We start from the raw sequence: 57671 nt of genomic DNA on the forward strand, positions 1-57671 counted from the left end.
TCGGAAATCGAGCAGAAAATCACGCCGGCCTTCTTCAACTCTTCCTGAAAGGTCGTGCCGACCGAAACGGAATCAAACACCGCATCGACGGCCACCTTGCGGGGGGCATCGTCCATCTCCTCGGCACCTTCAACACCAGCCAGGATCGCCTGCTCCTTGAGCGGAATCCCCAGCTTTGCGTAGGTTGCCAGCAGTTTCGGGTCCACCTCGTCCAGCGACTTGGGTTTGACCGCCATCGATTTGGGCCGCGCGTAGTAGTACTGGTCCTGAAAATCGATTTCGGGATAATCGACCATTGCCCAATCGGGCTCTTTCATTTGCAGCCAGCGGTCGTAGGCGCCCAGACGCCATTCGGTCATCCACGCGGGCTCGTCGTTCTTTTCCGAGATCAGCTTCACGATATCGGGCGTCAGCCCCTTGGGCGCATATTCCATCTCGATGTCGGTGGACCAGCCGTGCTTGTATGCACCGCCGACTTCACGCACCGCATCTACCGTTTCCTGATCGACACCGTCTTTGACCTGTTCGTCCAAGCTCATTTCGCTTTCCCCTCGTCGGCGCGGCTCATGCGGCGCGCGCGTGATGTTTCGTCCATTTCGCTGCCCATGCATCGGCAAAACGCAGCACGTCTTCCTCTGTCGTCTCCAGCCCCAGCGATACACGCACCGCACTCGCTGCATCCACGGCATCGAACCCCATGGCGGTCAGGACGGTGCTGGCCTTTACCTTCCCGCTTGAGCAGGCAGAACCGGCGGAAATCGCAAACCCTGCCAGATCCATCTGCATCACCTGCGTCTCGCCCTTCCATCCGGGGGTCAGCATGCAACTGGTATTGGGAAGACGTGCAACGTCTTTCCCGACAAAAATAGTCTTGTTTGAGGCAGCCGCAATAGCGTTTTCTAGAATATTTCTAAGTTGCGCCACATCGTCCCACCGCCCTGCGACAACATCCCGGTGCGCCGCCTGTGCAGCAGCACCAAATCCCGCGATCCCGACGACGTTCTCCGTTCCCGAACGGCGGTTCATCTCCTGCCCCCCGCCCCGCAACACCGGCTCCGGATCGTCTGCGGTGAAGTTGATCAATGCGCCAACGCCTTTGGGACCACCAATCTTATGTGCGGATAAAATCGCGTAGGACGGAGTCTCGCTGCCATAGTGTACCGACATCTTACCGGCGAGCTGTGTGATGTCGCAAACAACGGAATATGGCACAGAGCTGTCCGCGGTCGCATTCATCTGCCCACTGCCAACAACAAGGCCGTCCTGGGCCAGAATGCCCGTCTCACTGTTCGCAGCCGAAAGCGCAAGCAATGCGGCCGGCCCGCGGCCCGCCCGCGCTGTATCTGCTGCGCGTTCGAGCACAAAGTTCCTAAGCGCCGCCACCCCTTGTGATAACGGCAAGCCCATCCGATCGTAAAGCGAGCCCATCTCATGATCGCTCCAGACGCGCAAACAATCGTGTTCGGTCGGTAAGGCTGCAAAAACGCCGCCATGTCGCGCCTTCTGGGCCACGGCCAATGCCGCGGCTTCAGTGGCACTTGACGTGAAAATCACCTGCTGCACCTTGCAGCCAACCAGTTCGGCAACCTGCGCCCGGGCCTTTTCGACAACCCCCTTGGCCGCGCGCCCTTCTGCATGCACCGACGACGGGTTCCCGACCACGTCCATAGCGCCCATCATCGCCTGCCGGGCCTCCGCCCTCAGCGGTGTGGTCGCATTATGGTCCAGATAGACGCGGCTCATTTCATCTTGCCCCTAAACTCCAGGGAGTTTGAGGGACAGCGTCCCTCATCCCCGAAAAAGGATATCCGCGAAAACCGCTTCACTCGTCCACAACCGCAAAAAGGTTCGGCACAGCGGGACAGGGCGTCATCTGGTTGCTTATCACGTCGGACAAACGGGTCTGGTGCAGGAAAACATAGACATGCGCCGACAACCCCTGCCAAAGGCGGTTTGTGAGCGACTGCGCACGGCTGCCCGACAACCCGCCTGACGCGCCAGCGCCTTTGTGCATCGCGTCAACGGTCTCATCGACAGCCGACAGGATGTCGACCACACGGATTTCGGATGCGGGCTTGGCCAGTCTGTACCCGCCACCGGGGCCGCGCACGGAACTCACAAGTTCTGCCCGCCGCAACTTCACAAAAAGCTGCTCCAGATAGGGCAAAGAGACCTGCTGGCGCTCGGCAATATCACCCAACGACACCAGCTGGCCCTCTGGCTGCAGCGCAATATCGGCCAGCGCAACCATGGCATAGCGCCCCTTTGTTGACAGCTTCATGCTCTAACTCCTGCGGGCGGCGGTCTTTTGTTTGACGCGCACGGCCGAAATGCCTACATCCTGTGGACGGTCGGCACGGGGTCGACCCAAGATTAGAACCGTTCTAAGGTATCCGACGAAATTCGTCAAGATTGTCGCGACCAAAAGAACCCGATTGAGAAGTCATTCCATGCCCGAGGTCATTTTTCCCGGACCCGAAGGTCGCCTTGAGGGGCGCTATCACCCACAAAAGGAACGTGACGCGCCGATCGCCATCGTTTTGCACCCGCACCCGCAGTTCGGCGGCACGATGAATCACAAGGTCGTCTACAATCTGCACTACGCCTTCTACAACATGGGATTCACTGTCCTGCGGTTCAATTTCCGCGGCGTGGGCCGCAGCCAGGGCGAGTACGATCAGGGCGTGGGCGAGCTTTCGGATGCCGCGTCGGCACTCGATTACCTGCAATCGATGAACAACAATTCCAAACACTGCTGGGTCGCGGGTTTCAGCTTTGGGGCGTGGATCGGTATGCAGCTGTTGATGCGCAGGCCCGAGATCACTGGCTTCATCTCTGTCTCGCCCCCTGCGAACATGTATGATTTCAGCTTTCTCGCGCCCTGCCCTGCGTCCGGTTTGATCATCAACGGAAAGGCAGACCGCGTGGCGCCGCCCTCTGACACCGTCAATCTCGTTGGCAAATTGCACGAGCAAAAAGGCATCACGATCACCCATGAAGAGGTCGAGGGTGCGGACCACTTCTTCAAGGAGCCGTACATGGATACGTTGATCGACACCACGACGGGCTACGTCCGGCGCCGCCTGACGGAAAACACCCGCTGATGGCAGACGAACACGTCACCGCGATGGCCAACAAGCTGGCCGAAGAATGTCTCGCCGTGCAGAAGGAAACCGGCGAGGACAGGCTGTTCATGGAAGTGGGCGATGTCCTTGGTGCGTCGTCCCAGACGCTTGAGGAAGCGTTCCTGACGGCCATTCGCACCCGGATGGCCGAACAGAAGGGCCGCGGCTTTCTCGCCCAAAAGCTCAAGTCGTTCCGGGAGAGCCAGTCTGAATGACCACACGGCTGGACCAACAGATTGCGTTTCTGACCGAAGCGGACAAGCTCAAGACAATTGTCCGTGCCACCGAGTTGACCGACAATTCGCGGTACGAGAATTCGGCAGAACACAGCTGGCATTTGACCCTCTATGCACTTGTGCTCGCCGATCAGGCGGGACCCGATGTCGATATCAATCGCGTGTTGCGGATGTTGATCCTGCATGATCTCGTCGAGATTGACGCAGGCGACAATCCGATTTTCGGTGACTACGATGCAACAGCGATGGCTGCGCAGGAAAAGGCAGCGGCTGATCGCATTTTCGGACTGCTGCCCGACGATCTGCACCAGAGCCTGCGCCCGATCTGGGAAGAGTTCGAAGCGGCGCAAACGCCGACAGCCCAATTTGCCAAATCGCTCGACCGGTTTCAGCCGCCAATGCAAAACCTTGCGTCCGGTGGTGGTAGCTGGACCGACTTCAATGTCAGCGAGGAAATGATCGCCCAGCGTGTCGGGACCAAGATCGAGATAGGCGCGCCTGCCCTTTGGTCCTACGCAAAGGATCGGATTGCCACGTTTTTCGCCGCCCGCACGCGCCCTTAATGCGCCGCGGTCGAAACCCTTCGCCCGCCCAACCGAAATCAAACGCCCGTAGCCGGAGAACAGCCATGACAAAGATCAAAGTGGACAATCCCATCGTCGAACTCGACGGTGATGAAATGACCCGCATCATGTGGGATTTCATCAAGAAGAAGCTGATCACGCCCTATCTTGATGTTGATCTGAAGTACTACGATCTCGGGATCGAGGCCCGCGACGAAACGGAAGACCAAATTACCATCGACGCGGCCCACGCGATCAAGGAGCACGGTGTCGGGGTAAAATGTGCCACGATCACGCCGGACGAGGCACGGGTCGAGGAATTCGGCCTCAAGAAAATGTGGCGCAGTCCCAATGGCACCATCCGCAACATTCTGGGCGGTGTGATTTTTCGCGAACCGATCATTTGCCGCAACGTACCGCGTTTGGTCCCCGGTTGGACGCGGCCCATTGTGGTCGGACGCCATGCTTTTGGCGATCAGTATCGCGCGACCGACTTCAAGTTCCCCGGCAAAGGGAAGCTGACGATTAAATTCGTCGGCGAAGACGGCACCGAAATCGAAGAAGAGGTTTTCGACGCGCCCGACAGCGGTGTTGTCATGGCAATGTACAACCTCGACAAATCGATCATCGACTTTGCACGCGCCTCTTTCAACTACGGCCTGACAAAAGGCTGGCCCGTCTATCTCTCCACTAAGAACACGATCCTCAAGCAATATGATGGCCGTTTTCTGGAACTCTTTCAGGAGATTTTCGACGCCGAATTCAAGGACCGTTTCGAGGAAGCGGGCATCACCTACGAGCACCGCTTGATTGATGACATGGTCGCCTGCGCGATGAAATGGAACGGCGGCTTCGTCTGGGCATGCAAGAACTATGATGGCGACGTGCAGTCCGACACTGTTGCGCAGGGTTTCGGCAGTTTGGGCCTCATGACGTCCGTTCTGATGACACCGGATGGCAAGACAGTGGAGGCCGAGGCCGCCCACGGTACCGTGACGCGGCATTACCGCCAGCATCAGGCCGGAGAAGAGACGTCGACGAACTCGATTGCATCGATCTATGCTTGGACCGGCGCCCTGCGGCATCGCGGAAAGCTTGATGAAAACACTCCTCTGATCAACTTTGCCGAAACGCTGGAGCAGACTGTCGTGAGCACCGTAGAGAGCGGGCACATGACAAAAGATCTCGCGCTGCTCGTCGGGCCTGATCAAGGGTGGCTGACGACGATGGGCTTCTTGGAAAAGGTCGATGAAAACCTCGGCAAGGCGCTCAAGGGGTAAATACCGGATACTGCCGGGATAGAGGCCGCTTTCGGGCGGCCTTCACCCTATGCTTTCGCTGTGCCTGTTTGGTCAAAGGGTGGAAATCTGCGAGCAATTATGCTGATGCCCGCGTGCATGCCTAAACTACTGATCGACCTATTTTAACAGGTGATGGGGAACCATTGCAGGCCGGTAGAGTTTCGCCCGTATGAATGATCTTTTCCAGTCCATCTGGGGCACGCTGCCCGAACCGTTGCGCGTCCAGTTGGAAGGATACCTGAGCGGTTTCTGGGCAGTCTTGCCGCAACTCATCCTGTCGATTATTTTTCTCGTTTTCGTCTGGGCCGTCATCCGCTTTGTGCGCTGGCTGGTGCCGGCGTCTCTGCGCCGTGCGCATATGCGCCGCGCACTGATTGATGTGGTCATGATGCTTCTGACCGTTGGGCTTTGGCTGTTCGGGACCCTGATCGCCGTGACCATCGCCTTTCCGACAATCACGCCGGGCCGTGCGTTGACGGCATTGGGTGTGGGCGGTGTGGCAATCGGTTTTGCCTTCAAGGATGTATTCGAGAATTTCCTGGCCGGCGTGCTGTTGCTGATCCGGGAGCCGTTTTCGATCGAAGACTATATCGAATGCGAAGAGATTGACGGTCAGGTCGAGGAAATCACCATCCGTGACACGCACGTGCGCCAGACAGACGGACAGCTGGTCGTCGCGCCGAATGCGATGTTCTTCAAAAATCCGGTGACCATTCGCACCGCCAAGGACGTGCGGCGCACGACGGTTATCTGCGGTGTTGCCTATGGTGAAGACGTTGACGAGGCCCGTGAGGTTATCGCCAAAGCGGTGCGCAGCGTGGATGCGGTGCGCGATGACGTGCGCGATGTAGAGATCTTTGCACAGGAGTTTGGGGCCAGTTCTATCAATTTCGAAGTGACATGGTGGACCGGATCGAAGCCGATCGACATCCGGTCCAGCCGCGATGAAGTCATCGCAGCCGTCAAACGTGCACTCGATGAAGCCGGTATCGAAATCCCCTTCCCCTACCGCACCATGACGTTCAAAGAGCCGTTGACCCTGCACCACGTGCGCCCCGATCGCGAAGACGACGACGCACAGTGACGCGCCATCACGCGCTTTAGGGGTGGATATTGCGGCGGGCGCAGGCTATGGCGCGGGCAACTCCCTGAGACAAGGTATTTCCAATGGACCTGCGCAACATCGCAATCATCGCACACGTTGACCACGGCAAGACGACGCTGGTGGACGAACTGCTCAAGCAATCCGGCACCTATCGTGAAAACCAGGCGACGACAGAGCGCGCTATGGACAGCAACGATCTGGAACGCGAACGCGGCATCACTATCTTTGCAAAGCCCACTTCCGTTGAATGGAAAGGCACCCGTATCAATATCGTAGATACCCCCGGTCACGCCGATTTCGGCGGTGAGGTCGAGCGGATCCTGTCGATGGTGGACGGTGTTGTGCTCTTGGTGGATGCCGCCGAGGGGCCGATGCCGCAAACGAAATTCGTGACGTCCAAGGCGCTGAAGCTTGGTCTGCGTCCGATCGTTGTGATCAACAAGGTCGATAAACCGGACGGTGAACCCGACCGCGCATTGGATGAGTGTTTCGATCTGTTTGCGAACCTCGACGCGACAGAGGATCAACTAGACTTTCCTTCCATGTATGCATCCGGCCGGTCCGGTTGGGCAGATATGTCGCTTGAGGGCCCACGCGAAAACCTCGACGCTCTTTTTGAGCTGATCATCGATCACGTCCCCGCCCCAAAGCAGGTCGCAGCGCGTGACGAACCCTTTACCATGCTGGCGACCACACTGGGCGCTGATCCGTTTCTGGGCCGTATGCTGACGGGTCGTGTCGAAACGGGTCAATTGAAAGCGGGTCAGACGATCAAGGCGATGTCGCGCGACGGCACGTTGATCGAGAATTTCCGCGCGACCAAGATCATGGCTTTCCGTGGCCTGGAGCAGACCACAATCGACGTGGCCGAAGCGGGTGACATCGTATCGATCGCGGGCATGACCAAAGCCACAGTGGCTGATACGCTGGCAGACCAGTCGGTCAGTGAGGCCATCCCTGCCCAACCGATCGACCCGCCAACCATCACGGTGACCTTCGGTATCAACGACAGTCCTTTGGCAGGGCGTGACGGAAAAAAGGTGCAATCGCGCGTCATTCGTGAGCGGCTGCACAAGGAAGCGGAATCAAACGTCGCGATCAAGATTTCCGACACGCCGGGCGGTGAAGCGTTCGAAGTGGCGGGTCGCGGCGAACTTCAGATGGGCGTGCTGATCGAAAACATGCGCCGCGAAGGGTTCGAGTTGAGCATTTCGCGGCCTCAGGTTTTGTTTCAGGAAATTGACGGTGTGCGTCATGAACCCATCGAAGAAGCAACCATTGATGTGGACGACGAATACTCCGGCGCGGTCATCGAAAAGCTGACAGGGACCCGCAAGGGCGAGTTGGTCGAAATGAAGCCCGCGGGTGCCGGCAAGACGCGGATCGTGGCCCACGTGCCGTCGCGCGGGCTCATCGGGTACCACGGCGAGTTTCTAACCGACACACGCGGCACCGGTGTTTTGAACCGCGTATTCCACGGCTGGGCACCTCATAAAGGTGCTATTCCCGGTCGCCGGGCCGGTGTTCTGATCTCGATGGAGAACGGCACGTCTGTTGCATATGCGCTGTGGAATCTGGAAGAACGTGGCAAGATGATGATCGGTGCGCAGGCGGATGTGTATACCGGGATGATCATTGGCGAGCACAGCCGCGAGAATGATCTGGAAGTGAATCCTCTCAAGGGTAAAAAGCTGACGAACGTCCGGGCATCTGGAACGGATGAAGCGGTGCGTCTGACAACGCCGATGCAACTGAGCCTAGAGGAAGCGATCGCGTATATCGATGATGACGAGCTTGTCGAGGTGACACCCAATGCAGTGCGCCTGCGCAAACGGTACCTTGACCCGCATGAACGCAAGCGGATGGCAAAGGCCGGTTAGAAAGTAAAAAAGGCGCCCTGCGGGGCGCCTTTGGTTTTCGGGGCTTTGCCCCCTTGGCCCGAAAGGCCAATTCCCCCAGAGTTTAGGGGCAAGATGAAAGCGGACTATTCGCTTGTCTCGACGATCAGCAGTTCACGTTCGGAGGCGCCACGGGCGTGTCCAAGGGCCGCCTGATAGGCCTTGGAGTGATAGCATTTCTCTGCGGTTTCTACGTCCGCGAACCGCGCAACCACGTTGCGGGGGCGTTCTTTGCCTTCGAGTTGTACGAAGCGGCCGCCGCGTGCCAGAAATGTACCGCCGTGCTCTGCAATGGCGGCTGTCGCGCCTGCGGCATATTTCTTGTAGGCTTCTTCATCGGTAACGGTGACGTGGGCAATCCAGAGTGCGGGCATCGGTTATCCTTTCAAGATCAGTTCGGCAGCTTCAATTGCGGCGTCGGCATTGTCGGCGGATGCGCCGCCGCCCTGGGCCATGTCGGGGCGACCGCCGCCACCCTTTCCACCCAATTCGGCCACAGCTGCGCGAACGATATCGACAGCCGACAGCCTAGCCGTCAGGTCGTCTGTGACCCCTGCGGCGACGGCTGCTTTTCCGCCTGTGTCGACGATCAGAAGAACCGCGCCCGTGCCGAGCCGGGATTTATGTTCGTCAATCAGGCTTGGCAAATCCTTGCCCGAGATACCGCTGAGGACTTGTGCGTGAAAGGGCACACCACCGACTTCGCGGGCATCGGGGGCCGATGTGCCCCCTGCCATGGCGAGTTCGCGGCGCAGCTGTGCCACCTCGTTGGAGAGCGCTCGGCGCTCCTCGAGCAGCGCCTTTACCCTGACGGGTGCATCGCTGGCGCCCGTCTTCAGGCTGTCTGCGACATCCGAGAGCGCGCGTTGCTGGCCGCGCAGCCATCCAAGGGCCTCTGCGCCTGTCAGCGCCTCGATGCGGCGGACACCTGCGCTGCTTGCGCTGTCTCCGAGAAGCACAAAAGCACCAATATCGCCGGTCTGACGCACATGGGTGCCGCCGCAGAGTTCGAGCGAATACGTATTCTGATCGGCTCCCTTGCCGGACGCCGGCTGCTGGCCCATCGACACGACGCGCACCTCATCTCCGTATTTCTCGCCAAAGAGGGCCTGTGCGCCCAAAGCGCGGGCGTCGTCCGGGGTCATGATGCGCGTCTCGACAGCGCTGTTCTGGCGAATATAGCTGTTCACTTCCTGCTCTACCTGCTCCAGTTCCGGCGCGGTCAGCGCCTGCGTGTGACTGAAGTCGAACCGCAACCGGTCGGCCGCGTTCAAAGAGCCTCGTTGCGCCACATGGTCGCCCAGGGCATGGCGCAACGCCTCATGAAGCAGGTGCGTCGCGGAGTGATTGGCCCGGATCGCCGTTCGACGGGTGTGATCAACTGCGAGCCGTGCCGATTGCCCTGTGCTGATTGTGCCCGATTGAAGGGTGGCAAAGTGGATGAAGACACCGGCGCTTTTGCGTGTGTCAGTGACCACCGCGACACCGCTGTCGGTTTCAATCAGACCGGTGTCGCCCACCTGCCCGCCGCTTTCGGCGTAAAACGGTGTCTGGTTCAGCGCGATCTGGACGGTATCGCCTTCGTCCGCCTGCCCGACTTCTGCGCCATCCTTGACGATTGCCGCGATTTTACCCTCGGCCGTTTCGGTGTCATAGCCGAGAAAGTCGGTCACGCCGTGCTGATCGGCCACGTCAAACCAGACTGTCGCATCGGCCGCTTCGCCTGATCCGGCCCAAGCGGCGCGTGCCTTTGCTTTTTGCTCTGCCATCGCGCTGTCGAAGCCGTCCGTATCCACGCTCAGCCCGCGTTCGCGCAGGGCATCCTGTGTCAGGTCGAGCGGAAAGCCGTAGGTATCGTAGAGTTTGAACGCAGATGCCCCTGGCAAACGCCCGCCTTCGGGCAATCCGCTGACTTCGTCGTCAAGCAGCTTCAGCCCTCGATCCAGAGTTTGGCGGAAGCGGGTTTCTTCCTGCAACAAGGTCTGTTCAATCATTGACTGCGCCTGGCCGAGTTCCGGATAGGCCGCGCCCATTTGACTGACCAGCGACGGGACGAGCCTGTGCATCAATGGATCAGCGGCGCCCAGAAGGTGTGCGTGGCGCATCGCGCGTCGCATGATGCGGCGCAGCACATAACCGCGCCCGTCGTTGGAGGGCATCACACCATCGGCCATCAGGAAAGACGTGGACCGCAGGTGGTCGGCAATCACACGGTGGTGGGTCTTTCCGGGGCCGTCCGGATCGGTGCTGGTGGCATTTGCAGAGGCCTCGATCAGGCTGCGCATCAGGTCGGTCGCGTAGTTGTCGTTGGTGCCCTGAAGAAGGGCTGCGACCCGCTCGATCCCCATGCCGGTGTCGATGCTTTTGTTGGGCAGATCCTGGCGGGTGCCGTCCTCGAACTGCTCGTACTGCATGAAAACGAGATTCCAGATTTCGACAAACCGGTCGCCATCTTCTTCGGGCGATCCCGGAGGACCTCCCCAGATATGATCGCCGTGGTCATAGAAAATCTCGGTGCATGGGCCGCAGGGGCCGGTGGGGCCCGCGGACCAGAAATTGTCATCGGTGGCGATACGGATAATGCGGTCATCGCCAAGACCTGCATGTTTTTTCCAGATCGCGACCGCTTCGTCGTCGGTATGGTACACGGTGACGAGCAACTTCGACGGGTCGATGCCAAAGCCTTTTGTCAGCAGATCCCATGCAAGCGGAATGGCATCTTCCTTGAAGTAATCACCGAAGCTGAAATTTCCGAGCATCTCGAAAAACGTATGGTGACGCGCGGTGTACCCCACATTGTCGAGGTCATTGTGCTTGCCGCCCGCACGGACACATTTCTGCGCAGTGGTGGCGCGGGTATAGTCTCGGGTTTCCACGCCGGTAAACAGGTTCTTGAATTGCACCATTCCCGCGGCCGTAAACATCAGCGTGGGGTCATTGCGCGGCACAAGCGGGCTGGACGGAACAATCGCGTGACCATTGTCGCCAAAGTAGGACAGAAATGTCGATCGGATTTCGTTGAGCGTTTGCATTTAAGCGTCCTCTTGACCACGTGAAAAACGTCAGCATCGGGATAGCCGCGTGGCGCGGGGCTGTCCACAGCGCGGAACCGAAAAAGGGCGCTGACCTTGTGGTCAACGCCCTTTGTGATGATTGGTTCTACAGGCAGCGACCAACAGCTGGACGCCGCGGCTCTTCACCCCTCAAGGATATCGGGATCGTCTGCATCCTCCGAGCCATCGAAATCGAGGCCATGTGCTGCGCGAATCTTGTCCTCGATCTCGTGGGCCATTGCCTCATTTTCGCGCAGGAATGTTTTTGCGTTTTCACGGCCCTGCCCGATGCGCTCGTCACCGTAGCTGAACCAGCTGCCCGATTTGTCGACAATCCCGGCCTTGACGCCCATGTCGAGAAGCTCGCCCATCTTCGAGATGCCTTCGCCGTACATGATGTCGAATTCGACCTGCTTGAAGGGGGGCGCGACCTTGTTCTTGACGATCTTCACACGCGTATGGTTGCCGACGACCTCATCGCGGTCTTTCAGGCTCCCGATCCGGCGGATATCGAGCCGGACCGAGGAATAGAACTTGAGCGCGTTGCCACCTGTCGTCGTTTCGGGGGATCCGAACATGACGCCGATTTTCATGCGGATCTGGTTGATAAAGATCACCATGCAATTGCTGCGGCTGATGGAACCGGTCAATTTGCGCATGGCCTTGCTCATCAGGCGGGCCTGTACCCCGACCGAGCTGTCGCCCATTTCGCCTTCGAGTTCCGATTTTGGGGTCAGAGCCGCAACCGAGTCCACGATAACCATGTTTACAGCACCCGACCGTACAAGCGTGTCGGTAATCTCGAGCGCCTGTTCGCCGGTGTCCGGTTGCGAGATCAAAAGCTCGTCGATATCGACGCCGAGCTTGCGCGCATATTGCGGGTCAAGTGCATGTTCCGCATCGACAAACGCACAAACGCCGCCCGCTTTTTGCTGTTCTGCCACACAGTGCAGGGTCAGCGTGGTCTTACCCGAAGATTCCGGACCATAAATCTCGACGATCCGCCCCATCGGCAAACCGCCGATACCCAGCGCGATGTCCAGCCCGATCGATCCGGTGGATGACGCCTTGATGTCCTGCATCGCGTTGTCATCGCCGAGCTTCATGATCGAGCCCTTGCCGAACTGCCGTTCGATCTGCGCCAGCGCACTGTCGAGCGCCTTTTGTTTATCTGCTGTTTTCTTGTCCATTGTCAAAAGATCTGCCGTTGCCATTTGGGTTCTTCCCTTACTGTCACAGGCACGCGGCGGCGGCAATCGCAGCCTTTGTGCGGAGCGTGTGTTCTGCTAATGTTCTCTATGAGACCAAAGTAAGAACATTTCAATCAAATTTTTCACGCTACATCTTTTTATGACAGGTATTAAAATGTAGTTTACGTCCCAAGCCAGACCGGTACATGAGGGCGGATAACACTACAAATGCTTGTTTTTTATAAAGAAAGTCTCGCCTTTTTGTCGGTTCCCAAAACCGGATCGTCTGCTTTCCAGACGGCTTTGGGGCCGCGGGCTGACATGGTGATTACCGAACCACCGCTGCTGAAGCACGCGCCCGTTTATCGCTACAACAGATTTCTCAGGCCGATGTTCAAGAACGTCTGCGATGTCGAGCTTGAACTCATGGCGGTGATGCGACATCCGGTCAGCTGGTTGGGCAGCTGGTACCGCTACCGACAGCGTCCGTTCATGAAAGGAAAGCCGAACGCTACGCATGACGTCTCCTTCGACGAATTTGTGCTGGCCTACATGAAGGGAAAGCGCCCCGCGTTCGCCGAAGTGGGCAGCCAGTTCAAGTTCCTTGAAACCCAACCGAACGGCACGGGCGTCACGCATTTGTTCCGATACGAAGATCAAGCGCGTTTGATCGCGTTTCTGGAAGAGCGGCTGGATATGACGATATCCTTGGGGCGTGAAAACGTGTCTCCTCAGATGGATTTGACACTTTCTCCCGATATCGAAGACCGGTATCGGCGCAAGTTCTCCGAAGAATTCGCGCTCTACGACAGTATTGCCGGTTAGTGCAGTTGCCGGTGGACCGTATCGGTGAGATCGGTCAGCGAAAACGGCTTGGGCAAGAAGACAGAGTTGGGGATTTTCTTTTGTGCTTCACCCAGACTGTCTTCGGCGTACCCTGACACAAAGACGACGCGCACATCGGGCCGTTTCTTGAGGGCCTCACGGACCCAGCTGGGGCCATCCATTCCCGGCATGACCACGTCGGTGACAAAGACATCAATGTTCAGGCTGGCATCCTGAAGGGTTTCGAGCGCTGCTTCGGCGCTGTCCGCCTCCAGCACCGTAAAGCCGCGCAAACGCAACGCCCGGCTGGCGAAGGCCCTTACCGGTGCTTCGTCCTCGACCAACAAAATGACACCATCCGCCTGTTTCGCGGCCGCTTCGGGTGCTTTGGCCTGCTTGCTGGGCAGTGTGTCTTCCGTCTGTTTCAGGACAGGGAAATAAAGTGTGAAACAGGTGCCGACGCCTTCGTCACTGTCCACGAAAATATAGCCGCCCGTTTGCTTGACGATACCGTATGCCGTCGATAGGCCAAGCCCCGTCCCCTCGCCGGTTCTCTTGGTGGTGAAAAAAGGCTCGAACACCTTTTGGAGCTTATCGTGCGGAATGCCGATACCGTCATCCTGCACGCGCAGGGTCACGTATTCACCAACCGGCACTGTCACCTGATCACGCAACAACGGTGTGGTCAGCGTGGTACATTCCGTCTGGATCCTGATTTCGCCACCCGCAGGCATGGCATCGCGGGCGTTGACCACGAGGTTCATCAGAACCTGTTCCAGCTGCCGTTTGTCTGCCCGGATGGGGTGCAGGACGGGATCGTGACTGAGGCTGAGGCTGACCTTCTCGCCCACCAGGCGGTTGAGCAGATGCGTCAGGTCGGCCAAAGTATCCCGCATATCGAGTGTTTCGGGGCGCAAGGTCTGTTTGCGGGAAAATGCCAGCAACTGGCCGACGAGTGTCGCGGCCCTGTTGGCATTCTGATTGATCTGGACCAGGTCGGCGTAGTCGGGATTACCTGCGTCATGGCGCAAGAGCAAAAGATCGCAATGCCCTGAAATCGCGGTCAGAAGGTTGTTGAAGTCGTGTGCGACACCCCCTGCCAACTGTCCGATCGCCTGCATCTTCTGGCTTTGGACAAACTGCGCTTCGAGCGATTTCAGCTCGGTCGCGTCGTGCAGGACTGCAATCAGAGATTGGTTATCTGCCTCTGTCACCGGGTTGAGAGTGACCTGCACGAAAACTTCGCGATCATTCCGCGTCAGGCGCAGAAACTCGGATTTCTGCATCAACCGCCCTTCGAGTGTATCGTCCAGCCAATCCGTAATCGCGCGACCCAGCCCTTCCATAAGCTCTGACAGGTTCACGCCTTCGACAAGAGCCACGCCGATGAGTTTTGCCGCCTTGATGTTGAACGACTGTACCGTGCCGTCGGGGGCGAGTTTGATCATCGGGATCGGAATTTCCTGCAGCATGTGCCAATCAGAAACTTCCTTGCGCGCCTCACCCGCTGGCGGCGGCATGAGGTGAAGCATCCGCCGGCCGGCACCGGCGTCCGACAGGGCAACGAGGGCTTCGCGGTCGCCTTCGATCGTGGTGACGTTGACCACCGATCCGTGCACGGGCGTTTTGCCCGCAAAAATCTCGTCGATCGTTTTGGAACGCCCGCCGACAAACCGGCGCGCGGCGGTGTTCATCGACAAAACCGCACCACTGCGGCCAACCATGATCGCGGGCAGCATACGCGCGTCAGGCCCACCCTGCCCGATCTGGCGTTCTTCTCGCAGATCGACGCGCCACGCAAAGGTATCGGGCCCGATGCGGTGAGTGGAAATGTCGATCAGTGCCGAGCGGGTCACAATCTCTTCGCGGGCGGAGCCCGTTGCATCGGCCCGCGATTGCAGCCGGAAAAGTGTCGGACCCGGATTGGCCATCTGGTTTTTCAGAACAGATGCCAGCGTCAATCCCGGTTTCGCCTCGAACCGATGTGCGGCGGCGGGATTGCAGCTGCTGATGACGCCATCGCTCCCGATGACAAACCCAGGGAGGCGATCATTTTCCAGAAACGATGTGGCAGAGGGGATCGCGGTGGACGTGCCGCCCGGTTTCGGCCGCCGTGCGCGCAGGGTCAGACAAAGGACCGCGCCGACCGCAATCAGCGCCGCACCAGCCGCCCCCAGTGCGAGCCGCAGCATAGGCGCCTCGACAACCCAAGCCCCGATCAGGGCCAAGGCCCCTAGAATACCAAGCAACGCCAACCGGTTGGCCGGAATGGGCGGGCGTCGGTCGGTTGGTGGCGCTGCAGCCATGCTCATCCTCTGGTCAAGTACGAATCACAAGCGAACTTATTGCCCAGATGGTTAATCAGGGATTAACCCTCACGTTTCATTCACATTTTCATGCACGTACAGGTAGAAGATTGGCGATTATTCAGGGGCCGTCAAGTGGGCGGTGTAAAAGCCGTCACCGTCTGCATCGATGGTGAATGACCGCTCGAAATTGCACGACCACTGCGGGTGTCGATCGAGAAAGGCAGCGATACGGTCGCCGTTTTCCTGACGCAGAACAGAACATGTCGCATAGGCCAGTGTACCGCGCGGCGCGACGAGCATTGCAGCGCGGTCAAGAATGTCATCCTGCAGACGCGTCAGATCTTGCAACCGATCTGGCGTAAAATGCCATTTGGCCTCTGGTGCGCGCCGCCATGATCCGCTGCCCGAGCACGGAACATCCGTGAGAACCAGATCGTAACCTGCAGGGACCAGCGCGCTCGTTTCCGCCGTTTCGATGCTGACTCCCGCACGCTCCGCGCGTGGTGCGATATCCTTCATGCGGTTTGGGTCTGCATCATGCGCGGTCACCTGTGCATCGGACCGAGCGGCCATTGCCAGGGCCTTGCCGCCGCCACCGGCGCAGTAGTCGAGTAACCGCTGTGCATCGGGAAGCGCCATCACAACAGCCTGGCTTGCGGCATCCTGAAGTTCGACCATGCCGGACTGGTAGGCGGTGCCGTTGCGAATGCGCCGGCTGCCGTCTGTCACCCGGAGTGCAGTATCCGCGAGCGGGTTTGGCACAACGCTCACGCCATCGGTGCCGAGCTGTGCAATTGCAGCCGATTTGTCCGTTTGGGCCAAGTTCACCCGCAGGGTTACGGGGGCCCGGTTCTGCAGGGCTTGGGCGGATTTGTCGGCATCGTACCCAAGGGACGCCCGAAACGCGTCCAAGAGCCAATCGGGGAGATCCAGCGCGACGGCCGGCGGCATCTCCTCAGCGGTCGCATCAATTTCATGCGGCTCCAGCGCTGCCGGTGCGTGACCCTCGCCGTTGAAGAGCGTGGCAGGGTCAATGCCCTGCAGCCGCAGCAACCCCAACATCAGACCCCTGCCCGTCGATGCCCCACCTGCATGGGCTGCAGACCGGCGGCAGCGCAGCACATCAAAAACGTGATCGCGGATGGCTGCGCGATCCTTGGAACCGGCGAAACGGTTGTTGCGCCCCCAGCGGGTCAGAATCTGTTCGGCAGGAAGACCGTCTCCGACCTGATCCAGTATTTCAATCGCCGCAGCGATGCGCGCGCCAGGTGTCATGCCTATCCGATCCGGTAATTCGGAGATTCGCGCGTGATCTGAACATCGTGCACGTGGCTTTCTTTCAGGCCAGCTCCGGTGATCTTTACGAAATTACAGTTGTTGTTCATCTCTTCCACGGTTGCGCAACCGGTATAGCCCATGGCAGCGCGCAGACCGCCCACCAGCTGGTGCAAGACGGTGCCTGCCGGACCTTTATAGGGAACCTGCCCTTCAATTCCTTCGGGGACAAGTTTGTCGCTTGCCGCGTCCTTCTGGAAATAACGGTCTGCCGATCCGCGTGCCATCGCACCCAGACTGCCCATGCCGCGGTATGATTTGAACGACCGACCCTGATAGAGGATCACTTCGCCCGGAGATTCGTCCGTGCCCGCGATCATGCTGCCCACCATGGCGCAGGACGCGCCCGCGGCAATTGCCTTGGCAAAATCGCCGGAGAATTTGATGCCACCATCGGCGATAACAGGGATGTCGCCCGCAGCACCGGCACAATCCATGATGGCAGTAAGCTGCGGCACGCCTACACCCGCAACCATGCGGGTGGTGCAGATCGAACCGGGGCCGATACCGACCTTCACCGCATCCGCGCCGGCTCCGATCAGGGCACGGGTCGCTTCGCCCGTTGCGACATTGCCGGCAACAACCTGGACTTCATTGCTCAGCTTCTTGGCCCGTTCAACGGCATGCGCGACGCCTTCGGAATGGCCATGCGCGGTATCGATCACGATCATGTCGACACCTGCGTCGACCAGTGCTTCCGACCGCTCGAAACCCGCGTCTCCGACAGTGGTTGCCGCCGCGACGCGCAACCGTCCGAGCCCGTCCTTGCACGCCGTCGGGTTCAACACGGCCTGTTCGGTGTCCTTGAGCGTCAGCAGGCCGGTCAATTTGCCCTGTCCGTCAGTGACCAGCAGTTTTTCGATGCGGCGCGCCTTCATGAGGCTGATCGCTTCGTCGCGGTCTGCCGGTTCGTGCAGTATGGCGAGGTTTTCGCTGCTCATCATCACGCTTACGGGGGTATCGTCGGCCACCGCAAAACGCATGTCGCGATTTGTCACGATGCCCAGCACACGCCCTGCGTCGTCGACAACCGGAAAACCGGTGACGTTGTAGCGTTCCTGCAGCGCTTTTGCGTCCGCGAGGGTCTGGTTCGGGGTCAGGGTGATCGGGTTGTAAACGATCCCGCTCTCGAACCGTTTGACACGGCGGATTTCACGGGCCTGCGCATCAATGTCGAGATTGCGGTGAACCACGCCCATGCCGCCGGCCTGTGCCATCGCGATGGCCATGCGCCCTTCGGTCACGGTGTCCATGGCAGAGCTGAGCAGCGGAATGTTCAATGCGATGGACTGTGTCACACGTGTGCGGGTGTCTGCCGTCGAGGGGAGCACCGAGCTGGCTGCCGGCACGAGCAGCACATCGTCGAATGTCAGGGCCTCACGAATCTCCATTTCAACCTCCGGGATGATGGCATCATTTGGCGGTTTGCTATTTCATGGATGCGCCAAATTGGAAAGGCTCAATCGGGCAACGCGCTTGCATTGCAGCCATGCATAACCAAAGCTGTTCAAAACGGGAGTTGCTACATGGCTGGACACGGGTACGAAGGCGGACGGCTGGATTTGCCATTCGTGGGAATATCGACTTTTGCGAAACGGCCCTACGAGCCGGATTGGAACAAGCTCGACGCCGATGTCGCCATTCTGGGGGCGCCATTCGATGCAGGTACGCAATGGCGTTCGGGCGCGCGCTTTGGGCCCCGTGGGGTGCGCGAGGCATCCACGCTGTTCAGTTTCGGCCACGCGGGCGCTTATGACCACGAAGACGATGCAACCTACCTGCCGGGTGACGTCAATATCGTCGATATGGGCGATGCCGATATCATCCATACCGATACGCAGGGCAGTCATGCCAACATCGAAAAAGGGGTGCGGGCGGCTCTGGCGGCTGCTGCCCTACCGGTGGTGATCGGCGGTGATCATTCCGTCAACATCCCCTGCATCCGCGCGTTCGACGGGCACGGCGATATCCACATCCTGCAAATCGATGCCCATCTCGATTTTGTGGATGAACGTCACGGTGTGCGCCATGGCCATGGCAATCCGATGCGCCGCGCCGCAGAGCTTGACCATGTTACGGGGCTGACGCAGGTGGGCATTCGAAATGTCAGTTCGACCGCGCGCGAGGGATACGAGGATGCCCGTGCCATGGGGTCCGACATCATTAGCGTGCGGCAGGCCCGCAAAATGGGAACGGCGGGCGTGATTGCGCATATCCCGCAGGACGCACGGGTCTATGTAACGATTGATATCGACGCCTTCTGCCCCTCCATCGCGCCGGGCACCGGAACGCCGTCACACGGCGGGTTCCTATACTACGAAGTGCTCGAGATGTTGCAGCGCGTGGCAGCCCGGCATGATGTCGTTGGCATTGATCTGGTCGAAGTGGCGCCTGATTACGACCCAAGTGGCAGCACCTCGATCCTTGCGGCGCAACTGCTGCTGAATTTCCTCGGCTTCGTCTTTCACGCGCGCCGTTCGACCTGAGTTCGCGGCAAATGACGCCAACATGCTTTTTTGTGACGCGCGCGGGCTTTTCCCTGCCGCCCGCCCCGCTATGGTGCGGAACAAAGCAGGCGAGGTTTTCCGATGAGCAGCGACCCTTTGGTCATTTTCACCCCTTCCGGCAAGCGCGGCCATTTCGCGGTCGGCACCCCCATACTGACCGCTGCGCGCCAGCTTGGCGTTGATCTCGATAGCGTCTGCGGGGGGCGTGGCATCTGCTCCAAATGCCAGATCACGCCGGGCTATGGCGAGTTTTCCAAACACGGGCTGACGGTCGCCGACGATGCCCTGTCGCCCTTCAACAAGGTCGAAGAACGCTACGACGAAAAACGCGGGCTGAAACCCGGACGCCGTTTGGGCTGCCAGGCTACGGTGCAACGTGACGTCGTGATCGATGTGCCCGCCGAAAGCCAGGTGCACAAACAGGTTGTGCGCAAACGCGCCGAGGTCCGCGATATTGTCCTCAACCCGTCGACCAAGCTCTACTACGTCGAAGTTGCGGAACCGGACATGCACGATCCTTCGGGCGATCTGGAGCGGCTGCGCAGTGCATTGAGCGCGCAATGGCAGCTTGAGGACGTGGCGGCGGATTTGCATATCCTTCAGACGATGCAGCCGGTTCTGCGCAAAGGGGGGTGGAAGGTCACGGTGGCCGTCCATCTGGGCGATCACGAGAACAAGCCGCGTATCATGCATGTCTGGCCGGGTTTTTACGACGGAACGATCTATGGTCTTGCTGTCGATCTGGGCTCCACGACTATCGCGGCGCACTTGTGTGATCTGCAAACCGGCGAGGTTGTTGCCTCGTCGGGTGTCATGAACCCGCAGATCCGCTTTGGCGAAGACCTGATGAGCCGCGTCAGCTATTCCATGATGAACGCAGGCGGCGCAGACGAGATGACGCTGGCCGTGCGTGAAGGGATGAATGCGCTCTTCACCCAGATCGGTATCGAAGCCAATATCGACAAGCAGCTGATTGTTGACGCGGTATTTGTCTGCAACCCCGTGATGCACCACCTGCTGCTTGGCATCGATCCTTTCGAGCTGGGACAGGCGCCTTTCGCGCTGGCGACGTCGAATGCGATGCGGTTGCGGGCCGACGATCTGGATTTGAATATCCACCCGTCCGCGCGTGTTTACATGCTGCCGTGTATCGCGGGGCACGTGGGCGCGGACGCGGCCGCTGTTGCCCTGTCGGAGCATCCCGACACATCCGATGATCTCGTGCTGATCGTGGACGTCGGGACGAATGCGGAAATTCTGCTAGGCAACCGTGAAAAGGTTCTGGCCTGTTCGTCGCCCACAGGCCCCGCTTTCGAAGGCGCGCAGATTTCATCAGGCCAGCGGGCGGCACCGGGTGCAATCGAGCGGGTGGAGATCGACCCCGAGACCAAAATGCCGCGGTTCAAAGTGATCGGCTCCGACCTTTGGTCTGACGAAGATGGCTTTGACGCCGCCATTTCAGGCACCGGTGTGACCGGGATATGTGGGTCGGGCATCATCGAAATGGTCGCGGAAATGCGCATTCACGGCATTCTCGATGCGCCGGGCTTGATCGGTACGGCCGAACAGACCGGCTCCGCCGCTGTCTTTGCCGATGGCCGCACAAACAGCTATCTCGTTTACGACGGATCGGCCAAGGGCGGCCCCAAGATCACCGTCACCAATCGCGACATTCGCGAAATCCAGATGGCCAAAGCGGCGCTTTACTCGGGCGCGCGGTTGTTGATGGACAAATTCGGCGTGGACAAGGTGGACCGGATCGTACTTGCGGGGGCGTTCGGCGCGCATATCTCCAACAAACATGCCATGGTGCTGGGCATGATTCCGGACGCACCGCTGGATAAGGTCACCTCTGCAGGCAATGCGGCGGGAACCGGCGCGCGTATTGCCCTGCTCAACGCCGACGCCCGTGCCGAGATCGAAGAAACGGTCCGGCAAATCCACAAGGTCGAAACCGCCATCGAGCCGCGCTTTCAGGAGCATTTCGTCAACGCGTCGGCGATCCCAAACGCGGTTGAACCCTTTCCAATTCTCAATTCGATCGTCACATTGCCGGAACAAACCTTCAACACGGGCGGCGGCGAAGCACAGGGCCGCGGCGGACGCAGGCGGAGACGGGGATGACTAACGAAGAGCAGCGGGACTACTGGAGCGAGGATGCCGGCCCCGTTTGGGTCGCACAACGGGCCGCGATGGATGCCTGCTTGCAACCTGTGTTGAACGTGCTGCTGACGCACGTCGATCTCAAAACCGGCGACCGAATTCTGGATGTCGGATGCGGTGCCGGTGTCTCGACAAACGCGATTGCCGGGATCGTCGGGCCGGACGGACACGTCACCGGTGTCGATATCTCCAAATCACTTTTGGCCGCGGCACGGCCCGCGGGCGCCAATGTGGATTTCGTGTTGGCAGACGCACAGAGCCATTCGTTCGACAAGGCCGAGTTCGATGCAGTCGTGTCCCGCTTCGGGGTGATGTTTTTCGAGGACACGCGTGCCGCCCTTGCAAATATGGGGCGGTCTTTGCGCAACGACGGCCGCATGGTCTTTGCCGCATGGGGCGCGATTGCAGATAACCCCTTTTTTACCCTTCCGGCACAGGTCGCAAAGATGATTCTAGGCCCTGTGCCACGCTCCGACCCCGATGCGCCCGGCCCCTTTGCCTGGCGGGAGGGCGAGGTGATTGCGCAGCTGTTTCGGGATGTCGGCCTGCGCGATGTGGGGGTGCGCGAAACATCCGTGTTGTTGACGCCGCAGGGCAATGCGAGCGAAGTTGCAGCGCTCATGTGCCGGATCGGCCCTGCAAACCGCGCGCTGTCGCATTTCGAAGCGGACGCCGCCGCCGAAAAAGCCCTTCAGGATGCTTTGGCCGATGCGCTTGGCGATTTTCAGACCTCGGCAGGGATACGCATTCCTGCCGCGCTGAACATCTTTGAGGCACGCAAATCTGCTTGACGCCGCGCCCCTGCCCGCCTACTCAGCACCCCTGAGCGCGGGCATGGTGAAAAGGTATCACGGCAGCTTCCCAAGCTTTAGTTACGGGTTCGATTCCCGTTGCCCGCTCCAGACCTCAACCGAAATCCTTGCTGTCAGTGATCCGGCTTGCCGGCGTGTTTGTGCAGAAAGCCGATGAGTGCGGCCGTCGAGCCATCTTCGTTTTCTGCGCCAGCGCTGCCCTCGACGACGGGTTGCAGCGACGTGGCAAGTTCCTTGCCCAGCTCGACGCCCCATTGGTCATATGAGTTGATGCCGAGGATGACCCCTTCGACAAACACACGATGTTCGTAGAGCGCGATGATCATGCCAAGCGTGAATGGATCGAGTTTGGGATAGACCAACGTCGTTGAGGGCCTGTTGCCGGGGAATACGCGATGCCGCGCCTGACGTTCCAACTCTTCGCCGGTGAACCCTTTTTCCGTCATCAATGACCGCGCGGTATCCAAACTACGCCCCTGCATCAGCGCCTTGGATTGCGCGAGGCAGTTGGCAATGAGCAACGCGTGATGGTGCTGCAATTCAGGCTCGTGCCCTTCCGCCGCGATCATGAACTCACACGGAATGACCGACGTGCCCTGATGGATCAGCTGATAGAAAGCGTGTTGGCCGTTCGTACCGGCGGCGCCCCAAACGACAGGCCCCGTCGGATGCGGGCTATCGGAGCCGTCCATCCGGACACCTTTGCCATTCGATTCCATTTCCAGCTGTTGGAAATAGTCGGGCAAGCGCGACAGCCGCTCATCGTAGGGCAAGACCGCGCGGGTCCGGTGACCGCAGATCTGATTGTGCCAGATCCCCACCAAAGCAAGCATTACCGGCATGTTTTCTTCGAAGGCGGCTGATTTGAAATGCAGGTCCATCGCCTGCCCGCCCCGCAAGAAAGCGTAGAACGCGCGCGGACCGATAGCGATCATCATCGACAGACCAATCGGCCCCCACATGGAGTAGCGCCCTCCGACCCAGTCCTCGAAGCCGAAGACCTGCGTCGGATCGATGCCAAAATCGTCTGTTTTGTCCTGTGCCGTGCTGAGTGCCGCGAACTGCCGTGCGGGGTCACCACCATGGCCGATCATCCACGCCCGTGCGGTGCGGGCGTTGGTCATCGTTTCGATGGTGGTGAATGTTTTGGACGCGACAATCACGAGGGTTGTTTTAGCGTCCAGCCCTGACAGGGTGTCGGCAATATCGGCGCCATCCACGTTCGAGACGAAATGAACACGTGGTCCATCGTGATACGGGGCAAGCGCCTGCGTGCCCATGGCGGGGCCAAGATCGGATCCGCCGATGCCGATGTTGACAACGTCCGTGATGGCCCCTCCGCGAATGTCGTCGGCGAAACGGCGCATGCGCTCGAGCGTTTCCAGCACGCCGGGCATGACGTCTGCACCGTCGACCATCACCGGACCGCCATCGAGGTTGCGCAAGGCCGTGTGCAGCACGGCGCGGTCTTCGGTATCGTTGATCCGCGCGCCTGCGAACATGGCGTCGCGTTTGCCGGCGACATCGCATTCCCTTGCCAGCGTCAAAAGCGCGTCGCGTGTGTCGTCGTCGATGTTGGTTTTCGCGTAGTCGAACAGCATATCGCCCGTCGATGCGCTGTAGTCACTCGCGCGGGATGCGTTGTCGAACAGGCTTTCGATCCGACGGTCCCCTATGCGGTCACGGCAGGCGGCGAGGGTTTTCCAAGGGCTCATGAGGCGGTCCAATGTACTGTTGCATCTGCGAGCGCGACACGAACGGGCGCGTCGGCGTCATCGCTTGTCTGGGCGGTCTCCAGAGCGGCGCGTTTGTCATCGCCCTTGATCAGAAGGTGGGTCGAGACAGCACCGCGCAGGGCGTCCGCACTCAGCGAAAGCCGCCGGATATCGTGGCCCGGAACGCTGACAGCGTGGAACATTTGCGCACCCGGTTCCATCGCCTCCGCAAGGCCGTCGGCCTTTGGGAACAGCGACGCCGTGTGCATGTCCGCCCCCATACCCAAGAGCAGGACGGCGATCGGCAGGTGCGCGGACAGACTGTCTGACAACCGCGCGGCGGCCTCTTCGATCGTGCAGTCATCAGCGTAAAACGGCGTGAATTTTGCCTCCGCTGCATGGCCCTGCAACAGGCGCTTGCGGACGAGAGCCGCGTTGGATTGCGCGTTGCTTTCCGGCACCCAACGCTCATCACTGAGAATGACATGCACCCGGCTCCACTCCAGCGGGACACAGCACAGCGCATCGAATACCGGTCCGGGGGTCGTCCCGCCCGGCACCGCAAACAGGACTTCATCGCGACTGCTGAGCGCCGTGCGCAATTCGCTGGCCAATACGTTGGCAACATCCATCGCCTGCATATCGGCGTCTGCGTAAGTTTCCAGTCTCATGGCGTCACATGTCTCCATTCGCGCCCTTCACGGCGCAGCATTTCTGCGGATGCGGTTGGTCCGGCACTGCCGTGATCGTAGGGCTTTGGCACATCGTTGCGCGACTGCCAGCCTTCGATGATCGGGTCTGTCCAGGCCCACGCGGCTTCGACTTCGTCACCGCGCATGAACAGGGTCTGGTTGCCTCGGATCACATCCATGATCAGACGTTCATAGGCGTCGACGTGCTCGATGTCATCGGGGTTCAGCGCCTCGGCAAAGCTCATGTCCAGCGGCACATCGATCAAGCGCATCCCACCGGGTCCGGGCTCCTTGATGGTAACGCCCAGCGTGATCCCTTCGTTGGGTTGCAGACGGATCGACAGTACATTGCGGTGGCGGCCTGCCTCGTCGCCAAAAATGCTGTGCGGCGTGTCTTTGAAAACGACCGTGATTTCCGACGAACGTGCCACCATCCGTTTGCCGGTACGCAGATAGAACGGAGTGCCCGCCCACCGCCAGTTGCTGACCTGCGCGCGCAGAGCGATAAAGCTTTCCGTGCGCGAACGTGGATCGTTTACGGCATCGCGGTAGCTGGGGTTTTCTTCCTCGTTGCCGGGTTCGGCCTCGTATTGTCCGCGCACGACGTGGTGCGGTGGCACCGGGTCCAGCGCACGTATCACCTTGAGCTTCTCGTCACGCACGGCGTCGGGCGCGAATTGCGCCGGCGGCTCCATTGCGATCAGACACAATAGCTGCATCAGATGGTTCTGGACCATGTCCCGCATGGCACCGGACTTGTCGTAGTACTCGCCGCGCCCTCCGACGCCCACGGTTTCGGCAACCGTAATCTGGATGTGGTCGACATACTGGCTGTTCCAGAGCGGCTCAAACAGCATATTGCCGAACCGCACCGCCATGAGGTTCTGCACCGTTTCCTTGCCCAGATAGTGATCGATCCGGTAAATCTGGTCCTCGTTGAAGTACTCCGCCAGCGTCGCGTTAAGCGCGCGCGCGGTTTCGAGATCGCGGCCGAAGGGCTTTTCCACAACGATCCGGGCACGTTTGTCTGCCATCCCGTATTTTTGCAGCCGCTCTGCCAGATCCCCGAACAACGATGGTCCGACCGAAAAGTAATAGGCCTCAATGCGGTCGGTGCCCTCCATGATCTTGGCCAGCTCTTCCCACCCGCCGGTGCCTTTGGCGTCGATCGCCACGTATTCAAGCTGTTCAAGAAAGGGTTCAAGATCGGGATTGTCCTGCGCCTGTGCGCCACCGAATTCGGCAATCGCTTCGCGGATCATCTCGCGGTAGCCGTCGCTGTCGAGTTCCGAACGCGCCGCGCCGATGATGCGAGCGTTCGCGGGCATCTGCCCCGCGCAAAAGCGCCGGAACAGCCCCGGCAGGATTTTGCGCCGCGCCAGATCGCCGGTGCCTCCAAAAATAACGAGATCGAATGGATCTACCGGTATCGTGCGTGAAACCATGATGCGTTCCCTTGCCGTGCGGCGCGTGTTTGCCGAATCCTGACGCGGATACCCCATCTTGGGGTCCTTGTCTTTGTTAGCGCAAACATACCCATTTGCTTTTCCGGCACAACCCAAAGGTTACGCCGCAAACCGGAAACTTGCGCTGTCGCTATTTAGCGTAGCAAAAGCAAGTGCAAGGGCAAGCTACCCGTCTAGTGGAGGGGGAATTCACCGACCTGGTTCTGCCAAACACCTGCGGACACCTGTCGCCGATGTGTAAATCTCACAGAATGCAGAGGACCATCGATCTGCGCGCGCCAGAAGTCGATGAATTTGAACAGCTTGCAATGGTCCGGTGCAAGATCGTAGTCCTGCCAGATGAAGCTGTTCAGCACATGCGTGTAGTCGGGCATGTGATAGAAGAATTCGGCCGTCGTCAGCCCGTAGCCTTTGAGCATCAGTTCTGTCTCAGATTGGGTCATATGCAACTCTTTCGGTTGAGCCCCCTGCTCCATTCTGCCAGTTGCATTTAACTAATCAATGAAAACAGTATGTTGGCACTCATCATACAGTGCTGCCATTGCAGTGCAGACACAGGCATTGCACCTCATATGCCCGCTCTGCTATACAAAACCGCAAGATATAGAACACATCAGCAAAGCTGGGATACGACTTGAGCGATACGCCGGAAACCCCCGAAAACGAAGAAGAAAACCTGCCCGGGCGGCCCGTATACGACGGTCCGACTGTCACGATCGAAGAGGAGATGCGCACCAGCTATCTCGACTACGCGATGAGCGTGATCGTCAGCCGTGCCATTCCCGACCTGCGTGATGGGCTGAAGCCTGTGCACCGGCGCATTCTTTTCGCGATGCACGAGACGGGCAACACGCACGACAAATCCTATCGCAAGTCTGCGCGTCCGGTCGGCGACGTCATGGGCCAGTATCACCCTCACGGCGACAGCGCGATTTACGATGCCCTTGTGCGTATGGCGCAGGATTTTTCGATGTCGCTTCCCCTGCTCGACGGTCAGGGCAACTTTGGCTCGATGGACGGCGATAATGCTGCCGCCATGCGCTATACCGAAGTGCGCATGGATAAACCGGCGGCCTATCTGCTCAACGATATCGACAAGGACACCGTTGATTATCAAGACAACTACGACGGCAAACAGAAAGAACCCACGGTTCTGCCGGCCCGCTTTCCGAACATGCTGGTCAATGGTGCCGGTGGCATCGCGGTCGGCATGGCGACCAATATTCCGCCTCATAATCTGGGCGAAGTGATCGACGCCTGTCTCGCGCTCATTGATGAGCCTGATTTGACATCCGAGCAGTTGATCGACTTTGTCCCCGGACCCGATTTTCCGACAGGTGGCATCATGCTCGGTCGGTCGGGCGCGCGTAAAGCCTACCTCGAGGGACGTGGCAGCGTTATTATCCGCGCAAAAACACGTGTCGAGGAAATCCGCCGTGACCGTTGGGCCATCGTGATTGATGAAATCCCCTATCAGGTCAACAAGGCGACCATGATCGAGCGTATTGCCGAACAGGCCCGTGAAAAGCGGATCGAAGGCATTGCGCATGTGCAGGACGAATCCGATCGAAATGGTGTGAGGGTCGTCGTTGAGCTCAAGCGCGACGCGACGGCCGAGGTCGTGATGAACCAGCTGTTCCGCTACACGCCGATGCAGACATCGTTCGGGTGCAACATGCTGGCACTGAATGGAGGGCGCCCCGAACAGTTGACCCTGCGCCGCTTCCTGACCGCGTTTATCGACTTCCGCGAGGACGTCGTCGCCCGCCGCACCGCATATTTGCTGCGCAAGGCGCGTGACCGCAGCCATATCCTGTGTGGTCTGGCCGTGGCCGTCACGAACATCGACGAAATCGTGCAGACAATCCGCTCATCCGCCGATGCAGGCGAAGCGCGTGAGAAGCTGATGACGCGGCGTTGGCCAGCGGAATCGATCCTGCAGTATATTGCATTGATCGACGATCCGACCCACACGGCGAACGACGACGGCACCTATAACCTGTCAGAAACGCAGGCGCGCGCCATCCTCGAGCTGCGACTGCAACGCCTGACCCAGATCGGCGTCAAGGAAGTCACCGACGAGCTGGAAGAACTGGCGGCCAAGATCAAGGAATACCTCGAGATTCTCGGATCGCGCGATCGTATCATGAGCATCATCTCGGACGAGTTGCGCGAAGTGCGCGACCTGTTTGCGGTGCCCCGCCGAACGGAAATCGTCGACTGGTCTGGCGACATGGAAGACGAGGACCTGATCGCCCGTGAAGATATGGTCGTCACGGTCACGTCGGGGGGCTATATCAAACGAACGCCGCTTGCGGATTTCCGCAGCCAAAAGCGCGGCGGCAAGGGTCTGTCGGGCGGCACTTTGAAAGAAGACGATGTCGTCACCACGCTCTTTGTGGCCAATACCCATACTCAATTGCTGTTCTTCACCACGGACGGGATGGTCTACAAACTCAAGACATGGCGTTTGCCTCAAGGAGGGCGCACCTCCAAGGGCAAGGCCATCGTGAACATTCTGCCAATTCCGACAGGTGTCTCGATCGCCGCGATCATGCCGGTCGACCGTGACGAGAAGGAATGGGACGACCTGCAGGTGGTGTTTGCGACCTCGGCCGGGACTGTACGCCGCAACAAGCTGTCGGATTTCACCAATGTCATGCGCAACGGCAAGATTGCGATGAAATTCGAGGGCGAGCATGAGGGCACGACGCTGATCAACGCGCGCATTGCGTCCAACGACGATGATGTGATGCTTGTGACCAACGCAGGTCGCGCCATTCGCTTCCCGGCGACCGATGTGCGTGTGTTCAATTCACGCAATTCTGTAGGTGTCCGCGGTATCAAGCTGGGCGAGGGAGACATCGTCGTCTCCATGTCGATCATCCGGCACTTCAACGCGAGCTCTGAAGAGCGTGTGGCCTATCTCAAACAGCGCCGCTTGATGGCGGGGCTGACCGAGGATGAAACGGCCGACGAAGAGGAAGAAGCAGTTGCCGCAGGACAGCTTAGTACGGAACGCTATGCAGAAATGTCAGCTGCCGAAGATCTGATCCTCACCATCACGGCGGGCGGTGCCGGCAAGATTTCGTCCGCACATGATTATCCCGTACGCGGCCGGGGCGGAATGGGCGTGACCGCCTGGACCAAGGCGATGGCGCACGGTCCGATCATCGCATGCTTCCCGGTGGATATGGACAACCAGATCATGCTGGCAACCTCAAAAGGACAGTCAATTCGCGTCCCCGTCGAGGGCATCTCTTTCCGCTCGCGCAGTGCAGGCGGGGTGCGGGTGTTCAATACCGGCAAGGGCGAAGAGGTCGTATCCGTTGCCTGGATCGCCGATCAGGGCGAAGAGCCAGAGGAAATCGCCGAGGAAGATTAATTTCTATCCGGCTAAATCGAAAAAACGCCGCGTTCTGGTTCAGAACGCGGCGTTTTCTTCTTCTGGGGGAGGTTGTCTTGTCTGAACTAGTCGTCGCTGCCGCCGTTTGACGGTGTGGTGGTTGTGCTGGATGAGCCATCATCGAGCGCCACGGCCAGCACAATGACGCCAAGGCCGGCTGCCAGCGGTGCGGCGATCCCTTCACCTGAGGCAAATACATCGCCCCCTGCGGCGGGCGCCTGCCCTTCTCTGATACATTCGCGCGAAACCGTGCCGTCAATGACGGTGGTGTCGTTCTTGCAATTATAGATGACGCCATTCGAGCCCTCGATCCGCAGCGCATAGACGGCATCATCAGATGCGCCCAAGACAGCAGATTGTTCAGGACGGGCGTCTTGCGCCATCGCGGCTGAAGTGGTGATGAGCATGGCACAGGCTGCGGCGGTGAATTTCATGTAGACCTCTTGATATTGAGTGCGGAGCGGATGCTTCATGCCCATCAACACGTAAAACGGGTGCAGGTTCACCTGATTTGGCAAAGAATTCGTAAACGGGCGGCAAGTCGCCATTTTGGCCGCGTGCGCTCGGCGAAAAGGCACTCGGATGCCGAGCAAAACGCAAACCGCCCCGTTTTGACACGAGGCGGCGCGATTCTTGGCATTTTGTTAAGCCGAATGACCTAAGGGTCCGGTCAGAGGCTGTAGATGTCGCTGAATTTATTGCGCAAATAGCCCAGCATCGGCTGTTCGTCCGGGGCGTACCCGCTGGCGCGTTTAATTACGTCACGCGGCTCGTACAGACCGCCGTGGGTCTGCACATTCTGGTGCAGCCACTGTGTGGCGGGTGTCGTATCGCCTTTGGCCAATGCTGTATCCAGATCGGGCAACGCCTTGCGCATCGCATCGTTCAGACAACCGGCGTAGAGATTGCCGAGGCTGTAGGTCGGGAAATATCCGAAAAGACCAACCGACCAATGCACATCCTGCAACACGCCATTTGAAGGCTTGTCCACGGCATATCCGAAGTCAGCGGCAAACCGGTCGTTCCAGGCGGCTTCAAGCGCGCTGACCTGCAGATCACCCGACATGAGTGCCCGCTCCAGATCAAACCGTAAAAGAACGTGCAGGTTATATTGCAGCTCATCGGCCTCGGTGCGGATAAAGCCATCGTTGACGCGATTGACGATACGGTAAAACGTGTCTGCGTCCGGGACACCAAAGTCGCCGAAAGCCTCTAGCATCTGCTCATACAGCCAACCGGTAAAGGCGCGGCTGCGCCCGATCTGGTTCTCGTAAATGCGGCTTTGGCTCTCGTGCACACCCATCGACACGCCGCTGCCCAGAGGGGTCAGCAGGAATGACTGGTCGATGTTTTGCTCATAGGCGGCGTGGCCGACCTCGTGGATGGTCGAATAGAAGCAGTTGAAGGGGTCGCGGGGGCTTGTTCGGGTTGTAATCCTCACATCATTGCCGGACCCGCTCGAAAACGGATGCACCGCTTTGTCGACACGACCCCTGCTCATGTCGTATCCAAACGTCTTGGCCAACAGACGCGTCAGCTTCATCTGTGCGCCCTCGTCGAATTCTGCATCCAGCTTCGGGGGTGCTTCGGCCTCGCGCACGGCTGCGCGCAATTCGGTGAGCACAGGACGCATCGCGCCAAACATCGCCTCCAGATCGCCGCCTGTCGTGCCGGGTTCATAATCGGCCAGCATTGCGTCATAGACGTCGCCGCCTGCAGCCAGCGCAAGACCTTCTTCGCGCTTGAGCATGATGACTTCGGCCAAGGTGGGCGCAAACGCCGAGAAATCATCGGCGGCACGCGCTTCGGCCCAGACGCCCTGCGCCTCGGACGTCAGGCGCGCAATTCGTGTTGCCAAGGTTGCGGGCACCTTGGTCGCCCGGTCGAAACTGCGACGTATGTGGCGCAGGTTCGCGCGGCCAACGTCATCGAGCGCCGCGTCATCAATCAGTTCGATCCACTCGCCCACACGCGGGTCCATCCGGCGCGCATGAAGCACCGCCTCCATCGCGGCCATTTCCTCGGCACGTTGGGGTGCGGCGCCGCGCGGCATCATCGTTTCCTGATCCCACCCCAGCCTTCCGGCAACCTGCGACAGGGCTTGGGTGTCACGGGTAAAAGCCATGAGATCATCGTAGGCGGTCATGCAGAAGCTCCTCTGAGCGATGTTGAAATGGGATAGAGCGACAAATGACGCGCCCGCAGGATCAGGACCCAGCACAGGACGGCCAAACCCTGATGCATCAGCGCCACGGGCAGCACGGCCTCGTAGAGGACAGTCGTCACGCCAAGCACGATCTGAAGTGTGATTGCCGCGAATACGGCATTGAAGGCAAAGCGCGTGTTCGGGTGCGGCGATTTACGGCCCCGTAGCCAAACGACAATCGCGAAAGCATAGAGCGCATACCCCGTCATGCGGTGACTGAACTGCACAAGGCCGGGGTTTTCGATGAAGTTTTTCCACAGCGGTTCAATCGCAAATGCATTGGGCGGAAAGAAGCGTCCCGCCATGAGCGGCCAATCCGTAAAGGTGCGACCCGCATCAATTCCCGCCACCAAGGCCCCGATGAGTATCTGCAGAAATGTGAAATGCAGCAGGCCTGTCGACAAGCCGAAAAGCTTGCCATCCTTGGCCCGCCGCGCCTGCATCAGATCCCGCTCCGTACGGCCGAGGCTGAGAACGTACCAGGTGATAAAGCCCAGGATCACGAAAGCCAGTCCGAGGTGGGTGGCCAAACGGGTGCTCACAACATCGGTGGTCGCTGTGCCGGATGTGACGCCGGACGACACCATCCACCACCCGATCGCGCCCTGAAGGCCGCCCAGACCACCAAGAAGCAGCAACCGCGGTGTCCAGCCTGTCGGGATCTGGCGGCGCAACAGAAACCACAAGAATCCAAGCCCCCACACCAGACCGATCACCCTGCCGAGTTGACGATGACCCCATTCCCACCAATAGATCACCTTGAAATCAGAAAGCTCCATCCATTGGTTCTGGAGCCGGAACTCGTCGATCTCCTGATACTTGGCGAATTCGCTTTCCCAATCGGCGGTGGTCATCGGGGGCAACGCACCGGTGATCGGGCGCCATTCGGTGATTGAAAGGCCGCTGTCGGTGAGACGGGTCGCTCCGCCCACGAGGATCATTAAAAAGACAAGGGCAAACAGAACCATCAACCAAACGCGGATCGCTCCGCGCGCGCCCCGCCGACCTGCGTCAATCACGCCTTTTGTTGCGACGGGCCGCGTCGATGTCTGAGCCCCGACCTCTTCGAAAAGCTTGCGATTACCGGCCATGATACCCTCCGTCTTTCTGTGTTACCCTGTCAGGTAATGCCAACGCGGCCAAGGGTCTAGCCGCGTTCCTTCCATCGGACCATCTGCCGCAACGTACCGTGCAGCATTTGCACGTCTGCACGCGTCAAAGGAAGCCTGCTCCACATGTTGCGCAGGTTGGTCTTCATCGATTGGGCCTTGTGGTCGGGAAAGAAGAAACCGGCCTCGTCCAACCGGTCTTCGTAGTGTTTGGCAAGATGTTCTATCTCGGAATGCTGGGCCCAGTCTGTTCCGGCCATTTCATCGACGATCGCGGGTTGGTTCGACTGCTGGCGACGCCACTCGTACCCCATCAGCAAAACGCATTGCGCCAGATTGAGAGAGGCGAATTCAGGATTGACAGGTACTGATACGATTGCATTTGCCCTTGCGATGTCGTCATTTTCCAGCCCTGCGCGTTCGGGGCCAAAAAGCACGCCGACACGCTCACCGGCGGCAATCTTCTCGCGGGCAAGTGCCATGGCCGCTTCAGGAGTGTAGACAGGTTTGGTCAGATCGCGGCTGCGGGCGGTTGTCGCAAGAACAAAGCTGCAATCCTTGACGGCGGCCGAGACATCGCTGGCCACCAAGGCCGCATCGAGCACCCTGCCCGCGCCCGACGCCATCGCGACAGCCGCAGGGTTCGGCCAACCATCGCGGGGGGCCACGATGCGCATATGGTCCAGCCCGAAATTCAACATGGCGCGGGCTGCCGCTCCGATGTTTTCACCCATTTGCGGGCGGACGAGGACGATTGCGGGTGTGGGAGGCGGAAGCGGTGTCATAATCGCCCTCTTAGCGCCCTGCCCGCGCCTTGCCAATGCGCCGGGGTGCCGAAATCATTTCCATTCGCCCCGCTTTGAGATAGTCACGGCGCCAAAGACCGCCAAAGGACCGCCCCATGCAAGACGATGCGCCCCAGCAGCCGCAGCTGTACCTGATCACGCCACCCGAATTTGAACTGAATACATTTCCCGACGTTCTCGCACGGGTTCTGGACGCCCATCCTGCCGCGTGTGTCCGTCTTGCGCTCGCCACGCGTGACGAGGACAGGCTGTCGCGTGCCGCCGACACATTGCGTACTGTCACTGATGCGCGTGATGTTGCTTTGGTGATAAACGATCACGTCCTGCTGGCGGAGCGGCTTGGCCTCGATGGTGTCCATCTGAGTGATGCGGCCCGCTCGGTGCGGCACGCACGCAAAACGCTGGGCGACGACGCTATCGTCGGAAGCTTCTGTGCCGGATCGCGGCACGACGGGATGTCCGCGGGCGAAGCTGGCGCCGATTATGTGGCGTTTGGTCCGGTGCGACCGTCGGTGCTCGACGACGGATCGCATGCGGAGACGGACGTTTTCGAATGGTGGTCGCAGATGATCGAGATCCCTTGCGTGGCCGAAGGCGCGCTGGATGCCGACCACATCGCGCGCCTATCCGCCATGACCGACTTTTTCGGCGTCGGTGAGGAAATCTGGACGCAAGAAGATCCTGCCGCGGCCCTTGCTACATTATGGGCGTCGGTTGGGTAAACCATTGACCACCCGGCGTTAGAGCAGCGTCCGCTCGATTACCCAATAGGCACCGATCGCGGCGATGCTGCAGGACGCGGGGATCGCGATGGCCTGTCGGTACCACGTTTTCCGGATCGCCCACCCCACAAGTGCGAACGCAATGCCGATCACCGTCAGCTGACCCAACTCTACGCCAATGTTGAACCCGATCAGCGCAGGAATGAACTGTTCCTGCGGCAGTCCAAACTCGCCCAGCACAGACGCAAAGCCTAGCCCGTGCAGCAGACCGAAACCGAAGATAATGACCGGTCGCCAGGGCGTGAGCCCTTTGGCAAAAATGTTTTCGACCGCGACAAAGACGATGGAGGCGGCAATCAGCGGCTCCACGATGCTGCCCGGCACGTTGACGAGCCCCAGCGCCCCCAGCGCCAGCGTCACAGTATGCGCAAGCGTGAACGCGGACACCTGCCAGACCAGCGGGCGCAAATGCGTCGACAGAAAAAACAGCCCCAGCACGAACAGGATATGGTCAAGGCCTTTTGGCAGGATGTGGTCGAAACCGACGGGAATGTAGTCGACAAATGTGCTGAAAGCACCTTGGGCACCCCCACCCGAGAAACTGATTTCGGGGCTGGACCCACCGCCGGAAACAAGGCCGGTAAAGGGATCATCGACACCCTGCTGGCGCATGATCAGATCACCGCCACCCGCGGGCCAGTTGATGACCAGCGCGTTGCCATCCGGGACTTGGGCGCGCAATGACCACTCCGCAATACGCGGCAGTTCGTCGCCTATATCGTCCGGAATCGTGATGTCGCCACTTTGTAAAGTGACGGGCGCGCCATCGACTTGCACCAATGGCACAGCGTTCCACCGCTCCAACAGCTGCGGTGCGCGTTGTGCAATATCTTGGGAAGGCAGCGCGCGCAGGGCGTCATAATCTGCCGCCTGTGGCGTGTCGTCGGTGTTTTCAAGACCGTCGAGATCGACATTGGCAAGAAATGCCTCGAGATTGAGCCGCATGTCCAATTCGATTGCGCCGTTGACGCGCGCAACGTCCACGATGGTCGGCACAACTTCGTGCGCGCGTGCGACTGTGCTTGACAAAACCAGCGCCAGCGTCAGCCTTAGGATCAGCTTGAAGAGAGACAGATACATGAAATTACGATACCTTTTCGCCGTGGTCGGGGTGATGGCCATCGCCGAGACCGCCGCTGCGCATGAGTTTTGGATCGAACCGTCAAAGTATCAAGTCGAAAGTAACGCGGCTTTCGAGGCGGATCTGCGCAATGGCGAGAAATTTCGCGGTATTCGCCAGTCTTTCTTTCCGAACAGAAACACACGGATAGAAATTGTCATGGGCGACAGGGTTATTCCGGTCGAGGGTCGCATGGGCGACCGTCCGGCGATCGCGATCGATGCGCCAGCGCAGGACGGCCTGCTGATCGCGGTGCACGAGGCCGCACCCAACCAGATCACCTACAAGACGTGGGAAAAATTCCTTAAATTCGCCGATCACAAGGACTTCAGCGATGCCGCAAGCGATCACGAAGCACGCGGATGGGCGAAGGAAAATTTCAAGGAAACCTACACGCGCCATTCGAAGTCGCTCATTGCCGTTGGCGACGGTGCCGGCATGGACCGTGCTTTGGGGTTGGCGACCGAATTTGTGGCGCTCGACAACCCGTATGACGCAGGTTTCGACGGTGTGATGGAGGTCGCACTTTTCTACGAGGGTGCCCCCCGGGCCGACGCACAGATCGAAGTATACGAGAAACCGACCGGTGACGATGGCGAAGCTGTCGTGAGCATCGTCAGGACCGATGCCGCCGGTCGCGCGGAGGTGCCGGTAAAACCCGGCATGGAATATCTGTTTGATGCGGTCGTACTACGCCCTGCCGCAGATGCCAAAACTGTGGATGCGGGTCCCGTATGGGAAACACTTTGGGCCGCTTTGACGTTTGCGGTGCCTGCGCAGGATTGATCCTCTTGCCATGCCTCGAGCGGTGGGTCACAAGCGGGCCATGATCCAGACACCTGATATCCTGTGCATCGGTTCCGTCCTCTGGGACGTGATTGGCCGTGGCGACACTCCCATGCGGCAAGGCTCCGATATGCCGGGGCGGATCACGCGTTTGCCCGGTGGCGTGGCGCTCAATATCGCGATGGCGCTCAAGCGGTTCGGACTGACGCCCGCACTGCTCAGCGCCGTTGGGCGGGACGTCGAGGGAGACGAGCTCATTACGGCCTGCAAGGCCCGTGGCCTGATGACCGATCTCATCTATCGCTCGGACGATCTGCCGACAGATCAATACATGGCGATCGAGGCGCCGAATGGTCTTATCGCGGCGATCGCCGATGCCCATTCGCTCGAAGCGGCGGGAGACAAAATCTTGCGCCCGCTATCCGAAGGCGCTTTGGCGCAACCCTATGAGGGGGCCGTGGCGCTTGACGGGAACCTGACACTCGATCTGCTGTCCATTATGGCGACCAGCCCGCTGTTGGCGCATGCAGATTTGCGGGTCGCTCCGGCTTCTCCGGGTAAGGCGTTGCGGCTGAGCCCCTTTCTGCAACACGGTCGTGGCACGCTGTACGTAAATCTCGAAGAAGCGGGACTGCTGTGCCAAACGCATTTTGACACTTCGGATGCGGCGGCGGCCACGTTGCTGGCGCGCGGGGCCGCACGGGCGGTTGTCACCAATGGCGGACAGCCTGCCACCGTCGCCGACGGTACCCGTCTCATCACTCAGGACCCGCCGCCCGTGGCCGTCACCCGCGTGACCGGCGCCGGCGACACATTCATGGCGGCCCATATCGCGGCTGAACTGCGCGGCCTGACACCAGATGCGGCGCTGGACGATGCACTTGCCGCCGCAGCACTCTATGTTTCAGGAGAAACAAAAATATGACGACCCTGCCCCTTGTCCGCTCTGACGAAGTGACACGCGCGCTCGAAACCGGCTCTGCCATCGTCGCGCTGGAGAGCACGATCATCACCCACGGCATGCCCTATCCGCAAAACCTCGAAGTGGCGCGGCAGGTCGAACAGGACATTCGTGATGCCGGTGCAACGCCCGCGACCATTGCGGTTATTGACGGGACCTTGTGTATCGGACTGGAAGACACCCAGCTCGAAACGCTGGCGCAGGCCAAAAACGTCGCCAAGCTCAGCCGCGCGGATATGGCCGCCTGCATCGCAACACATGGCACAGGAGCGACGACCGTCGCCGCGACGATGATCGCAGCAAACCTTGCGGGAATTTCGGTTTTCGCGACAGGTGGCATCGGCGGTGTGCACAAAGGGGCCGAGGACAGTTTTGACATCTCTGCCGACCTTATGGAACTGGCGCAAACCTCCGTGACGGTTGTCGCCGCTGGGGCCAAGGCAATCCTGGATGTGGCAAAGACGCTCGAAGTGCTTGAAACCCAAGGTGTGCCGGTTATTGCCGTCGGGCAAGATGCCTTCCCGGCGTTCTGGTCGCGTGGCTCGCGGTTGAAGGCGCCTCTGAGAATGGATGATCCCGCGCAGATCGCTGCGGCCCATAAAATGCGGCGCGCAATGGGGCTGCCCGGAGGTCAGTTGGTGGCCAACCCGATCCCGTCCGCCGATGAGATCGCGGCGACGGAACTGGCCCCCATCATCACGCAGGCACAACATGATGCCGACGCGGCAGGGATCACCGGCAAGGGCGTCACACCCTATTTGCTTCAGCGCATATTCGAGTTGACCGATGGCCGGTCGCTCACCGCGAATATCGCATTGGTGCGCAACAATGCCCGTCTGGCGGCGCAGATTGCCCAAAATCTCATTTAAAATTGGCACTTAGGGGGGCTTTTGCAGCTCATGGGCCATTGTGACTGGCCCGATCAGGCCTTAGCTATGGTGCAACGCTGCCTTATTCGGATCTGATCCCTTCAATGACCACGCCGTTCGACCCCGATCCCGTCGCCGTACCCCGCCGCGGCCTTATCGCGCGCATGCGGGCGAATTTCCTCACGGGTCTGGTGGTCATTGCGCCCGTCGGATTGACGATCTGGCTCATCTGGTCGGTTGTGGGGTGGATTGACGGTTTTGTGCTGCCATTGGTGCCGCGTGCCTATCAGCCCGACATCCTGATCCAGAACCTGCTGGGGCTCGACCCTTCCGTGCAGATCAACGTGCGCGGTATCGGGGTCGTGATATTCCTGCTGTTCACGATCATCGTCGGCTGGATGGCGAAAGGATTGATCGGCCGGTCCTTTATCCGGTTCGCAGAAAGCCTTGTGGAACGGACACCGGTTGTCCGCTCGATCTATTCCGGCATCAAACAGATCTCGGAAACGATTTTTGCGCAAAAAGAACGGAGCTTCGAGACGGCCTGTTTGATCCAGTACCCGCGCAAGGGCATCTGGGCCATCGGTTTTGTCTCTACAAACGCCAAGGCGGAAATCGCGGCCAAATCCGAAGCGGATGGCGACATGATGTCGATTTTCCTGCCCACCACACCAAACCCCACATCCGGTTTTTTGCTGTTTCTGCCCGCACGTGACGTGATCGAGTTGGACATGTCCGTAGAAGATGCCGCCAAGCTGGTTATTTCGGCGGGGCTCGTCTATCCGAACCAAAAGGCGGTCGAGGACGGCGAAGCCCCCATCGCAGATCTCCGCGACAGGGCCTGAACCGCGTCAGACAAACATCTCGCGCAGATTAATGCTGCTTTGCTTGCCAACCATATCGATACTTTCGCGCAAAAAATGCTCCGCCGCGGCGTGACCGGCCGATTTCAGGGTCGATATGATCTTGGCATTCGGGATCAGTTTCGTCGCCGCAGACAACTGCGCCATCAGATCGTCATCCGCAATCATGTGGATACGGACACGGTTCATCCGGTCAGATGACATTGTGCCGTCGTCCAGCAGACGCTGCACAAAATCGATGGCCCGCAATTCGCGCAGCAGGCTGGAGTTGAAGCTAATCTCGTTGATCCTGTTCTGGATTTGCTGCGGTGTGGTGGGCAGTTCGTCCCGCTCGAGCGGATTGATGTTGATGATGACGATGTCATCGGGCAGGTCGTCGCGGTAAAGCGGGAAAAGCGCGGGGTTGCCGGTGTATCCGCCATCCCAAAACGCCTCGATCCGGCCGGTTTGACTGTCTTCGATTTCGACTGCCTGAAACACCGTGGGCAGGCACGCGGAGGCCATGAGCGCATCGGGGCCGATCTCTTCCCCCTCAAACACACGGACCTTGCCATTGCGCACACGTGTGGCGCCCACATAGAAAAGTGGCTTCGTCGCGGCACACACGCGGTCGTAGTTGAATTTGTTGACGATATCGACGAGCGGATTGCGGTACATTGGACCGTAGGCATAGGGCGACGCCACACGGCTCATGGTATCGGCAATCGCAAACAGCGGCGACATTTCAATCTGGTTGCTCAGGGTGCCGATCCCAAATGGCGCCATCCAGTCTGCCATGCGCAGATCGGTGATGCCGGCCACTTGGGTCCAAAGCCAATCGAGGTTTTCACGAGCGCCTTCACGCCCTCCAACGATCATCCCCGATTTCAGCGCGGCTCCGTTCAGCGCCCCCGCCGAGGTGCCGGATATGCCGCAAACCTCGATATCTTCTTCTTGCAACAGCCGATCAAGCACGCCCCAAGTGAACGCACCATGTGCCCCGCCGCCCTGCAGCGCGAGATTAATTTGTTTTTTTGCCATTACAGGGCTGTCCAGCCGCCGTCGACACTGATCGTGGTGCCAGTGATCTGGTCCGCTGCCGGAGAGCACAGAAACGCGGCCGTGCCACCCATCTGGGCCGTTGTCGCAAATTCCTTCGAGGGTTGGCGCTTGAGCATGACGTTCTTGATCACGTCCTCGCGGTTCATGTCGTACTCTTTCATCGTGTCGGGAATTTGCGATTCAACCAAGGGCGTCAGAACATATCCCGGACAGATCGCATTCGCCGTGATGGGTTCTTCGGCAGTTTCCAGTGCCGTGGTTTTCGTCAGGCCGACGATCCCGTGCTTGGCCGCGATATAGGCTGATTTGTAGGGGGATGCCGTCAACCCGTGGGCCGACGCGATATTGATCACGCGCCCCCAGCCAGCGTCGCGCATCATCGGCAGTGCGGCAGCGGTGGTGTGAAAGGCCGAACTCAGATTGATCGCTATGATCGCATCCCACTTTTCGACAGGGAACTCTTCAATTCCCGCGACGTGCTGTATCCCGGCGTTATTGATCAGGATATCGCAGGCACCTGCATCTTCGATCAGTTTGCGACACTCTTCGCCCTTAGACATGTCTGCCTTGATATAGCGTGCCTCTACCCCGGTCACATCGCTGATTTCCTTGGCAAGCGCGTGGTCTTCTTCGCGGTCGGTAAAGGAGTTGAGCACGACATTCGCACCGGCTTGCGCCAGCTCCTGCGCGATTCCCAGGCCAATGCCAGAATTTGAACCGGTGATGACTGCGGTCTTGCCGGACAGATCGTAGGTAAGCGCCATGGAAAGTCTCCTGTTGGGGTAAATATGTGCTGCGCCGACTATGCCGCGCTGCAGCTAGAAAGCAAATGCACAAAGAAGTTGATTGGTTCCGCCCTTTACCCACGGTCGTGCGGCAAAAAAAAACGCCCGCGCAAGGCGGGCGTCAAGTTATTGAGGCAGGTTTCATACAGGCAAGAAACCTATCGAGCAGTGACTTTGTTATAAGCAATTCCTCGCCATCAGCCAAGCTAAAAGTTTAATTGGCAATTCCCGCGTGGTTACAGTTAATGTCAAGAAAACAAGGGCAGCGCAGGATTGTTTCGAAAATGGGCAGAGATTTTTTCCAGATCAGGCGGGCAGTTGTCGCCACTTCTTCACTGATTCTATGTGGCGTGATTGCGCAGGCAGAACCCAGCCATGGCATCGCAATGTACGGCGATCCGGCACTTCCCGCAGATTTTGCGGCCCTGCCCTATGCCAATGCCGATGCGCCCACTGGTGGCAGCATCACTTTGGGAAATACCGGCGGATTTGACAGCCTCAACCCCTACATCCTCAAGGGTACGGTGCCCTGGCAGCTCCGGTTCCTCACGCACGAATCGTTGATGGGCCGCAGCTGGGACGAACCGTTCACGCTTTATGGTCTGCTGGCCGAATCCGTCGAAACCGATCCTGACAGAACATGGGTCGAATTCACGCTGCGGGAAAATGCGGCGTTCTCGGACGGGACGCCCGTGACGGTCGAAGATGTGATCTTCAGCTACGAGCTTTTGGGCACCGAAGGCCATCCACGGTATCACGGTCTCTATAATCAGATCGAAACCATCGAGGCCAAGGACAACCGGACAGTCCGGTTTACCTTCAACGCGGACAATCGCGAACTTGCTTTGCTTGCAGGGATGCGCCCCATCCTGTCCAAGGCCCAGTGGGAGGGGCGCGATTTTTCAGAAGCCAAGCTTCAGGATGTGCCGCTGGGCACCGGGCCTTACGTCATATCGGATTACGAGCAGGGCCGCCAAGTCACGCTGTCGCGCAATCCCGACTATTGGGGCGCGGATGTCCCGATCCGGCAGGGTGTGAATAATTTCGACAGCATCCGCTTGGATTTCTACGGCGATGGCACGGCATTGCAGGAGGCCTTCAAGGCCGGCGCCATTTCCGCGGTGCGCGAATTCAACGTGGAGCGGTGGAACAGCCAGTATGACTTTCCGGCCGTCACCCGTGGCGACATCGTCAAGACAGTCGTTCCCCACCAGAAACCCACCGGTATGACCGGCTTTGTCATGAACTCGCGCAGGGCACCGTTTGACGACTGGCGTGTGCGGGATGCGATGATCCACGCGTTCAACTTCGCCTTTATCAACGACACGATGACAGGGGGTGCCCAGCCGCGCATCACCTCCTATTTCTCGAACTCCATTCTCGCGATGCGCCCTGGTCCGGCACAGGGGCGCGTCGCCGAATTGCTGATGCCTTACGAGGATACTCTGCCGGTTGACACCATCGAGGGCTACACCCTGCCCGAGGGCGACGGCAGTTCACGCAACCGCGCCGGTATCCGCGCCGCAATGGACCGTCTCGAAGCTGCGGGCTATGCCGCAGAGGACGGAAAGATGCGCCGTGGTGACGGAACGCCGCTCAGCTTCAAGATCCTGATTGCCAAGGGCAGCAGACTCGATATCGACGGGTCGGACCGGATTGCGTCGCTCTTTATCCAGGCGCTGGACCGCCTCGGCATTGATGCAGAAATCGAGCAGGTCGACAACGCCCAGATGACAAAACGGCTCGAGACGCTGGATTTCGATATGACCACGTTCCGCCGGTCCCTGTCGCTCAGCCCCGGTACGGAGCAGAAATATTACTGGGGTATCGACGCGGCCGACGATGCCGGCACCGGCAACCTGATGGGTGTGAAATCGGATGCGATAGACGCGATGGTCGACACCATGCTCAGCGCGCGCGATAACGTGGATTTTGTCGCCGCGACGCGTGCGCTCGACCGGATACTGACGGCCGGACGATATGTGATCCCTTTCTGGGCCTATACCGATGGTCGTATCGCGCATACCCGCGAGATGCAGCATCCCGATACCTTGCCGATCTATGGCGATGGCCCGGATTGGATGCCGGGTCTATGGTGGTGGGATGCAAACCAGTGATCCGTCCGACGGGATCGCATCGCGCCTGACGCGCTGAAAAAAGAACTGCAAAAAACTATAGGGTTACTCGATGATCAGGCGCATATGGGCTGAATGCCTTGGCACGGCGATGCTGCTTATTTCTGTGATCGGATCAGGCATCATGGGCGCCGCGCTCGCGCAAGGCAATGATGCGGTGACCTTGCTAGCAAACGCGATCGCGACGGGGTGTATGCTCTATGTGATCATCACCGTGCTCGGCCCGATTTCGGGCGCGCATTTCAATCCGGCCGTCAGCCTCGCCTTCGCGCTGCGCGGCGAGTTGGAACCACCCGCCCTTGCGGCATATGTCGCGGCCCAGGTAAGTGGCGCTGTTCTGGGGGTCTGGGCGGCACATGTGATGTTCGATCTGCCTGTATTGCAGCTCAGCCAGACGATGCACCGGACCGGCGGGGCCCAGTGGTTTTCTGAAATACTCGCAACTCTCGGGCTGCTGTTGGTTATTTTCGGAGGATTGCGGGCGCGTGCCGATGCCGTTCCTACACTAGTGGCGCTTTATATCACCGGCGCTTACTGGTTCACGTCGTCGACCAGCTTTGCAAACCCCGCCGTTACGTTTGCCCGCGGGTTTTCGGACACGTTCGCAGGGATCTATGCAGGGCACATCGCCATGTTTATCGTCATGCAGTTCGTGGCGGTCCTGATCGCGCATCTGGCGCTGAAGCCGCTGTTAGACGAGTGATGTCACCCAAAGGATCGTCGCATCCTCGTCACTGACGGATATGACGTTATGGCCCATCGCCGCATCGTAGTACGCACTGTCGCCGCGCCGCATTTCAATGGGTTCGTAGAACTCGGTATAGAGCTGGATCACCCCTGTCAGAACGAACAGAAATTCTTCGCCATCGTGCCGGACCCAGCCATCGAATTCCTCCATGCGCCGCGCGCGAATACGGGCGCGATACGGCAACATCTGTTTCTTGCGCAGCGTATCGGCGAGCAATTCATGCTCGTAGGTTGCCGTTGCCTGCGCGGTGCCCTCGCCCGATTTCGTCAGAGCCATACGCCCATTGATCTGCTCCGACGCGGGGGGCGTGAAAAGCTGGGGTACCGAAATTTCCAGCCCCGTCGCCAGTTTCTTGAGCGCGTCGTAGGTGGGCGACATCTGACCGTTTTCGATTTTCGACAGCGTCGAGCGGGCCAGACCCGCCTGCCCCGCGGCCTGTTCCAGCGTCCAGCCGCGCGCTTTGCGCAAGTCGCGTACGCGGGCCCCAAGATCGACGGGAGGTGCCGTGCCCGTCGCACCGTCTTCGCGGGCGATCTGGATCATGGATTTTGGTGCGTCATCAGTCATGTCCCACGTCATAGCGATCACGGTGTCGCCTTGCAACGAACCTGCGGGCGCGGTAGCGATTGGGCCCATGCAGTCCCTTTTTGATCACGGTGGCTTCGCCGCTTGCCCTGCGCCTTTCAACATGGCGGCCTATGTTCTGGCCCGTGGAGCTGACTTTCCCGATGCCGTCGCACTGCGCATTTTGTCCGGTGATACATGTGAAATATGGCGCTACGGGGATCTGATCGCGGCGGTGCGTGGCACCGCTACCGGATTGACGCAACTGGGGGTGCGCCCCGGTGACCGTGTTCTCATGCGCTTGGGCAATACCGTGGACTTTCCCATCGTCTATCTCGCGGCGCTGAGTGCCGGTCTGGTGCCAGTGCCTACGTCCTCGGCGCTGACGGTGCCGGAAACGGCCAACATCATTGCGACACTGCAACCGAAGATCATTGTACGGGATACCTCTGTCGCCTGTCCTGACGCCCCGAATATCGTTCCACTGGCGCAGGTTCAGAAGATGCGCACACTGCCACCTGCGGCGTATCACATGGGCGATCCGAACAGGCCGGGCTATATTATCTATACATCGGGCACGTCGGGCCAGCCCCGTGCGGTCGTCCATGCTCATCGCGCGATATGGGCCCGGCAGATGATGTTCGACGGGTGGTACGGTATGGGGCCGGAAGACCGGGTCCTGCATGCCGGTGCATTCAACTGGACCTATACGCTCGGGACCGGATTGATGGATCCGTGGACATTAGGTGCGCAGGCGCTAATCCCTGCCGCGGGCACGCCCGCTACGGATTTGCCGGAGTTGATTGCGCAACAGGATGCGACTATTTTTGCCGCAGCCCCGGGCGTTTACCGCCAGCTTTTGGCCGGGTCTGATGTGCCCGATATGCCTTCGCTGCGTCACGGCCTGAGTGCTGGGGAAAAGCTGCCTTCGCGGCTGCGGGACCGTTGGCAAAACGTCACGGGCACACCCATTTTCGAGGCCTATGGCATGTCGGAGTGTTCCACGTTCCTGTCGGCCAGCCCCGCTCACCCGCCCGCTGGCGACGCTCTGGGCCGTCCGCAACCTGGGCGTATCGTCGCCTTGCTGGGAGACGAAGGCCCGGTACCACGCGGCACCGAGGGCACGATTGCAGTGCACCGCAGCGATCCGGGCCTGATGCTTGGATACCTTGATGCACCAGACGAGACAGCTGCGCGGATGCAGGGCGACTGGTTCCTGACCGGGGATCAGGGCGTGATGGAGCGTTCCGGCGATATCCGGTATCTGGGGCGGGCAGACGATATGATGAACGCTGGCGGTTTTCGGGTCTCTCCCATCGAGGTCGAGCAGGCCATAGCGACCTATCCCGGGGTGACCGGCGTGGGATGCGCTGAAGTGAGCGTAAAGGCCGATACGACCGTGATTGCGGCTTTCTACACCAGTAAGGAGCCCCTTGACGAAGTGGCCCTGCGTGCCTTCGTCGCGGAAAAACTGGCCCGCTACAAACAACCACGATTGTACGTGCGACTTGATGCGCTGCCCGTTGGGGCAAACAACAAGATCTTGCGCAAGAAGCTCGCCGCCTATGCGCCACCCCCTGCCTGATCCCGCGCTCACGAAACTGCGACCGGTCTTTACATTCCGGGTGCAAAACCCGCACACAACACGAAACATTCCAAAAGACGGGACGACGTCTGTATGCCATCCGTAAAACTCGACATCATGTCCGATCCAATCTGCCCCTGGTGCTATATCGGCAAGGCGCATCTTGATCGCGCGCTCGCGCAACACCCCGACCACCCGTTTCAGATCGAATGGCACCCCTTTCAGCTGAACCCCGACATGCCAAGTGGCGGTATGGATCGCCGTGCCTATCTCGAAGGCAAGTTCGGTGGCAAGGAAGGAGCCGTGCGCGCCTATGCGCCGGTGGTGGAAAATGCCCAGAAAGCGGGCCTGAAAATTAATTTCGAGGGCATGAAGCGCACGCCCAATACGCTCGATGCCCATCGGCTGATCCATTGGGCGGGGATCGAAGGGCGACAGACCGCGGCTGTCTCTGCCCTGTTCAAAGCCTACTTCGTTGATACCCGCGACATCGGGGATGCCGAAGTGCTTGCCGACATCGCGGACGGTATCGAAATGGACGCTTCTGTCGTCACGCGTTTGCTGCACTCTGACGCTGACGTTCAGGCGATCAGGGACCGTGACGCGCACAGCCGGGAAATGGGTATCTCGTCCGTGCCGACCTTCATCGTTGGTGGGCGCCATGCCGTGCCCGGCGCACAACCGCCCGAATTGTGGGGCCAAGTTATCACAGAATTGATGGCAGAGAGCGAAAGCTGAAAATTTGCTTTGCCCGCCCGCGGTTTGTCCCTACTGTCTTGGTTAAGAGGCAAAAAGCCTCATTCAATAATACCTTGAGCGGGTGTGCAGGCAGTGACAGATGAGACGCCCAAATGGGCGATCCGTAAGCGTATTTCGGAATTGCGACTGATTGCTTTGGCAGAAATTGCCACGGGCGATACCGGTCTTGATCCGTTCGAGTACTATACCGAAGTTCAAAACCTCACGTTGCGGCCCCTGTCGAAAGAGTGGCTCGAGGCCGCAATCATGTTTGCCTGTATCGCGAAGTTCCGGCACGCGCGCGCGATCGGTTACATGCAAAAACTGCGGACGCGTCACGAGAAAAGCGGCACCCTCGAGCAGTTCGGGGTTTTCGAAAAACGCATCGCGGACTACCTCGCGCCGCTTGCCCTGACCAACCACGGGTTTCACGCGCACCGTTTCGGGGAAACCGATCACGCCCCGATCTGGGCCAAGGTCGAGACACACCTGAAGGCACTCGGCGATGCAGGATATGACGTGTTTCTCAATTCCGGCACCTTGCTTGGGGTCGTCCGCGACAAGCGGCTGATTGATCACGATGACGATATCGATCTGGCGGTGGTGCTCAAGTCAACAGACGCCCTTTCCGCCGCCGAGGAATGGCGGGGGATGGAGCACAAGCTCGACGCGCTCGGTCTGCTTGAGCGTACGGTCGATGATATGCCCGGACTGTATAAGTTGCGTCCCGCCGGTAAGATTGAAATCGATTTGTTTCCGGCGTGGATCGAGGACGGACGGGCTTATGTCTATCCGCATACGGCCGGAGAGCTTTCCGAGGAACAGCTTTTGCCGCTCGCGCCCTGCCCGCTGACGGGCCAGTCGCTGCCGGCGGCTCCCGCTGACATGCTTGCCGTAAATTACGGGCCCGGGTGGGAAACACCCGATCCATTGTACAAATTTCCATGGGCGGACGCGAACGACAGATTTGCGCGCTTTCTTGAAGGGTTGAAGTGATGTTTGATTTTCCCCACGGGCGTGCAGTGCTCACCTATGGAACCTTTGACGGGTTGGGCCCCGCGCAGTCGGATCTCTTGCGGCAATTGTCTCGTCTGGGAACCGAACTCATCGTGGGATGTTCCACCGATGCTTTCGCGCGGTCCAAAGGACAAACGCCTATCATGCCGTATGCCGACCGCCGCAGACTGCTGGAAAGCTGCCGTTTCGTGAGCCGTGTGATCGCCGAGGACGACTGGAACCAGAAGCGGACCGATATTGTAAATTACGATGTCTGCGTCTTCGCGATGGGCAGCGATTGGACGGGTCGTTTCGACGATTTGGGCGATGTGACCGAAGTCCGCTACATCACGCAACCCGCACGCGCCCTGGCACCACGGCAACGACGCACCGGCTGAGCCGACTGCCGCGAAATCACATCGGGCATTGTTTGCATCGCAACCTTGGGTTAGGTCAGACCCTGTTGCCTATCGTATTTGATGATCCCGGAGTTCGCAGTGTCCGCAGACCCACAGCCATTCCGCATGGGCCGGAAAGAATTTGTGGCCCTGATTGCGATGATGTTTGCCTCCATCGCGTTCTCCATCGATTCCATGTTGCCCGCCCTGCCCGAAATAGGAGCCGAACTGGCTCCTGCAGCGCTTGAAAAGGCGCCCCTGATCCTCAGTGCGTTTCTGCTGGGTATGGGTATGGGGACGTTTTTCACCGGTCCTATTTCAGATGCCTTCGGTCGAAAACGCGTCATCCTTGCCGGGGCTGGCGTCTATATCATTGGCGCTCTCGTCGGCTGGATGAGCCAGACACTCGAAGTCATGCTGGCCGCGCGACTGGTTCAGGGGTTGGGGGCGGCCGGACCGCGGGTTGTGGCGTTGGCCGTCATCAGGGACCGTTTCGAAGGCCGCCAGATGGCCAAGATTGCATCTATCGTCATGATGATCTTCACGCTGGTCCCTGCCGTCGCGCCGCTGCTGGGAGCATTCATTATCGATCAGGTCGGCTGGCGCGGGATTTTCGTTGCCTTCATCGTCTTTGCGACGATCTTCTCGATCTGGATGGCCGTGCGCTTGCCCGAAACTCTTGCCGTAGAAGATCGGCGGCCCCTGCGCTTTGCCCTCATGACTTCCGCCGTGTCCCAGATGTTCAGACATCCGGTAGTGCGCCTGTCGATGTTTGTGCAGACCCTCACGATGTCGATGCTTTTTCTGACCTTGATGCTGGTCCAGCCGATCTATGATCTAGTGTACGACCGCGGGGACGAATTTCCCTACTGGTTCTGTGTGATCGCGTTGATCGCAGGTACGGCGAGCTTGCTCAACGCGCTCTTGGTGGGGCGTTTCGGCATGCAGCGTCTGGTCATCACCGCGCTGGGAATTCAGATCCTGCTCTCGGGTGGGTTCCTGCTTTTTGATTTGGGGGCCGGACCATATGGATTTATCTGCTTTGTGGTTTGGCAAACCTGCATGTTTTTTCAGGCGGGTTTGACGATCGGCAATCTCAACGCGCTGGCGATGGAGCCTATGGGCCATATCGCGGGCATGGCGGCCAGCGTGATCGGAGCCGTAGCAACCGTCGGAGCGGCGATGATCTCGGCGCCTGTGGGTGCCGTGTTCGGGGCATCGCCCGTGGTGCTGGTGTCCGGTGCGCTGGGGCTGGCAATCGCCGCCTTCGTGCTGATGGTTATGATGGGCCGCGCCGCACGCCGCCTAGAGGCGGCCCAAGCCTGATCCTAAGCCTGGGCTTTCGCCTTTTTCCGCGCGGCCTTTTCCTTTGCAATCACATGCTCTGCCAGATCTCGGGCAATCGCGAACGCACCCTTGATCTTGTCGGCATCCGATTTCCAGTCCCGGCGGACGACGATCTTGTTGTCCTTGACCTTCGCGTCACCCTTTTGATCCTGAATGAACTGCACCAACCCTTCGGGAGAGGCGAATTTGTCATTGTGAAACTGCAACGTCGCCCCTTTGGGCCCGCCGTCCAGTTTTGCGATCCCTGCCCGTTTGCACATCGCCTTGATGCGCACGACCAGCATCAGGGTGTTGACCTCGCGGGGCAGCTTGCCAAACCGATCGATCAGTTCCGCCGCAAATCCTTCCAGTTCGACTTTCGTCGTCAGCTCCGACAACCGGCGGTACAGCCCAAGGCGCACATCAAGATCGGGAACGTAGTCTTCTGGAATCAGCACAGGAACACCCAGATTGATTTGCGGTGCCCATTGGCCATCGGTGTCCATCACGCCCTCAAGCTCGCCCGACTTGATCTTGGAAATGGCCTCTTCCAGCATGGATTGGTAGAGCTCAAAACCCACATCGCGCATCTGGCCCGATTGTTCTTCGCCCAACAGATTGCCGGCGCCGCGGATGTCCAGATCCTGACTGGCAAGGGTAAAGCCCGCGCCCAATGTATCGAGCGAGCCAAGCACCCGCAGACGCTTTTCCGCAAGCGGCGTCAGTTTCCCGCGTGGTTTCGTGGTCAGATAGGCGTACGCGCGCGTTTTGGAGCGCCCGACCCGCCCGCGTATCTGGTAAAGCTGAGCCAGCCCGAACATATCCGCACGGTGCACAACCATTGTGTTGGCTGTCGGAATATCCAGACCGGATTCGACAATTGTCGTGGCCAGCAGAATGTCGAACTTGCCATCGTAGAAGGCGTTCATCCGGTCATCCAACTCTCCGGCGGCCATCTGTCCGTGCGCCACAACATAGCTGAGTTCGGGAAGCTGTTCCTTGAGGAAACTCTCGATTTCGGGCAAATCGCTGATCCGCGGCACGACGTAGAAAGACTGCCCCCCGCGGTAATGCTCGCGCAGCAGCGCCTCGCGGATGGTCACGGCATCGAATTCGCTCACGTAGGTGCGGATTGACAGCCGGTCGACAGGCGGCGTGCCGATGATCGACAAATCGCGCACGCCTGTCAGGCTCAGCTGCAGTGTCCGCGGGATCGGTGTCGCGGTGAGCGTCAGCACGTGGATGTCGGTACGCATCGCCTTCAGCCGTTCCTTGTGACCCACCCCGAAATGCTGTTCTTCGTCGATGATCAGCAGACCTAGGTCCTTGAAACGGATCGATTTTGCCAGCAGCGCATGTGTGCCGATTACAATATCGACGGTCCCTTTGACCATGCCATCACGCGTTGCGGCGGCCTGCTTGGCGGTAACAAACCGGCTGAGCTGATGCACGTTAATCGGAAAGCCGCGAAACCGTTCGGCGAAGGATTTGTAGTGCTGGCGCGCCAGCAGGGTCGTCGGTGCGATCACCGCCACCTGAACGCCTGACATGGCGGCGACAAAGGCGGCGCGCATGGCGACTTCGGTCTTGCCAAACCCCACATCGCCGCAAACCAGCCGGTCCATCGGGTTGCCGCTGGTCAAGTCATCCACTACATCGCCGATGGCCCGCAGCTGGTCGTCGGTTTCCTGATACGGGAAGCGGGCCGAAAAGGCATCCCACATGCCGGGCGGCGGATCGAGAACGGGGGCCTTGCGCAACGAACGCTCCGCTGCGATCCGGATCAGCTTATCCGCCATCTCGCGGATACGCTCTTTGAGCTTGGCCTTTTTGGATTGCCACGCGCCACCGCCGAGCTTGTCCAGCAGCCCCTCTTCATGGCCGTATTTCGACAGAAGTTCGATGTTCTCTACCGGCAGATAAAGCTTCGCACTTTCGGCATATTCAAGCACGAGACATTCATGCGCGGCACCGGCGGCGGTGATCACCTCCATGCCTTTGTAGCGACCGATGCCGTGATCGACGTGCACGACCAGATCGTTCGGCGTGAGGCTTTGCACTTCCGAAAGGAAATTCTCCGCCCGACGTTTGCGCTTGGGTCGGCGGATGAGCCTGTCACCCAGCACATCCTGTTCCGAAATAACGGTGAGATTTGGCGCCTCGAACCCGTGCTCGAGCGCCCATACGGCCAAATGCAGACCGCGCTTGCCCACCCGGGTGGCGTTCTTCACCGGTATCGCTTCGGCAAGCCCTTCATCCTCAATGAGGCCGGTCAAACGTTCTCGCGCGCCTTCGGAATAGCTTGCAATCAGCACCGGACCATCGGCCATCTTCGCCTTAACATGGTCTGCCAAGGCACCGAAAAGGCTTATGGATTCCTGTTGACGTTCGGGCGCAAAATTCCGCCCTATGCGACCGCCCGCGTCAATGACGCCGGGTCCGGTGGCTTGAGGAAGCGGGGCAAGTTGCACCACGCGCGTGTCGGTGATGGCGGCCTCCCATGCTGCGTCATCAAGATAAAGGCCTCCGGCGGGCGCAGGTTTATAAACGCTGTCCATTTTCGACCGGTTCGCCATCGCGATCTTTCGCGTCTCATACTGGTCTGCGACGCTGTCCCAGCGGGCCAGTCGAGCGGGCGTAATCTGGTCATCCAAGAACACGCTGGCCCCGGGCAGATAATCGAACAGCGTCTCAAGGCGGTCATAAAAGAACGCCAGCCAGTGCTCTGCGCCTTGATGTTTTCGGCCTGCCGAAATCGCCTCATAGAGCGGATCATCCGTCCCTGCTGCGCCGAATTCGATGCGGTAGTTTTGTCTGAAACGCGTCACCGCGGCATCATCGAGGATCACCTCGCTGACGGGGGCAAGCTCAACCAGATCCAGCTTTTCGGTCGTGCGCTGTGTCGCCGCATCAAAGCGCCGCGCGCCATCGAGCGTGTCCCCGAAGAGATCAAGCCGCACAGGTCCGAGATCACCGGGCGGGAAGATGTCGATGATCCCGCCCCGGATTGCGTAATCCCCCGGCTCCAGAACCGTCGGGCTCTGGACAAAACCCATACGGACCAGAAACTCGCGCAAGGCACGCTCGTCGATGCGGTCACCCACCCTCGCACTGAAAGCGGCATCTTTCAGCACCTCACGGGCCGGGACGCGCTGTGTCGCCGCGCTTAACGTGGTCAATAGAATGAACTGCGCGGGCATTCCGTGAACCAGCCCTGCGAGCGTTGCCATACGGCGCGCGGATATGTCCGCGTTGGGCGACACGCGGTCGTAAGGCAAACAATCCCATCCGGGAAAAGTGATGACAGGCGTGTCGGGGGCAAAGAACGCAAGCGCTTCGGCCATCGCGGCCATGCGCTTGTCGTCGCGCGCCACATGCATCAGCGGCGCCTTCGCCTTTGCCATTTCTTCAAGCAGCAAACGGGCGTCGAATCCCTCGGGGGCGCCCGAAATGGTAATATGATTGGATGGTTTCATGCCTCGCGTCATGTGGCGCGACGCGGGGCAGTGTCAACCGCCAAAAGGTCCGACGCTGAGGTTCTGGTACATCCCCCAAAGCGCGGTGACAAAGATCGAGAACATGCCGATCACCTGCGTATAAAGCCTGTGGCGGGTGAGCCGCTTGCGCAACCGCTCGCCTGTGGCGGCCTCCTGTTCGATCAACCGCGCGGTTGACAGGCTGACAAGCCCGACAAGGGACATCGGAAACCCGAGCAAGAACAGCGCCTGGGCGAATTCATTGCGGTACAGGAAACCCAGTATCGCCAGCATCGTCAGGAAAAAACAGGCAAAGCCGAGAATCCACAAACCGGATATGCGCGCAATGAACAGCAGTCGGTTCGTGTTGATCCGAACGAGATCTTCGAGATCAGCTTCGTACTGCCCCCCATGCCTGCGCGCACGCAATACCATGTCGAAGGGCACGCCCAGCCCATAATGGCTGATGGTGGACCACATCACGGCCAGCACGATCCAGAACCAGAGGTTGGAAAACGACCGCATGTCGATCAATTCAAATAGGGTCTGATACCAATCCAAGGCGGTGCTCTTTTCGTCTCTTTCAGGGTTCATAGCCGCCTCGCGTGGCAATTCCTACCCTTGAGAGCCGCAAAAATACGTGTCACTCAGATTGGACAGTTTATCGAGGACAATCGCCATGAACCCGATCCAGGCCCCTTTCCCCGCAACCCGCCTGCGCCGCACCCGCCAGAACGAGGGTATCCGTGGATTGGTGCGAGAAAATGCTTTGTCCACAGCGGATCTGATCTGGCCCCTGTTCGTGCGCTCCGGCGAAGGCGTGAGCGAAGAGATTGCGTCAATGCCGGGTGTATTCCGCCGGTCTGTGGACCGGATGGTCGATGCGGCCCGCGAAGCCCATGAACTCGGGATCGGTGCAATCTGTATTTTTCCCTACACTGGGATAGAAGAGCGGACGGAGGATTGTGCCGGTGCGTGGGATCCCGAAAACCACGCCAACAGAGCGATCCGGGCAATCCGCGAGGCCGTGCCCGACATGGTGATCATGACGGACGTCGCGCTCGACACCTATAATATCAACGGTCACGACGGGTTTGTGGTCGACGGCGAAATCGTCAATGACCGCACGGTCGAGGCGCTCGTTAAAATGGCGCTGTCGCAGGCTAGAGCGGGGGCAGACATCATTGGTCCGTCAGATATGATGGACGGCCGGATCGGTGCCATCCGGCAGGCTCTGGAAGCCGAAGGCCATCAGAACGTCATGATCCAGAGCTATGCCGCCAAATACGCCAGCGCCTTTTACGGGCCCTTTCGTGATGCGGTCGGTGCGTCCGGCGCGCTGACCGGGAACAAGAAGACCTACCAGATGGATCCGGCAAACAGTGACGAGGCATTGCGACTGGTCGCGCGTGATCTGTCAGAAGGCGCCGATATGGTGATGGTCAAACCGGGCCTTGCGTATCTCGATATCTGCCGCCGTGTGAAAGATGCGTTTGGCGCGCCCACCTTCGCGTATCAGGTGTCGGGTGAATACAGCATGATCAAGGCTGCCGCCGCGCAAGGCATGATTGACGAGGAACGCGTCATGATGGAAAGCCTGATGGCTTTCAAGCGGGCCGGGTGCGATGGCATCCTGACCTACTTTGCGCCAATGGCCGCGCGGATATTGGGTTGACGCCCCCGCTGGCCCTGCAAATCACGATAATTTAACGGCGAATACCTGCCATTCGACGTATTTTCGCTGACACTGCGCAAAAATCGGCGTACAAAGGAGCCAAGTCGGACAATACCGGCGCGAAAAGCAGTGTTACAACAATTACAGGCAGATCTGATGACAGATATCACTTTCTCACGCCGGGCCTTTGGTCTGGGCGCGCTTGCCAGCACAGCCGCGGTCGCGGCTTGTGGCAACGGCGTCGGCAGCCGCGGCAGCAACACAATCGACGCACGTGTGGACAGCACGCTTGCCGAGATGTATCGCAACTTTCCCAACACCCAGACGCTTGCGCAAAAGGCCAATGGGATGCTTGTCATGCCGCTGGTGACCGAAGCGGGGCTCGGGTTTGGCGGGGCATACGGGCGCGGCGCCTTGCGGGTCAACACAGCCACGGTTGATTACTATTCGGTGGCCAAAGCGTCGGGCGGCTTGCAGATCGGGGCGCAGCAATACGCGCATGTCCTGTTCTTCATGACAGATGACGCTTTGCAGGATTTCCGCCGCTCGCCCGGTTGGGCTGCAGGGGCGGATCTGGAGTATGTGATTTCCGACCGCGGCGACAGCGTCAACGCCGAGACAACGACGGTTCTTGCTCCGGTTCTGGCAGCCGTATTCGGGCGCGCGGGCCTGCGGGTCGGGGCCACGCTCGAGGGCACGAAATATACCCGCATCATTCCTTGAAGGATGCAGGTTTAATTTAAGAAGGCCGTGCAATGCATTGGTTGCGCGGCCTTTTTTTCTATCCCATCTTGCGCAAGCGTTGGATCAGGCTGGAGGTGTCCCACCGGCCGCCCCCGAGCTTTTGCACATCCTTGTAGAACTGATCGACCAACGCGGTGACCGGCAGGCTCGCCGCCACATCGTCCGCCGTGGACAGGCAAATGCCGAGATCTTTTCGCATCCAGTCCACAGCGAAACCGTGGTCAAATTCATCGTCCAGCATGGTCTCGTAGCGGTTTGCCATTTGCCAGCTGCCAGCGGCGCCCTGGCTGATCACCTCGACCACTGCGCGCCCGTCAAGTCCCGCTTTTTCGGCGAAATGCAACGCCTCCGACAGCCCCTGCACGACGCCCGCGATGGCAATCTGGTTGCACATTTTGGTCATCTGTCCTGCACCGCTGTCACCGATGCGGCGGCAAATCTTGGAGTAGACGTCCATTATGGGCAGCGCGCGCTCGAATGCCCCGATATCGCCGCCACACATGATCGACAGCTGGCCGTTCTCCGCGCCCGCCTGACCACCCGATATGGGGGCATCGACAAAGCTGATCCGGCGTTTGTCTGCAGCGGCGTAGAGCTCGGTCGTAACTGCGGCTGAAACGGTGGTGTGATCGACAAAAACCGACCCTTCGGCCATGCCCGCAAACGCGCCCTCCTCACCCAGGCAGACAGAGCGCAAATCATCGTCATTCCCCACACAGGCCATGACGAAATCCGCCCCTTTCGCGGCGGCTTGCGGTGTCGCAGCAAATTTCCCGCCGTGCGTCTGTGCCCAGTCTTCGGCCTTGGCCGTCGTCCTGTTGTAGACGGTCACATCATGGCCTGCCTTTTGCAGATGTCCTGCCATTGGCCCGCCCATCACGCCGAGCCCCAAAAACGCCAGCTTCGCCATATGCTTTTCCTTGCTTCGATGTTGCGCTATTGCTGCGCTGGAACGTAACACCGTGACCCTTGGGGTCAATTACGGCTTGGGGTTTGAATGGCGGTTCTTTTTCGTTGGCTGGTGCGTCTGACGGCGGCAATGCTGGTACTGGGTGTGCTGGCAATTTCGCTTGTCTATTGGTTGGCGTCGCGGTCCCTGCCCGACTACACCGCCGAGATCGAGGTTCCCAACCTGACCGCAGCGGTCGAGATCGTGCGCGACAATGCTAATGTACCGCATGTGTTCGGGGCGAACGATAACGACATCTTCTACGGGTTGGGTTTTGCCCATGCGCAAGACCGTTTGTGGCAGATGACGACCCTGCGGCGGACCGCCCAGGGGCGACTGTCCGAGATTTTCGGTACCGCGACGCTCAACACCGACAAGCTACTGCGGCGGTTGGATCTCTATGCATTGTCCGTCGCCTCCGTCGAGGCCTTGGACGATACCACGCAAGCGGCGCTGCGCGCCTATGCGGCCGGTGTAAACGCGCGGCTGGACCAGATTAATTCAGAGGCGTTGGGTCGGGGCGCGCCCGAGATGTTTTTGTTCAACGCACCAATGGCCCCGTGGCGCCCCGCTGACAGCATCGCGATCGTAAAGCTCATGGGGTTGCAATTGTCGGGTCATCTGGATGCCGAAGTGATGCGCGCGCGGGTCTCACTGGCTCTGCCCGACGAAGCGCGATTGCGCGATATCCTGCCGGACGCGCCGGGCGACGGTATCGCCGCCCTGCCCGCCTTTGCGCAGCTTTTTCCCACGGCCCGCCGGTTTGCCGCGACGGTACCGCACGATGCGCATCCGCTGTCGCCCTTCAAACGCGCGCCTTTTGCGGGCGCGTCCAACGCTTGGGCCGCGGCACCGGCGCGGTCGGCATCGGGTGGCACGCTTTTGGCCAACGATCCCCATCTCAGCTTTACCGCGCCCGCCATCTGGTATCTGGCGCGTCTGAACCTCCAAAGCGGCGGAGTGATCGGCGCTACGATCCCGGGTATTCCTGTCGTCCTCGCAGGCAGGTCTGCGCAATTGGGATGGGGGCTGACAAGCAGCTATCTGGACGATCAGGACGTCTATATCGAAGAGCTGAACCCCGAGAACGTCGAAGAATACCGCACCCCTGATGGTTTCAAGACCTTCACGAAACGCGCGTCGATCATCAACGTCAAGGATGAGGCACCGGTGACCCTCACCTTGAGGTGGACCGACAACGGCCCGGTTCTGCCGGGCACCCACTACAACCTCGCAAGTGTCACCCCGCCCGGTCATGTGGCTTCGGTGGCATGGACCGTTCTGTCGCCGGCAGACACCACGCTTCAG

Annotated in this window: 50 protein-coding genes and 1 tRNA gene (2 of these 51 only partly in view); 27 read left to right on the forward strand and 24 right to left on the reverse strand. The window is 59.5% G+C overall.

The genetic code is table 11. The features are described 5' to 3' along the window. The 3 genes from sufB to K3756_RS08570 all read right to left on the reverse strand — a co-directional run. Positions 1–539: the 5' portion of a Fe-S cluster assembly protein SufB gene (gene sufB, locus K3756_RS08560; RefSeq protein ID WP_259993381.1), read on the reverse strand. Its footprint begins 979 nt before the window's first position; 539 of the gene's 1518 nt are visible here — the first part of the coding sequence; the start codon lies at positions 537–539; its stop codon lies off the left edge, out of view. A gap of 25 nt (positions 540–564) precedes the next feature. Next, complete coding sequence (locus K3756_RS08565; RefSeq protein WP_259993382.1) at positions 565–1743, reverse strand: cysteine desulfurase family protein; 1179 nt, start codon at positions 1741–1743, stop codon at positions 565–567. A 79-nt stretch (positions 1744–1822) separates the two neighbouring features. Then, on the reverse strand, positions 1823–2281 hold the full coding sequence (locus K3756_RS08570; protein ID WP_259993386.1) for an Rrf2 family transcriptional regulator: 459 nt from the start codon (positions 2279–2281) through the stop codon (positions 1823–1825). Positions 2282–2450: 169 nt separating this feature from the next. Here K3756_RS08570 and K3756_RS08575 point away from each other — a divergent pair, with 169 nt between their 5' ends. From K3756_RS08575 to typA, 6 genes are all read left to right on the forward strand, one after another. Then, entirely contained in the window at positions 2451–3104 is a 654-nt protein-coding gene (locus K3756_RS08575) for an alpha/beta hydrolase (RefSeq protein ID WP_259993387.1), read from the forward strand. After that, on the forward strand, positions 3104–3340 hold the full coding sequence (locus tag K3756_RS08580) for a hypothetical protein (RefSeq protein ID WP_259993388.1): 237 nt from the start codon (positions 3104–3106) through the stop codon (positions 3338–3340). Before K3756_RS08575 ends, K3756_RS08580 begins: the two co-directional genes overlap by 1 nt. After that, positions 3337–3924 (forward strand): HD family hydrolase, encoded by a 588-nt coding sequence (locus K3756_RS08585; RefSeq protein ID WP_259993389.1) that lies wholly within the window; start codon positions 3337–3339, stop codon positions 3922–3924. Before K3756_RS08580 ends, K3756_RS08585 begins: the two co-directional genes overlap by 4 nt. 65 nt (positions 3925–3989) lie before the next feature. Beyond that, positions 3990–5204, forward strand: a complete 1215-nt coding sequence (locus K3756_RS08590) for an NADP-dependent isocitrate dehydrogenase (RefSeq protein WP_259993391.1) — start codon at positions 3990–3992, stop codon at positions 5202–5204. A gap of 190 nt (positions 5205–5394) precedes the next feature. Continuing rightward, complete coding sequence (locus K3756_RS08595; RefSeq protein ID WP_259993392.1) at positions 5395–6309, forward strand: mechanosensitive ion channel family protein; 915 nt, start codon at positions 5395–5397, stop codon at positions 6307–6309. Between the two features lie 83 nt (positions 6310–6392). Beyond that, on the forward strand, positions 6393–8210 hold the full coding sequence (gene typA / locus K3756_RS08600) for a translational GTPase TypA (RefSeq protein WP_259993393.1): 1818 nt from the start codon (positions 6393–6395) through the stop codon (positions 8208–8210). A gap of 104 nt (positions 8211–8314) precedes the next feature. On the opposite strand, the gene K3756_RS08605 is transcribed toward typA, so the two are convergent. From K3756_RS08605 to recA, 3 genes are all read right to left on the reverse strand, one after another. After that, positions 8315–8602, reverse strand: coding sequence for a DUF1330 domain-containing protein (locus K3756_RS08605; protein ID WP_259993395.1), 288 nt, complete (start codon positions 8600–8602; stop codon positions 8315–8317). A gap of 3 nt (positions 8603–8605) precedes the next feature. After that, positions 8606–11260 carry an alanine--tRNA ligase gene (gene alaS, locus K3756_RS08610; protein WP_259993397.1) on the reverse strand — a complete coding sequence of 885 codons (2655 nt, stop codon included), beginning with the start codon at positions 11258–11260 and terminating at the stop codon, positions 8606–8608. Between the two features lie 164 nt (positions 11261–11424). Continuing rightward, entirely contained in the window at positions 11425–12495 is a 1071-nt protein-coding gene (recA, locus tag K3756_RS08615) for a recombinase RecA (protein ID WP_259993398.1), read from the reverse strand. 204 nt (positions 12496–12699) lie between these two features. Here recA and K3756_RS08620 point away from each other — a divergent pair, with 204 nt between their 5' ends. Beyond that, positions 12700–13296: a gamma-glutamyl kinase gene (locus K3756_RS08620; protein WP_259993399.1), complete on the forward strand. Its 597-nt coding sequence runs from the start codon at positions 12700–12702 to the stop codon at positions 13294–13296. On the opposite strand, the gene K3756_RS08625 is transcribed toward K3756_RS08620, so the two are convergent. From K3756_RS08625 to guaB, 3 genes are all read right to left on the reverse strand, one after another. Next, positions 13293–15602, reverse strand: coding sequence for an ATP-binding protein (locus K3756_RS08625; RefSeq protein WP_259993400.1), 2310 nt, complete (start codon positions 15600–15602; stop codon positions 13293–13295). The genes K3756_RS08620 and K3756_RS08625 overlap by 4 nt on opposite strands. Positions 15603–15719: 117 nt before the next feature. Continuing rightward, on the reverse strand, positions 15720–16880 hold the full coding sequence (locus tag K3756_RS08630; protein WP_259993401.1) for an RsmB/NOP family class I SAM-dependent RNA methyltransferase: 1161 nt from the start codon (positions 16878–16880) through the stop codon (positions 15720–15722). A gap of 2 nt (positions 16881–16882) precedes the next feature. Beyond that, positions 16883–18331: an IMP dehydrogenase gene (gene guaB, locus K3756_RS08635; RefSeq protein ID WP_259993403.1), complete on the reverse strand. Its 1449-nt coding sequence runs from the start codon at positions 18329–18331 to the stop codon at positions 16883–16885. Between the two features lie 135 nt (positions 18332–18466). Between guaB and speB the strand changes: the two genes are divergently transcribed. The 4 genes from speB (at position 18467) to K3756_RS08655 (ending at position 22512) form a co-directional block, all read left to right on the forward strand. Then, positions 18467–19426, forward strand: coding sequence for an agmatinase (speB, locus tag K3756_RS08640; protein WP_259993405.1), 960 nt, complete (start codon positions 18467–18469; stop codon positions 19424–19426). A 102-nt stretch (positions 19427–19528) separates the two neighbouring features. Next, on the forward strand, positions 19529–21571 hold the full coding sequence (locus K3756_RS08645; protein WP_259993406.1) for an ASKHA domain-containing protein: 2043 nt from the start codon (positions 19529–19531) through the stop codon (positions 21569–21571). After that, the gene (locus tag K3756_RS08650; RefSeq protein WP_259993407.1) at positions 21568–22401 is read left to right on the forward strand and encodes a methyltransferase domain-containing protein; all 834 of its coding nucleotides are present in this window, start codon (positions 21568–21570) and stop codon (positions 22399–22401) included. Before K3756_RS08645 ends, K3756_RS08650 begins: the two co-directional genes overlap by 4 nt. Before the next feature lie 37 nt (positions 22402–22438). Beyond that, positions 22439–22512, forward strand: a tRNA-Gly gene (locus tag K3756_RS08655). Positions 22513–22535: 23 nt separating this feature from the next. Here K3756_RS08655 and pgi read toward each other — a convergent pair. The 4 genes from pgi to K3756_RS08675 all read right to left on the reverse strand — a co-directional run bounded on the left by pgi (position 22536) and on the right by K3756_RS08675 (position 26738). Further along, on the reverse strand, positions 22536–24137 hold the full coding sequence (gene pgi / locus K3756_RS08660; protein ID WP_259993408.1) for a glucose-6-phosphate isomerase: 1602 nt from the start codon (positions 24135–24137) through the stop codon (positions 22536–22538). Continuing rightward, positions 24134–24808 carry a 6-phosphogluconolactonase gene (pgl, locus tag K3756_RS08665; RefSeq protein ID WP_259993410.1) on the reverse strand — a complete coding sequence of 225 codons (675 nt, stop codon included), beginning with the start codon at positions 24806–24808 and terminating at the stop codon, positions 24134–24136. Before pgl ends, pgi begins: the two co-directional genes overlap by 4 nt. Then, positions 24805–26274, reverse strand: coding sequence for a glucose-6-phosphate dehydrogenase (gene zwf, locus K3756_RS08670; protein ID WP_259993411.1), 1470 nt, complete (start codon positions 26272–26274; stop codon positions 24805–24807). Before zwf ends, pgl begins: the two co-directional genes overlap by 4 nt. 194 nt (positions 26275–26468) lie before the next feature. After that, complete coding sequence (locus tag K3756_RS08675; protein WP_259993412.1) at positions 26469–26738, reverse strand: usg protein; 270 nt, start codon at positions 26736–26738, stop codon at positions 26469–26471. Between the two features lie 191 nt (positions 26739–26929). On the opposite strand from K3756_RS08675, the gene gyrA reads away from it, so the two are divergent. Continuing rightward, entirely contained in the window at positions 26930–29680 is a 2751-nt protein-coding gene (gyrA, locus tag K3756_RS08680; RefSeq protein ID WP_259993413.1) for a DNA gyrase subunit A, read from the forward strand. An 86-nt stretch (positions 29681–29766) separates the two neighbouring features. Here gyrA and K3756_RS08685 read toward each other — a convergent pair whose 3' ends face one another. The 4 genes from K3756_RS08685 to K3756_RS08700 all read right to left on the reverse strand — a co-directional run bounded on the left by K3756_RS08685 (position 29767) and on the right by K3756_RS08700 (position 33801). Continuing rightward, entirely contained in the window at positions 29767–30135 is a 369-nt protein-coding gene (locus K3756_RS08685) for a hypothetical protein (protein WP_259993414.1), read from the reverse strand. 236 nt (positions 30136–30371) lie between these two features. Next, positions 30372–31847 carry a carboxypeptidase M32 gene (locus K3756_RS08690; protein WP_259993415.1) on the reverse strand — a complete coding sequence of 492 codons (1476 nt, stop codon included), beginning with the start codon at positions 31845–31847 and terminating at the stop codon, positions 30372–30374. Further along, positions 31844–32998: a heme A synthase gene (ctaA, locus tag K3756_RS08695; RefSeq protein WP_259993416.1), complete on the reverse strand. Its 1155-nt coding sequence runs from the start codon at positions 32996–32998 to the stop codon at positions 31844–31846. Before ctaA ends, K3756_RS08690 begins: the two co-directional genes overlap by 4 nt. A 56-nt stretch (positions 32999–33054) precedes the next feature. Next, on the reverse strand, positions 33055–33801 hold the full coding sequence (locus tag K3756_RS08700) for an RNA methyltransferase (protein WP_259993417.1): 747 nt from the start codon (positions 33799–33801) through the stop codon (positions 33055–33057). Between the two features lie 116 nt (positions 33802–33917). Between K3756_RS08700 and K3756_RS08705 the strand changes: the two genes are divergently transcribed. Further along, a complete protein-coding gene (locus tag K3756_RS08705; protein ID WP_259993418.1) occupies positions 33918–34544 on the forward strand; it encodes a thiamine phosphate synthase in 627 nt (208 codons plus the stop codon). An 18-nt stretch (positions 34545–34562) separates the two neighbouring features. Here the strand turns inward: K3756_RS08705 and K3756_RS08710 are convergent, their stop codons facing one another. Continuing rightward, positions 34563–35684: a HupE/UreJ family protein gene (locus tag K3756_RS08710; protein WP_259993419.1), complete on the reverse strand. Its 1122-nt coding sequence runs from the start codon at positions 35682–35684 to the stop codon at positions 34563–34565. Here K3756_RS08710 and K3756_RS08715 point away from each other — a divergent pair. From K3756_RS08715 to K3756_RS08730, 4 genes are all read left to right on the forward strand, one after another. Continuing rightward, positions 35683–36510, forward strand: a complete 828-nt coding sequence (locus K3756_RS08715) for a DUF4198 domain-containing protein (RefSeq protein ID WP_259993420.1) — start codon at positions 35683–35685, stop codon at positions 36508–36510. The two genes, K3756_RS08710 and K3756_RS08715, sit on opposite strands and share 2 nt — an antisense overlap. Positions 36511–36550: 40 nt before the next feature. After that, positions 36551–37435, forward strand: coding sequence for a PfkB family carbohydrate kinase (locus tag K3756_RS08720; protein WP_259993421.1), 885 nt, complete (start codon positions 36551–36553; stop codon positions 37433–37435). Then, positions 37432–38340 (forward strand): pseudouridine-5'-phosphate glycosidase, encoded by a 909-nt coding sequence (locus tag K3756_RS08725; RefSeq protein ID WP_259993422.1) that lies wholly within the window; start codon positions 37432–37434, stop codon positions 38338–38340. Before K3756_RS08720 ends, K3756_RS08725 begins: the two co-directional genes overlap by 4 nt. Before the next feature lie 104 nt (positions 38341–38444). Further along, positions 38445–39185 (forward strand): DUF502 domain-containing protein, encoded by a 741-nt coding sequence (locus K3756_RS08730; RefSeq protein WP_259993423.1) that lies wholly within the window; start codon positions 38445–38447, stop codon positions 39183–39185. Positions 39186–39191: 6 nt separating this feature from the next. Here the strand turns inward: K3756_RS08730 and K3756_RS08735 are convergent, their stop codons facing one another. Further along, the gene (locus K3756_RS08735) at positions 39192–40223 is read right to left on the reverse strand and encodes a patatin-like phospholipase family protein (RefSeq protein WP_259993424.1); all 1032 of its coding nucleotides are present in this window, start codon (positions 40221–40223) and stop codon (positions 39192–39194) included. Then, entirely contained in the window at positions 40223–41008 is a 786-nt protein-coding gene (locus K3756_RS08740; protein WP_259993426.1) for a 3-hydroxybutyrate dehydrogenase, read from the reverse strand. Before K3756_RS08740 ends, K3756_RS08735 begins: the two co-directional genes overlap by 1 nt. Before the next feature lie 305 nt (positions 41009–41313). On the opposite strand from K3756_RS08740, the gene K3756_RS08745 reads away from it, so the two are divergent. Then, positions 41314–43146 (forward strand): extracellular solute-binding protein, encoded by a 1833-nt coding sequence (locus tag K3756_RS08745; RefSeq protein ID WP_259993427.1) that lies wholly within the window; start codon positions 41314–41316, stop codon positions 43144–43146. Positions 43147–43216: 70 nt separating this feature from the next. Next, the gene (locus K3756_RS08750) at positions 43217–43867 is read left to right on the forward strand and encodes an MIP/aquaporin family protein (RefSeq protein WP_259993428.1); all 651 of its coding nucleotides are present in this window, start codon (positions 43217–43219) and stop codon (positions 43865–43867) included. Here K3756_RS08750 and K3756_RS08755 read toward each other — a convergent pair. Continuing rightward, on the reverse strand, positions 43856–44479 hold the full coding sequence (locus K3756_RS08755; RefSeq protein WP_259993429.1) for a helix-turn-helix domain-containing protein: 624 nt from the start codon (positions 44477–44479) through the stop codon (positions 43856–43858). The genes K3756_RS08750 and K3756_RS08755 overlap by 12 nt on opposite strands. Positions 44480–44546: 67 nt before the next feature. On the opposite strand from K3756_RS08755, the gene K3756_RS08760 reads away from it, so the two are divergent. From K3756_RS08760 to K3756_RS08780, 5 genes are all read left to right on the forward strand, one after another. Then, the gene (locus tag K3756_RS08760; RefSeq protein ID WP_259993430.1) at positions 44547–46061 is read left to right on the forward strand and encodes a class I adenylate-forming enzyme family protein; all 1515 of its coding nucleotides are present in this window, start codon (positions 44547–44549) and stop codon (positions 46059–46061) included. Between the two features lie 93 nt (positions 46062–46154). Continuing rightward, positions 46155–46799, forward strand: coding sequence for a DsbA family protein (locus K3756_RS08765; protein ID WP_259993431.1), 645 nt, complete (start codon positions 46155–46157; stop codon positions 46797–46799). Positions 46800–46892: 93 nt separating this feature from the next. Beyond that, complete coding sequence (locus K3756_RS08770) at positions 46893–47795, forward strand: LicD family protein (RefSeq protein WP_259993432.1); 903 nt, start codon at positions 46893–46895, stop codon at positions 47793–47795. Continuing rightward, the gene (locus K3756_RS08775) at positions 47795–48193 is read left to right on the forward strand and encodes an adenylyltransferase/cytidyltransferase family protein (RefSeq protein WP_259993433.1); all 399 of its coding nucleotides are present in this window, start codon (positions 47795–47797) and stop codon (positions 48191–48193) included. Before K3756_RS08770 ends, K3756_RS08775 begins: the two co-directional genes overlap by 1 nt. A gap of 99 nt (positions 48194–48292) precedes the next feature. Continuing rightward, a complete protein-coding gene (locus K3756_RS08780) occupies positions 48293–49519 on the forward strand; it encodes a multidrug effflux MFS transporter (RefSeq protein WP_409202430.1) in 1227 nt (408 codons plus the stop codon). A gap of 2 nt (positions 49520–49521) precedes the next feature. Here the strand turns inward: K3756_RS08780 and mfd are convergent, their stop codons facing one another. Both mfd and K3756_RS08790 read right to left on the reverse strand, forming a co-directional pair. Further along, positions 49522–52995, reverse strand: coding sequence for a transcription-repair coupling factor (mfd, locus tag K3756_RS08785; protein WP_259993434.1), 3474 nt, complete (start codon positions 52993–52995; stop codon positions 49522–49524). 33 nt (positions 52996–53028) lie between these two features. Beyond that, positions 53029–53556, reverse strand: coding sequence for a component of SufBCD complex (locus K3756_RS08790; protein ID WP_259993435.1), 528 nt, complete (start codon positions 53554–53556; stop codon positions 53029–53031). Positions 53557–53674: 118 nt separating this feature from the next. Here K3756_RS08790 and hemB point away from each other — a divergent pair, with 118 nt between their 5' ends. Both hemB and K3756_RS08800 read left to right on the forward strand, forming a co-directional pair. Next, positions 53675–54670, forward strand: coding sequence for a porphobilinogen synthase (gene hemB / locus K3756_RS08795; RefSeq protein WP_259993436.1), 996 nt, complete (start codon positions 53675–53677; stop codon positions 54668–54670). Between the two features lie 156 nt (positions 54671–54826). Then, a complete protein-coding gene (locus tag K3756_RS08800) occupies positions 54827–55393 on the forward strand; it encodes a YSC84-related protein (RefSeq protein WP_259993437.1) in 567 nt (188 codons plus the stop codon). 58 nt (positions 55394–55451) lie between these two features. Here the strand turns inward: K3756_RS08800 and K3756_RS08805 are convergent, their stop codons facing one another. Then, entirely contained in the window at positions 55452–56354 is a 903-nt protein-coding gene (locus tag K3756_RS08805) for an NAD(P)-dependent oxidoreductase (RefSeq protein ID WP_259993530.1), read from the reverse strand. 57 nt (positions 56355–56411) lie between these two features. On the opposite strand from K3756_RS08805, the gene K3756_RS08810 reads away from it, so the two are divergent. Then, positions 56412–57671: the 5' portion of a penicillin acylase family protein gene (locus K3756_RS08810; protein ID WP_259993438.1), read on the forward strand. 1206 nt of this gene lie beyond the right edge of the window; the window shows 1260 of its 2466 coding nt (coding positions 1–1260); the start codon lies at positions 56412–56414; its stop codon lies off the right edge, out of view.

It is taken from the genome of Sulfitobacter sp. S190, assembly GCF_025141935.1.
Classification (GTDB): Bacteria; Pseudomonadota; Alphaproteobacteria; order Rhodobacterales; family Rhodobacteraceae; genus Sulfitobacter.

Bases quoted from the DNA above. Each gene is read 5' to 3' on its own strand.
- K3756_RS08720 (WP_259993421.1), top strand. From the start codon at position 36,551: ATGATCCAGACACCTGATATCCTGTGCATCGGTTCCGTCCTCTGGGAC.
- speB (WP_259993405.1), top strand. From the start codon at position 18,467: ATGGCTGGACACGGGTACGAAGGCGGACGGCTGGATTTGCCATTCGTG.
- K3756_RS08690 (WP_259993415.1), bottom strand. From the start codon at position 31,847: ATGACCGCCTACGATGATCTCATGGCTTTTACCCGTGACACCCAAGCC.
- K3756_RS08595 (WP_259993392.1), top strand. From the start codon at position 5,395: ATGAATGATCTTTTCCAGTCCATCTGGGGCACGCTGCCCGAACCGTTG.
- K3756_RS08705 (WP_259993418.1), top strand. From the start codon at position 33,918: ATGCAAGACGATGCGCCCCAGCAGCCGCAGCTGTACCTGATCACGCCA.
- K3756_RS08580 (WP_259993388.1), top strand. From the start codon at position 3,104: ATGGCAGACGAACACGTCACCGCGATGGCCAACAAGCTGGCCGAAGAA.
- K3756_RS08630 (WP_259993401.1), bottom strand. From the start codon at position 16,880: ATGACACCTGGCGCGCGCATCGCTGCGGCGATTGAAATACTGGATCAG.
- K3756_RS08755 (WP_259993429.1), bottom strand. From the start codon at position 44,479: ATGACTGATGACGCACCAAAATCCATGATCCAGATCGCCCGCGAAGAC.
- K3756_RS08570 (WP_259993386.1), bottom strand. From the start codon at position 2,281: ATGAAGCTGTCAACAAAGGGGCGCTATGCCATGGTTGCGCTGGCCGAT.
- K3756_RS08715 (WP_259993420.1), top strand. From the start codon at position 35,683: ATGAAATTACGATACCTTTTCGCCGTGGTCGGGGTGATGGCCATCGCC.
- K3756_RS08750 (WP_259993428.1), top strand. From the start codon at position 43,217: ATGATCAGGCGCATATGGGCTGAATGCCTTGGCACGGCGATGCTGCTT.
- K3756_RS08775 (WP_259993433.1), top strand. From the start codon at position 47,795: ATGTTTGATTTTCCCCACGGGCGTGCAGTGCTCACCTATGGAACCTTT.
- alaS (WP_259993397.1), bottom strand. From the start codon at position 11,260: ATGCAAACGCTCAACGAAATCCGATCGACATTTCTGTCCTACTTTGGC.
- ctaA (WP_259993416.1), bottom strand. From the start codon at position 32,998: ATGGCCGGTAATCGCAAGCTTTTCGAAGAGGTCGGGGCTCAGACATCG.
- K3756_RS08735 (WP_259993424.1), bottom strand. From the start codon at position 40,223: ATGGCAAAAAAACAAATTAATCTCGCGCTGCAGGGCGGCGGGGCACAT.
- pgl (WP_259993410.1), bottom strand. From the start codon at position 24,808: ATGAGACTGGAAACTTACGCAGACGCCGATATGCAGGCGATGGATGTT.
- K3756_RS08625 (WP_259993400.1), bottom strand. From the start codon at position 15,602: ATGGCTGCAGCGCCACCAACCGACCGACGCCCGCCCATTCCGGCCAAC.
- hemB (WP_259993436.1), top strand. From the start codon at position 53,675: ATGAACCCGATCCAGGCCCCTTTCCCCGCAACCCGCCTGCGCCGCACC.
- K3756_RS08765 (WP_259993431.1), top strand. From the start codon at position 46,155: ATGCCATCCGTAAAACTCGACATCATGTCCGATCCAATCTGCCCCTGG.
- K3756_RS08605 (WP_259993395.1), bottom strand. From the start codon at position 8,602: ATGCCCGCACTCTGGATTGCCCACGTCACCGTTACCGATGAAGAAGCC.
- K3756_RS08740 (WP_259993426.1), bottom strand. From the start codon at position 41,008: ATGGCGCTTACCTACGATCTGTCCGGCAAGACCGCAGTCATCACCGGT.
- K3756_RS08645 (WP_259993406.1), top strand. From the start codon at position 19,529: ATGAGCAGCGACCCTTTGGTCATTTTCACCCCTTCCGGCAAGCGCGGC.
- guaB (WP_259993403.1), bottom strand. From the start codon at position 18,331: ATGGAGATTCGTGAGGCCCTGACATTCGACGATGTGCTGCTCGTGCCG.
- K3756_RS08620 (WP_259993399.1), top strand. From the start codon at position 12,700: ATGCTTGTTTTTTATAAAGAAAGTCTCGCCTTTTTGTCGGTTCCCAAA.
- K3756_RS08710 (WP_259993419.1), bottom strand. From the start codon at position 35,684: ATGTATCTGTCTCTCTTCAAGCTGATCCTAAGGCTGACGCTGGCGCTG.
- zwf (WP_259993411.1), bottom strand. From the start codon at position 26,274: ATGGTTTCACGCACGATACCGGTAGATCCATTCGATCTCGTTATTTTT.
- K3756_RS08675 (WP_259993412.1), bottom strand. From the start codon at position 26,738: ATGACCCAATCTGAGACAGAACTGATGCTCAAAGGCTACGGGCTGACG.
- K3756_RS08650 (WP_259993407.1), top strand. From the start codon at position 21,568: ATGACTAACGAAGAGCAGCGGGACTACTGGAGCGAGGATGCCGGCCCC.
- K3756_RS08700 (WP_259993417.1), bottom strand. From the start codon at position 33,801: ATGACACCGCTTCCGCCTCCCACACCCGCAATCGTCCTCGTCCGCCCG.
- K3756_RS08730 (WP_259993423.1), top strand. From the start codon at position 38,445: ATGACCACGCCGTTCGACCCCGATCCCGTCGCCGTACCCCGCCGCGGC.
- K3756_RS08590 (WP_259993391.1), top strand. From the start codon at position 3,990: ATGACAAAGATCAAAGTGGACAATCCCATCGTCGAACTCGACGGTGAT.
- K3756_RS08575 (WP_259993387.1), top strand. From the start codon at position 2,451: ATGCCCGAGGTCATTTTTCCCGGACCCGAAGGTCGCCTTGAGGGGCGC.
- pgi (WP_259993408.1), bottom strand. From the start codon at position 24,137: ATGAGCCCTTGGAAAACCCTCGCCGCCTGCCGTGACCGCATAGGGGAC.
- K3756_RS08725 (WP_259993422.1), top strand. From the start codon at position 37,432: ATGACGACCCTGCCCCTTGTCCGCTCTGACGAAGTGACACGCGCGCTC.
- K3756_RS08685 (WP_259993414.1), bottom strand. From the start codon at position 30,135: ATGAAATTCACCGCCGCAGCCTGTGCCATGCTCATCACCACTTCAGCC.
- mfd (WP_259993434.1), bottom strand. From the start codon at position 52,995: ATGAAACCATCCAATCATATTACCATTTCGGGCGCCCCCGAGGGATTC.
- K3756_RS08800 (WP_259993437.1), top strand. From the start codon at position 54,827: ATGACAGATATCACTTTCTCACGCCGGGCCTTTGGTCTGGGCGCGCTT.
- K3756_RS08585 (WP_259993389.1), top strand. From the start codon at position 3,337: ATGACCACACGGCTGGACCAACAGATTGCGTTTCTGACCGAAGCGGAC.
- recA (WP_259993398.1), bottom strand. From the start codon at position 12,495: ATGGCAACGGCAGATCTTTTGACAATGGACAAGAAAACAGCAGATAAA.
- K3756_RS08745 (WP_259993427.1), top strand. From the start codon at position 41,314: ATGGGCAGAGATTTTTTCCAGATCAGGCGGGCAGTTGTCGCCACTTCT.
- K3756_RS08565 (WP_259993382.1), bottom strand. From the start codon at position 1,743: ATGAGCCGCGTCTATCTGGACCATAATGCGACCACACCGCTGAGGGCG.
- typA (WP_259993393.1), top strand. From the start codon at position 6,393: ATGGACCTGCGCAACATCGCAATCATCGCACACGTTGACCACGGCAAG.
- K3756_RS08760 (WP_259993430.1), top strand. From the start codon at position 44,547: ATGCAGTCCCTTTTTGATCACGGTGGCTTCGCCGCTTGCCCTGCGCCT.